Source organism: Rhodococcus sp. SGAir0479 (genome assembly GCF_005484805.1).
Taxonomy (GTDB): domain Bacteria; phylum Actinomycetota; class Actinomycetes; order Mycobacteriales; family Mycobacteriaceae; genus Prescottella.
In genome coordinates this window covers 3,146,863-3,202,838 of sequence record NZ_CP039432.1, presented here as the reverse complement: position 1 = coordinate 3,202,838, position 55,976 = coordinate 3,146,863, and the positions used below count along the sequence as shown (strand labels likewise).

The window sequence follows — 55,976 nt, the reverse complement described above, 5'->3', positions numbered from 1 at the left end:
CAGGCCGTCGGCGTACACCACCCGCGGTGCGTGCCGCAGTTCGCAGCCCAGACCGATCGCGAACGTCTTGCCGGGCTGGCCGTACCGCTGCGCGCGGCGCTCGACGGTGCGCGCCACCCACAGGTAGTTGCGGCCGTCGGGCATCTGCGCGATCTGCGTCATGATCTTGCCCGGGTAGGCGAAGGTCTCGTACACGTTCCACAGCGGGCAGGTGCCGCCACTCGACGAGAAGTGGAAGCCCGTGGCGGACTGACGCTTCGACATGTTTCCGGCACGGTCGACCCGGACGAACGACCACGGCACGCCCCGCTGCTTGGGGCGCTGCAGCGTCGAGAGCCGGTGACAGATGGTCTCGTAGCTGATCGCGTAGAACGCGGACAGCCGTTCGATGTCGTACCGGAAGTCCTCCGCGATCTCGTGGAACTGGCCGTAGGGCAGCACGGTCGCCGCCGCGAAGTAGTTGGCCAGGCCGAGCATCGCCAGCGACCGCGCCTCGTCGGACGTGAAGTTGCCCTCGTCCACCAACTTGCGCAGCAGGTCCCCGCATTCGAGGTACGCGAGTTCGGTCGCGAACTTGAACACCTGCTGCCCACCGGACAGGGCCGGCGAGATCTCGAGCAGCCGGGTCTCCGGGTCGTAGCGGTGCAGCACGTTCTCGCCCAGATCGATGCGGCGCACGATCTGCACGTCGTGCAGGTTCTCGAGCCGGCGTGCGATGCCCTCGGCGATGTCGCCGCGGTGGAAGCGCAGACGGGCGGTGAGCTCCTCGGCGGCGGTGTCGAGGTCGTGGATGTAGTTCTGCCGTTGATAGAAGTAGTCGCGCACTTCCTCGTGCGGCATCGTGATGGACCCGCTGCCGCTGCCGTCGCTGAACCGGTCCTCGGTGGCCGCGGCCAGCTGCGCGGACGTGTTGCGGTAGCGGCGGTGCATGTTCACCAGCGCCTTCGCCAGACCCGGGTGCGACGAGACCATCTCGGCGATCTCCTGCGCGTCGGCGTCGATGCCCATGTCCTTGTCGAGCGCGACCTCGCGCAGTTCCGCGATCAGCCGGGTGTCGTCCTGGGACGAGAAGAACGTGGTGTCGACCCCGAACACCTCGCTGATGCGCAGCAACACCGGCACCGTGAGCGGCCGGACGTCGTGCTCGATCTGATTGAGGTAGCTCGCGGAGATCTCCAGCGTCTTCGCGAGCGCCGCCTGGCTCAGGCCGCGCTCGGTCCGGAGCTGACGCAGACGGGCGCCGACGAAGGTCTTGGACATGAACCCAGGGTACGAGCGTGCTGCTAACCGTGCAAAGGGTTCGTTAGCAGTTCCCGTGAACCGACCGTCGGTCACGTTTGGCGAACAAGTCTTGACATCTCGGGGACTGTGGAAAATGCTGAGCGGCAGTCAGTGTGCGTTTTGTGTAAGACATTGATTGCCAGGCAGTTCGGGGCGCGCGGCGGGGGCTCACGCGTCCTGAGCGAACACACGCGGGCACCCGCCGCCGGACGGCGGGACCCCCGGTCTGCGCTGCCCTCCGACCCGAGCGCGGTCCGTCCCCAGACATCCGTGGCAGCAGAAGCAGGACCGAGCACGACCTGTCACACGACGAGGGTTCGCCAGAGGTCACCATGATCTTCACGTCGAGGCGTCGCGCGCGCGGCGGACTCCGTTCCCCGACGCTCTCCTCGCCCGCCGAGTCGGTCGAGACGGTCCAGACGGTCGACGACGCGCTCGTCGGCGGGGACGCGGACGCGGCGCCGGCGCGCCCGGAGGGCTCCGACGGCGACGTCGGCTGGGGCGGCCGCGAGGACGACCCCGACGCTATCTCGGTGACCGCGCGGTGGCTGGTGCTCACCACCGACCTCACCCACGGTTTCGCCCGCGCGTTGCTTCCCGAGTCGTGCGCAGTGCCCGACGTCCCGCAGCTTGCCGTGTGGATCGTCGAACCGCTGTCGGCCGACTCCGACTCCGTCGGCGTGCCGAGCGGCCGTTTGTTCGCCGGGATGTCGTGCAGTTGCCTGCTGCCGGGCGAGCAGGACGAGAGCGCGTTCACCTCCGACCTGTTGGTCGGCGCCCCCCTCGACGAGGGAGACCGCGACCCGTTCGGGCTGCCCGACCTGCCGCAGACGTCGCTGAGCCTGGTGAACGGCGTCGGCGGCATGGGCTTCTCGATCTCGCCGACCGACGGGTCCGGCCGTGGAGTGGTCGGCCGGGTGGATCTGGAGGAATGCGGTTCCGGACCGGTGCAGTTGACACCGGACTGGCTCGCCTGCCAGTCGTGGCGCTCCGACTTCGGCAGCGACGGAGGGGCACAGCCCGACGGCGAGGGCGCCGGGCTCGTGCACACCCAATGGGAGGTGACGCGGCTGTCGCCGATCGTCAGCGGCTCGGCGGTGGTCGAATGCGCCGAGTTCGGGTCGCACTCCTACGACCTCTCGGCGCAGGGTGCCGCGCTCGACGCCCGCTACGGCTACGCCCGCGTGGCGATCGTCGGCCGCCGATAGGTGCCCGGCCGCCCTCTCGGGGCCGCCTCGAGGTGTCTGTGACCCGCCGTGCCGTTCGTTCCGGTGTGCGGAACCACCGCACGGTCTTGTGATTGCCCTCACAAGTGCTCCGTGTCCGCCGGCGGGCGAGTGTTGCGACGCCCTGTCCGGCGTGTCCGATTTCACCTTTCGTGCCGATGTCCGATTTTCGGGCGAACGCCGAGGTAGAAGCCTACTTGCCGGTAACTTCGTTTCCTACCGATCGGTAACCCAAGCGCATGCTTGGCCGCTTGATAATTAGCAAGCTTCGCAGATTGAAATGAAAACCTAGCGAAGATTGGCATTAGCAACAGGTAGACGACCGTTTTCGTCTGTGCCATTGTCGGTTGGTACATCCGAACGGCCTGGCAATGGTGCGAAGCAGTACGCCCGTACCGGCCGTAGCAGCAGAGAAGAAGTGGAGCTTTCGATGTCGACCACCGGCACCCCGAGGACCGCAGAAGAGATCCAGAAGGATTGGGACACCAACCCTCGCTGGAAGGGCGTCACGCGCAACTACACGGCCGAGCAGGTCGTCAAGCTGCAGGGCACCGTGGTCGAAGAGGCCACCCTCGCTCGTCGCGGTTCGGAGATCCTCTGGGATCTCGTCAACAACGAGGACTACATCAACTCGCTCGGTGCTCTCACCGGCAACCAGGCCGTCCAGCAGGTCCGCGCGGGCCTCAAGGCCATCTACCTCTCCGGCTGGCAGGTCGCCGGTGACGCGAACCTGTCCGGTCACACCTACCCCGACCAGTCGCTGTACCCCGCGAACTCGGTTCCGCAGGTCGTCCGCCGCATCAACAACGCGCTGCTGCGCGCCGACGAGATCGCCAAGGTCGAGGGTGACACCTCGGTCGACAACTGGCTCGCTCCGATCGTCGCCGACGGTGAGGCCGGCTTCGGCGGCGCCCTCAACGTCTACGAGCTGCAGAAGGCCATGATCGCGGCCGGTGTCGCCGGCTCGCACTGGGAGGACCAGCTCGCGTCGGAGAAGAAGTGCGGCCACCTCGGTGGCAAGGTGCTCATCCCCACCCAGCAGCACATCCGCACGCTGACCTCCGCTCGTCTGGCCGCCGACGTCGCCGACGTCCCGACGGTCGTCATCGCCCGCACCGACGCCGAGGCCGCCACGCTGATCACCTCGGACGTCGACGAGCGCGACCGCGAGTTCATCACCGGTGAGCGCACCGCCGAGGGCTTCTACCACGTCAAGAACGGCATCGAGCCCTGCATCGCCCGCGCCAAGGCCTACGCCCCGTACTCCGACCTCATCTGGATGGAGACCGGTGTCCCGGACCTCGAGGTCGCCAAGAAGTTCGCCGAGGCCGTCCGCAGCGAGTTCCCGGACCAGCTGCTGGCGTACAACTGCTCGCCGTCCTTCAACTGGAAGGCGCACCTGGACGACTCGACCATCGCGAAGTTCCAGAAGGAGCTCGGCGCGATGGGCTTCAAGTTCCAGTTCATCACCCTGGCCGGCTTCCACTCGCTCAACTACGGCATGTTCGACCTGGCGCACGGCTACGCCCGCGAGGGCATGACCGCCTTCGTCGACCTGCAGGAGCGCGAGTTCAAGGCTGCCGAGGAGCGCGGCTTCACCGCGATCAAGCACCAGCGTGAGGTCGGTGCCGGCTACTTCGACTCGATCGCCACCACCGTCGACCCCAACACCTCGACGGCTGCCCTCAAGGGCTCCACCGAAGAGGGCCAGTTCCACTAGGCCTCTCGACCTCTCGGGAGGGGTCGGTGGGGTGTCCTCCTACGCCGACCCCTCCGGGGAACCCGACCTCCACTTCGAAAAGGAGCTGACGTGACCAGCGAAAAGATTCAGCGCGTCGGCGTGATCGGCGCCGGCATCATGGGTTCCGGAATCGCCGAGGTGTGCGCTCGTGCACACATCGACGTGCTGGTGTTCGAGCAGACCCGCGAGCTCGCTGCGGCGGGACGCTCGCGCATCCTGCGCTCGCTCGATCGCGGAGTGAGCAGTGGCAAGATCACCGAACGCGAGCGGGAGCAGGCCGCCTGGCGGCTGCGCTTCACCTCCGACCTCGGTGACTTCGCAGACCGGCAGCTCGTAGTGGAGGCCGTCGTCGAGGACGAGAAGATCAAGAGCGAGATCTTCACCGAACTCGACGAGATCGTGACGGATCCGGACGCGGTGCTCGCATCGAACACGTCCTCGATCCCGATCATGAAGCTGGGTATCGCGACCAAGGCGCCGGAGCGCGTGATCGGGATGCACTTCTTCAATCCGGTTCCCGTCCTCCCGCTCGTCGAGCTGGTCACGACGCTCAAGACCAGCCCCGCGGTGTCCGCGCGGGCGGAGACGTTCGCGAGCGAGTTGCTCGGCAAGCAGGTGGTGCGGTCGGCGGACCGGTCCGGTTTCGTCGTCAACGCGCTGCTGGTGCCGTACCTGCTCTCCGCGATCCGCATGGTGGAGTCCGGTTTCGCCACCAAGGAAGACGTCGACAAGGCGATGGTGCTCGGATGTGCGCACCCGATGGGTCCGCTCGCGCTGACCGATCTGGTGGGACTTGACACCGTCAAGTCGATCGCCGACTCGATGTACGAGGAGTTCAAGGAGCCGCTGTACTCGGCCCCGCCACTGCTGCTGCGGATGGTCGAGGCAGGGCTCGTCGGCAAGAAGTCGGGTGCCGGCTTCTACGAATACGCCGACAACGGCCGTGCCACCAAGAAGGCAAGCTAGACAGCACTTTACGGCAACACCAGCCAGCTCCTCGGCGCCCGTGTGCCTTGTCCGCACTCTCGGCAGCGGACAGGGTGCACGGGCGCGAGGCGCTTGAAGGGAAAGGTCGATCCGCATGTCCGCCGCAAACACCGCCGGGTACGGATCCAGTGTCCTCGGATACCCGCGCATCGGGCCCCGCCGTGAACTCAAGCGGGCCCTCGAGGCCTACTGGCACGGCACCGGCTCCCAGTCCCAACTCGTCTCCGTGGCACGGGAACTGCAGGAGCAGACGTGGAGTGAGCTGGCCGCGACCGGGTTGACCCAGGTTCCCGGAAACACGTTCTCCTACTACGACCACGTGCTCGACAACGCGCTGCTCTTCGGTGCGGTGCCCGAGCGGTTCGCACCGCTCGAGAGCGAACTCGATCCCCTCGACTTCTACTTCACGTTGGCCCGCGGCCGGCCCGACTTCCCTCCGCTCGAACTGGTGCGGTTCTTCGGGACCAACTACCACTACCGCCAGCCCGAACTGTCGGAGAACTCGACGTTCGAATTGCGTTCGGCGACAGTGCTCGACGAGTTCGAGCGGGCCAAGGCGCGGGGTATCGAACTGCGTCCGGTCGTTCTCGGACCGGTGTCGCTGCTGCTGCTGTCGAAGGTCGCGCCCGGCTCCACTGCCGAAGGATTCGCGACACTCGACCTGCTCGACCGGCTGCTGCCGGAGTACGAGAAGTTGTTCGCGCAGCTCGCGAAGGCCGGCGCGACGTGCGTCCAGCTGGACGAGCCGTGCTTCACCGAGGATCGCACCCCGGAGGAGCTGGCGGCGCTCGGCCGCGCCTACGAGAAGCTCGCGCACGCTCCGCTGCGCCCGCGCATCCTCGTCACCGGGCCGTACGGCTCGCTGGGGGAGGCGCTGCCGATTTTGGCCGCGACCCCCGTCGAGGCCCTGGGGTTGGACCTGGTCAACGGCCGCATCACCGCCGAGGATCTGGCGAAGATCCCCGGGATCCGGCGCAAGCGGATCTACGCCGGCATCGTCGACGGCCGCAACGTGTGGCGCGTCGACCGGTTCAACACGCTCACCTACCTGAACCAGATCAAGGACGTCACCCCGGACCTGGTGGTCTCCACCTCGTGCTCGCTGCTGCACGTGCCGTACGACGTGCTCATGGAGTACGACATGCCCGGGGACGTCGCGGACCGGCTCGCGTTCGCGAAACAGAAGGTGGGCGAGGTGGTCTCGCTCGCGCGCGCCCTCACCGAGGGACCGTCCGAGCGGTGGCGCAAGAAGCCGACGTCCGTGCATTTCAAGCAGAAGCACGACGTCCGCGCCCGGGTCAACGCCATCCGTCCCGAGCATCGTGTGCGCGCGCCGTACGAGGAGCGCCGGATCGCGCAGCAGGCGCGGCTGAACCTCCCGCCGGTGCCCGCGACCACGCTCGGGTCGTTCCCGCAGACGGACGAGATCCGCCAGGCCCGTTACGAACTGGGCGAGGGTCGCCTGGACTGGGACGAGTACTACAAGCGGATCCAGGACGAGATCGCCAAGACGATCGCGCTGCAGGAGGACATCGGCCTGGACGTCTTCGTTCACGGCGAGCACGAGCGCAACGACATGGTGCAGTACTTCGCGGAACTGCTCGAGGGCTACGCGTTCACCCACAACGGCTGGGTGCAGGCGTACGGCTCACGGTGCACCCGTCCGCCGGTGCTGTACGGCGACGTCCGTCGCCCGAAGCCGATGACCGTCGAGTGGATCACGTACGCGCAGTCCCTGACCGACAAGCCGGTCAAGGGCATGCTCACCGGTCCGGTCACGATGCTGGCGCGCTCGTTCGTGCGTCAGGACCAGCCGCTGCACGAGACCGCCGACCAGTTGGCGCTCGCGATCCGGGACGAGATCGCCGACCTCGAGGCCGCCGGTATCGCGATCATCCAGGTCGACGAGCCGGCCATCCGGGAACTGCTGCCGCTGCGGAAGACCGGGCGCAAGGAGTACCTGGACTGGGCCGTCGACGCGTTCCGTCTGGCCACCGGCGGGGCCAAGCCGGCGACGCAGATCCACACGCACCTGACCTATTCCGGTCAGCGGTCCGTCGTGGACGCCATCGAACGACTCGACGCCGACGTCACCGCGATCGTCGCGACGCGGTCGATCAGCTGGGTGCTCGAGGCGATCAAGGAGAAGGCTCTCACGCACGGCGTCGGGCCCGGCGTGTACGAGAGCCGGTCGGCGCGTATCCCCGACATCGACGAACTCGACGCCCTGCTGACGGAGGCCGCCGAATCGGTGGAACTCGACCGGTTGTGGGCGAACCCCGACGGCGGCCTCAAGACCCGCCACTACTGGCAGCTCGAGCCGTCGCTGCGCAATCTGGTCGCGGCGGCTCGGCGTTTGCGGCGGCGTGCCGCGCAGGGGTAGGCACGCCGGCCTGTGCAGCACGCCGGGACCGAATCGTCTGCGGATCCGGTCTCGGCGTGCTGCGTCCCCTCGCACGTGAGCGGTCGTTCGTTGCGTTCACTTCGGGAAGGGGAGTAGGCATACAGACATGATCGACGTCTCCGCCTATGCAGCGAACTCCGCAGACGGGCCCCTCGAAAAAACCACCATCGAACGCCGCGACGTGGGACCGCGCGACGTGCTCATCGACATCAAGTACGCCGGCATCTGCCACTCCGACATCCACACCGCCCGCAACGAGTGGGGCGGCACCAGCTACCCGGTGGTGCCGGGACACGAGATCACCGGCATCGTCGCGCAGGTCGGGTCCGACGTCACCAAGCACGCCGTCGGTGACCGGGTCGGGGTCGGCTGTTTCGTCGACTCGTGCCGCACGTGCGCCAGCTGCGAAGCCGGCGAGGAGCAGTACTGCCAGAACGGTGTCGTCGACACCTACAACACCGTCGGCCGCGACGGGAAGCGCACCGCGGGCGGGTATTCCACACACATCGTCGTCGACGAGGACTTCGTGCTGTCGGTCCCGGACGGGCTCGAGCTCGACGTCGCGGCGCCGCTGCTGTGCGCCGGCATCACGTTGTACTCGCCGCTCGCGCACTGGGGCGCCGGCCCGGGCAAGAAGGTCGCGATCGTCGGGATGGGCGGCCTGGGACACGTCGGCGTCAAGATCGCGCACGCGATGGGCGCCGAGGTCACCGTGCTGAGCCAGTCGCTGAGCAAGAAAGACGACGGCCTGCGCTTCGGGGCGGACCACTACTACGCGACCGCCGAGAAGGAGACCTTCAAGGCGCTGCGCGGCCGGTTCGACCTGATCCTCAACACCGTCTCGGTCAACCTGGACATGGACCGCTACCTGTCGATGCTCGCGCTCGACGGCACGCTCGTCGAACTGGGGCTGCCGGAGAACCCGATCTCCGTGCGGGGCTTCTCGCTGCTCAAGAATCGGCGCAGCCTGGCCGGATCGCTCGTCGGCGGCATCCCGCAGACCCAGGAGATGCTGGACTTCTGTGCCGAGCACGGCATCGGCGCGGAGATCGAACTGATCTCCGCCGATCGGATCAACGAGGCCTACGACCGCGTCGTCGGCAGCGACGTGCGCTACCGATTCGTGATCGACGCCGCCACGTTCTGATATCCGTCCGGTATCTCCGGTCTCTGCCCTCCCTCCTCGACGCGGCGTAGTTTCGGGTCACGGACCTCTACGCCGCCTTCGAGGAGGGAGCCGGGAGATGACGATCAACGACTTCGCCGGATGGGCCGGCTACGGGCTGGCACTCGTCGGTATCGCGCTGACAGGCCTGTTCCTGGTGGCCGCCGGAGGCGGTTTCGCCGGGTGGGCGCTGGTTGCCGGGCTGGCGGCGTTCACGGCGTTCGCGCTGTCCGCCGCGATCTTCGGCGGCGTGACCCGGCACGACCACAAGCTGCACCACAGCACCCCGCACATGCTGTGATCGGCGGGGGCGGTCGCGCCCGGTTCAGGAGCGGGCCAGGCGCTGCTTCTCGACCTCGATGTCGAACTCGGCGGGCGGCCAGTCCAGATCGAGCCGGGTGAGCGCGTCGATCAACAGTTCGGTCACCGCGATCCGGCTGTACCACTTGCGATCACACGGCACGACGTACCACGGCGCGTGGTCGGTCGACGTGCGGTCCAGCATGGCTTGGTACGCCTCCTGGTACTGCGGCCACAGCGCCCGTTCGGTGACGTCGCCGGGGTTGTACTTCCAGTACTTGTCGCGGCGGTCGAGGCGCTCGGCCAGTCGGCGCTTCTGCTCGTCCAGGGAGACGAACATCGCGACCTTCACCAGCGTCGTCCCGTTGTCCACCAGTTCGCGCTCGAACTGGTTGATCTCGGCGTAGCGGCCGCTCCACACGGTCGGCGGCACCAGGTCGTGCACCCGCACCACCAGCACGTCCTCGTAGTGCGAGCGGTCGAACACCCCGAGCTGCCCGCCGCGGGGCAGCGCCTTGTTGATGCGCCACAGGTAGTGATGGCGCTTCTCCTCCTCGGTCGGCACCCCGAACGCGGCGTGATCGACGCCCTGCGGATCCACGTGTCCGATGACGTGCCGAACCATTCCGCCCTTACCGGCGGTGTCCATGCCCTGCAGGATCAGCAGGACCGCGCGCTGATCTCCGGACCGGCCGTTGGCGTACAACTTCTCCTGCAGCGCGGACAGCACCGCGCCTCGTTCCTCGAGCAGGCGCTCGCCGTCGGACTTGTTGCCCACGAACCCGGGCGTGGCCCGCGGATCGATGTCCGCCACCTTGGTGTGCGGACCCGCCCGCAGGGCCTCGACGGCGGGGGTGGTCCACAGGTCGTTCGCGTCCGCAGCCATGGACAGAACTGTGCCACAACGCAGTACGTTCGTCCGGGCATCGCCCGGCCGGACGCCTCAGCTGCGACCGGACCGCCACTTCTCCTCGGCGGCGCCGAGCTCCGTCGCGGGCGCCGCGTCGTACACCCATTCGCGGCCGATCCGGTGCCAGTTGGCGCTCGCGTCCAGCTGTCCCAGGACGCCGAAAGTGAGGAAGTCCGCGCGGCGCGAGAAGAGATGCTCGGGCGGCAGGTTCTGGCTCTTCATTCCGGAGAACTCCGAGGCGCGCGGATCGATCGCCAGCAGGAAACCGGTGCTCGCCATCTCGGGCGTGATCGCGATCTCCTCGTCCACCAGGTTCCACTCGGCCGCGGCGCACACGTACTCGAAGCACTCGTCGGGCGTGACGTCGGCGCCGGGCGCGATGACCCCGCGCTCGACCATGAGCGCGTACAGGTCGTCCCGGCGTCCCTCGGTGGCCGCGCGCAGACACCGCTTCTCGAACTCGACGTGCACGGGATCCATGCGATTGAACAAGCCGAAGTCGACGAACCCGACCCGGCCGTCGGCGCCCAGCAAGACGTTCCCGGGATGCGGATCGCCGCAGAACTCGTGGTGGCGGTACAGCGACCCGATGTAGAAGCGGAAGATGATCTCGCCGACGCGGTTCCGCTCGGCCTGGGGGAGCGCGCGAATCCCGGCGAAACCGGTGCCGCCGAAGAACTCGCTCACCAACACCCGCCGCGTGCTCAGCTCCGGCATGCTGTCGGGGATCGCGATGAACGGGTGGCCGGCGTACAGGCGCGCGATCTCGTGCTGCGTGCGGGCCTCGCGCTCGTAGTCGAGTTCGCCCTCGAAATTCAGGCGCAGCTCGTTGAGGAGCGCCGGGGTCGACAGGGTCGGCACCGTCGACTTCCAGATCTTGAGGAACATCGTGAGGTTCTTCAGGTCGGCGCGGATCGCCGCGTCGATGCCGGGATACTGCACCTTGACGGCGACTTCCCGGCCGTCGTGCAGCCTTGCCCGGTACACCTGACCGATCGACGCGGCCGCGACCGGTTCGGGATCGAAATCCGCGAACACCTCCGCGATCGGACGCCCGTAGTCCGACTCGATCACTGCCCGCATCGACTCGAACGACGTCGTCGGAGCCTGGTCCCGGAGCGCGGCCAGTTTGCGTTGGAAGTCCGCGCGGTGTTCCTCGGGAACCAGGTCGAGATCGAGGATCGACAGCATCTGGCCGAGCTTCATCGCCACGCCCTTCATGCTGCCGAGGACGGTGACCAACTGCTCGGCCGCGGCGATCGAGGACTTCTCCGCCAGCCGGGCGCGCACCTCCTCCGACCGACCGATCATCGACACCCTGGTGCCGGCGGTGCGGATTGCCCGGCCGGCCGCGACCTGGCCGAGTTTCGAGCCCCGCACGAGACGGGACGTGGGGACCTTGTCGGCCAACGAAGACCTCCGGGTGCGGGAGTGACGACGGACTGGGAGCACGGACACGCTGCGTCACGTGCCGCAGATCACATCACACTAGAGCAGTCCCTCGGTGTCCTCCATGACCGGGAAGGGCGGGCGGGTGACGCCGTCGACCATGTGACTTCCCCACAGGTCCAGTCCGCTGACCCGCGCGACACCGGACCCCTCGGGGGTCGCGATCGTCAGCTCCGTTCCCGCGGTCACCTCGGTCTCGGCGCCCAGGGCGCGGGTGAGTTCGCGGACGCGGCCCCGCCACACGAATCGCCCGCTGATGGGCTCGAAGTTGCCGGACAGCTCGACGTCGACGATCACGGGCGCGTGCCCCTCGACGGTGATGTGTGCGGGCCCGCGGTAGCCGTCGGGCTCGTCGGTGAATTCGGTCACACCGCCAGAATACTTGTTACTCGCGGTCACACAAGCTGTGCCAGGTGATCAGTCGTCGGCGCCCTGCTCGCGCAGCGGGTGCGGCACCGCCTTGAAGCGCGTCGGGGAACCGTTGGAGGCCGCGATGCCGGAGATGCCGCCCCACGTCATCATCACCAGGTAGTCGATGAGGTCCTCGGTCGACATCGACTGGTTGGAGATCCACCAGTGCGTCGCCAGCTGCACCGCGCCCACCACGCCGTACGCCCACGGCACCGAGCCGCCGGAGTCCATCTCCATGCTGCGCAGGCGTTCCCCGAGGACCGTCGCGAGCAGCTCCGCGATCATGCGCTCGGAGTCCGCGACGACGTCGCGGTTGGGGCCGGCACTGTTCGCCATCACGTACAGGTAGACCTCGGGGTCCGCGGCGACCGTCTCCACGTACGCCGAGATCGCGACCCGAGTGAGCTCGTACTCGTCGAGGTCCTCGCCGATCGCCTCGTACATACGCGGCGCCAGGATGGTCTCCACGTAGCGCATCATGGTCGCGCTCGTCAGGTCGTTCTTGTCGGTGAAGTACCGGTACAGCACGGTCTTGGAGACGCCGATCTCGGATGCGATGTCGTCCATGCCGACGTCGCGGCCCCGCGCCCGGATCGCCGCGATGGTGCCGTCGACGAGTTCCTCACGGCGCGCGATCTTGTGTTCGCGCCAACGTCGCTTGCGGCCGTCGGGTTTCGCCGCGGGAGCGATCGTCTCTTCGGTTGTCTGCTGCAGATCTGCGCTTTGCTTCGGCACTGGGTTTCGCCACATCCGTTCGGGGTTGATCCAGAAGATCAGCTTAGTGGGCGAGTCCGGCGTAAGTGACGTCTATCTCGCGGTACCACCGCGTCGACCGCGGATTTCGGCACAATGTCGGGTGTGCAGCCCGTGCAGTCAGAACAGCCGTCCGCGCAGCCCACGAGCCGGTCCCGGTCGCAGTCGCCCCGGGCCGACGCTCCGACGTCCTTCGCGGGCGTCTTCGACGACGACGCCAAACGTCGCGAACTGCGGAAGATGAAGGCGGTCGCGACGGGGTTCCTCGTGGTCGCGACCGTCGTCTACCTCTTCTGCCGATGGCAGGAGACCCGCGGCGCCGGCGGCTGGGTCGGGTACGTGCGCGCCGCGTCCGAAGCCGGCATGGTGGGCGCACTGGCCGACTGGTTCGCGGTGACCGCCCTGTTCCGGCACCCGCTCGGGATCAAGATCCCGCACACCGCGATCATCAAGCGCAAGAAGGACCAGCTCGGCGAAAGCCTGAGCAGCTTCGTCGGCGACAACTTCCTGGCGCCCGAGGTGGTGTCGGCGAAGGTGAGCAGCGCGCAGATCCCGTTGCGGGTGGGCACGTGGATGGCCGAGCCCGTGCACGCGCAACGGGTCGCAGCCGAGACGTCGACGCTGCTGCGCGGGGTGGTCGAGGTCCTGCAGGACGACGACATCACCGCGATCATCGACAACACCATCGTCCGGCGGATCGCCGAGCCGGACTGGGGGCCGCCCATCGGCAAGGTGCTGGCCGAACTGCTGCGCGAGAATCGGCAGTTGCCGCTGCTGGATCTGCTGGCCGAGCGCGCGCACCAGTGGGCGCTGAACAGCCAGGACACGATCGACCGGATCATCAGCCGGGACTCGCCGAGCTGGTCGCCGAAGTTCGTCGACGCGATGCTGGGCGAGAAGATCTATCGCGAACTCGTGGAGTTCACGTGGAAGGTCCGCTCCAACCCCGAGCACGAGGTGCGACTGGCGGCCAACCGGTTCCTCGTCGATTTCGCGGACGATCTCCAGAACGATCCCGCGACCATCGCGAAGGCCGAGGCGATCAAGACCGAGATCATGGGCCGCGAGGAGATCACCGGCCTCGCCGCGGCCACGTGGCGGGTGGCCAAGCGGCTGATCATGGAGTCGGTCGACGACCCGAACAGCACGCTGCGCCGCAAGATCGCCGAGAACGTCGCGACGTTGGGGGTGCGGCTGCGCGACGACACGGAGTTGCGCTCGAAGGTGGACGGCTGGCTGCTGGCGGGCACGCGCTACGTCGCCTCGAACTACACCGACGAGATCACCGCGGTCATCACCGAGACCGTGCAGCGGTGGGACGCGGAGGAGGCGAGCCGCAAGATCGAATTGCAGGTGGGCCGCGATCTCCAGTTCATCCGGATCAACGGCACCGTCGTCGGCGCGCTCGCGGGCCTGGCGATCTACACGTTCTCGCAGCTGCTGTTCGCGTGAGCCACCCACGCCTGCTAGCAGAGTGCTTGCAATAGTTAGCACCCTGTCCTACGGTGGATCCTGCGTACAGAAGCAGGGAGTGCTGATGGTCGACGAGCCCGACGACATGGGTGGTGCGGCGCGCGTCGTCGCGGGTGCCGCCCACGACATCGGCGGTTTCATCCGCTCGCAGCGCGAAGCGGCGCAGGTGTCTCTGCGCCAGCTCGCGCAACTCGCCGGCGTCAGCAATCCCTACCTGAGTCAGATCGAACGCGGGCTGCGCAAGCCGTCCGCCGACGTCCTCGCGCAGATCGCGAAGGGGTTGCGGGTCTCGTCCGAGGTTCTGTACATGCAGGCCGGGATTCTCGAGAAGCGCCCGCACAGCCCGGTTCGGGACGCGCTGCTCGCCGACGGTGCCATCACCGAGCGACAGAAGCAGGTGCTGCTCGAGATCTACGAGTCGTTCTGTCGGGAGAACGACGCCGACAAGTCCGCCCAGTCCGACACGGCCGATCAGTCCCCGGGGGGTACGGCTACCGCGGACGAAGAAGAGCACGAGATCGCAGATCCACTCGACAGGAGTTCCGACAATGACTGATCCGAAGTTCATCGAGAACGTGAAGACGCCGTTCTTTGCCGCCGTCGGCACCGGCGACCTGGTCGTCCAGGCCGTCGCCGACGTCGTGTCCCAGGTCCGGGCCCGCGCCGAGAACGCCAACACCGACGTGTCCGGCCGCATCGACGAGGCCCGCGAGCGCTGGGCCAACCTGCCCACCGAGGTGTCGGAGGGCGTCGAGCAGCTGCGGGAGCGGCTGACCGCGCTGCCGGCCGAGCTGCCGGAGGAACTCGCCGAGCTGCGCGAGCGGTTCAACTCCGACGAGCTGCGCAAGGTCGCCGAGGCGTACCTCAAGGTCGCGTCCGATCTGTACGTCGCGCTCGCCGAGCGCGGCGAGGAAGCGGTGGAGCGGCTCCGCAAGCAGCCGGCCGTCGAGGAGCAGCTGGGACGGGCCGAGGCCGTGTTCGGCGACGCCGTCGAGCTCACCGAGGAGGCGCTCGGCACCGTGGCGCGCCAGACCCGTGCCGTCGGTGAGCAGGCCGCGAAGTTCGCCGGCCGGGCGGCCGGCCGCATCAGTGACGTCGCCGACGGGGCAGCCGTCGTGCTGTCGGAGACGACCGACACCGTGGTCGAGCGCCTGGCCGAGACCGGAGACTCGGTGGCCGAGCGCGTCGAGGCCGTGGGCGAGCGCGCGGAGGCCACGACCGAGGCGGCCGCCGAGCGCGTCGAGGCGGCGGCTCCCAAGGCGAGCGCGGAGCCGGCGGCTCCCAAGGTGACTGCCGAGCCCACGGCTCCCAAGAAGGATGCACCGGTCGCGAAGAAGGCTGCTCCGCCCAAGCCCGCGTCGACCAAGGCCACCCCGGCCACCCCGCCGAATCCGGCTGCCGCGGCGGCCAAGAAGGCGGCTCCCGTCAAGAAGGCTGCGCCGAAGAAGGCCACCGACTGACCGGCGCCTGACCACGCGCACCACCATCGGGGATCGGCCCCCGCGCAATCCGTTGCGTGGGGGCCTGCGCGTTTCGTCCACGGCTTCGTAGGATGGAAACGTGTTCAATCCTCACGGCATCACCGGTCTGATCCTGCTCGCGCTGCAGTTGCTCGCTCTCGCCGCCGCGGTGTTCGCGATCTTCCATGCGGTACGTCAGCGCAAGGATGCCTTCACTGCCGTGGACAAGCTGACCAAGCCGATCTGGCTCGGCATCCTGATCGCCTCACTGCTCGTGATCTTCCTGTTCGGGGCGGTCCACATGCTCGGACTCATCGCGGTGGTCGCGGTGTGCGTGTACCTCGTCGACGTCCGTCCGCGGGTCGACGACGTCCAACGCGGTCCGCGCTGGTAGTTCCGCGCACATCGGTCGTCCCGGGCATCTGTTGACAAACAGTTACAGATAATCCTTGACAACGCTCATTGTGACGGTGTTATCGTCGAAATACGCCTGAAACAGGCATGACCTGCGTGAACGTCACGTGAATGTCCGTGGGCAGGAGTTGACGATGTCGATCATCCACCGGGAGCCCGTCGCGGCCCAGCCGTCTCGCCACCTGCGGGCGGGAGATCGGCAGGACACCGCCTCACGTCTGCTCGCGTCCGCCGCCCGCAAGTCGTACGACCCCCTCGTCGAGGTCGACTGGGAGGCGCCCATCCCCGAGGGCCTCTACGGCATGACGCCGGAATGGTGCAGCCTGTACGGCACCGAGTTGTGGGAGCGGATGACCGAGGAGCAGCGCATCACGCTCACCAAGCACGAGGCCGCGAGCGTCGCCGGCACCGGCATCTGGTTCGAGATGATCCTGATGCAGATGCTGTTGCGCGACATCTACTCGCACGACCCGGCCACTCCGCACGTCCAGTTCGCGCTCAACGAGATTGCCGACGAGTGCCGTCATTCGACGATGTTCGCGCGGTCCGCGCAGCGGTTCGGGATCCCGTCGTACCGGCCCAAGCGGTGGATCCTCAACACGGCGCGGCTGTTCAAGTCCACGGCCTCCGGCTCCCTCGCGTACGGCGGCACGCTGTTCGCCGAGGAGATTCTCGACATGATGCAGCGCGACTTCATGAAGGACGCGCGCGTGCAGCCCATCACCCGCACCGTGAGCAAGATCCACGTGCTCGAGGAGGCTCGGCACATCAAGTTCGCCCGCGAGGAGACGGTGCGCCGGGTCAGGTCCCTCTCCCGGTCCAAGCTCGCGTACCAGCGCGTGGTGCTGGGTGTTACCGCCTACTTCGTCGTCACGTGCCTCGTGAACGAGCAGGTCTACGCCGCCGCCGGCCTCGACGTCGAGGAGGCCAAGGAGGCCGCACGCAACAACGTGCACTACCAGGAGATGATTCGTGAGGGGTGCCGCAAGACCGTCGAATTCCTCGACGAGTGCGGCCTCATCGGTGGCCCGTCGAAGGCGCTGCTGCGCCGGGCGCACATCATCTAGTGCCCACGCTCACCGCGATAGACTTTCCCGCACCGTCGACCGCGCCGGAATCGCCGACGCCGTCGCGGTACCAGTGGGGAAGGCGGAACATGAAGGAGTACCGCATCGACGACCTCGCGCGCGAGGCCGGCGTGAGCGTGCGCAACGTGCGGGTCTACCAGGATCGGGGTCTGCTGCCGCCGCCACGCAAGGAGGGCCGCGCCGGTTGGTACAACGAGTCGCACCTCGCGCGACTCAATCTCATCGGCCGGATGCTCGATCGCGGGTACACCTTCGCGACCATCAGTGAACTGCTCACGGCGGCGCAGTACGGACTCCACGTGCGCGACGTCCTGGAGACCGACGATCCGGGCGGACGGTGGAAGAAGTATCGCCGGGCGGCCAAGCTCACGCTCTCGGAGTTGCGGCGCATGTTCGGTGACCAGACCACCGAGGCGGACATCGCGCTGGGCACCCGTCTGGGCGTGCTCGCGAAGGCCGGAACGGAATACTCGGTGACGAATCCGCGGCTGATCGAGGCCGCGCAGGTCCTTGTCGACGCCGGCATCCCGCTGGCCGACATCCTCGAGAAGACCGAGTCGGCGCGCCGCGACCTCGGCGCCGTCGCGGCGAGTTTCGTCGAATTGGTCTCCGATCGCTACCTGGCCCGCGAGGGCGAGACGCTCGAACTCGACGAGGCGACGATCTCCGAGGTGGCGGCGGTGGTGAACCAGGTTCGCCCGCTCGCGTACGACGCGGTGCACGCGCTGTTCGCCGAGGCGGTGGAAGAACAGATCTCGAAAGCCCTCGCGAAGGCCGCGAGTCAGCTCGAACAGGCTGCGCCCGAGGCGGACTCGCCGCGCGCAGGGTAGGAACAGGGGAGTGAGAGTGAGTGCACGGAAGTCCCGCAAGGGGCTGTGGACGGCGGTCGGTGTCGTCGGCGCGGCGGGTGTCGCCGTGGCGGTGGCCCGACGGCGATCGGCGGCGGCGGACTCGGCGGGGGGCTCGACGCCCGACCGCGACCGGACCGACCTGTTCGAGACGCCGCGACGGGAGCCGGAGATCGTTCCCGTCGTCTCGGCCGACGGTGCGGAACTGCACGTGCGCGCCTACGGCGACCCCGACGCGCCGCCGATCGTGTTCAGCCACGGGTGGACGTGTTCGGCCGACTTCTGGTATCCGCAGGTCAACGCGCTCGCCGACAAGTACCGCGTCATCACCTACGACCAGCGCGGCCACGGCCGCAGCGGCATCGGCGCCACCCCGCTGAGCCCCGACGTCCTGGCCGACGACCTCTCGGCTGTCCTCGCCGCCACCGTGCGCGACGGACGGAAGGCGGAGATCGTCGGGCACAGCATGGGCGGCATGAGCATCGTCGCGTGGGCCGGCAAGTACCCGGAGCAGGTGGACCGGTACGCGAGCTCGGTGCTGCTGGCCAGCACCGGCACCGACAGCCTGGTCGCCGAGACCACCGTCATCCCACTGCCGCAACGTTTTCCGCGGGTGCCGGTGCCGGTGGGCCGGGCCGTGCTGGGGTCGGCGCTGCCGATGCCGGCCAGCCCGATGACCGCCCGCGCCATCAAGTACGTCGCGATGGCACCCGGCTCCTCACCCGCCGAGGTCGCCTTCTGCGAGCGGATCGTCAGCCAGTGCCACCCGCGCACCCGCGGCGGCTGGGGTGCGGCGCTGAGCACCCTCGACATCAGGGACGGACTGAAGAACCTCACGGTGCCGACCACCGTGCTGGTCGGCACCGCCGACCGCCTCACGCCGCCGTCACACGCCCGCCGCGTCGCGCAGCTGCTCGACGACGCCGACAACCTCGAGCGGCTGATCGTGCTCCGCGGCATCGGGCACATGTCGTCGGTCGAGGCCGTCGACGACTTCAACGCCGAGGTCGAGCGGCTCCGCGCGCTGAACTGACGTCCGTCAGCTGAAGACGACGGTCTTGCGGCCGTGCACCTGGACGCGATCCTCCAGGTGCCACCGCAGGCCGCGGGCCAGCACCAGCTTCTCGATGTCCCGGCCCTGCCGGACCATGTCGGCGACCTGATCGGTGTGGTCGACGCGGATGACGTCCTGCTCGATGATCGGCCCGGCGTCCAACTCGGCGGTCACGTAGTGGCACGTCGCGCCGATCAGCTTCACACCCCGCGCGAACGCCTGGTGGTACGGGCGGGCACCGATGAACGACGGCAGGAAGCTGTGGTGGATGTTGATCGCGCGGCCGGCCCAGTGCTCGCACAGTTCGGCCGGCAGCACCTGCATGAAGCGGGCCAGCACCACGGCGTGCGGGTCGTGCGCGTCGACGAGCTTGCGGACCTGCTCGAACGCGGGCCCGCGCTCGGCCGGGTCCTTGGGGAACGACACGTAGTGGAAGTCGACGCCGTGCCGCTTGGTCACCCGCTCGAGGTCCGGGTGGTTGCCGATGACGGCGGCCACCTCGCACTGCAGCTCACCCGCCGAGACGCGGCCGAGGATGTCGTGCAGGCAGTGGCCCTCCTTGCTGACCAGCAGCACGACGCGCTTGCGCTCGCCGGTGTCGGTGAGCGTCCACTCCGTCTCCGGGCCCAGCTCCTCGGCGACGGCCGCGAACTTCTCCCGCATCTCCTCGAGGCTCAGGCTGATCGACGACGCCCGGACCGCCTGCCGCGTGAAGAACCAGTTGGTGTCGGCGTCGGCGTGGTACGCGGCCTCGACGATCCAACCGCCGATCTCGGCCAGGAACGCCGAGATGCGTGCCACGATGCCGGTGCGGTCGGGGCAACCCAGAGAGAGGACGTAACGACGGTCGTCGGTCGAGGCAGCTGAACTCATGGATCCAGTCTCTCAGGTCCCCGGAAGCCGACAACCTTCGCGTGCCCGCCGCCGTCCCGGCGGCGGTGAGTCCCGGCGCAGCTGTCCCCCTCTAATGGTCCGTGAGTTCGAAGTACCATTCGAGGAAAGAGTTGAAGTCGGGCCACTGCGGCGTCAACGTTCCTTCGTGGAATTCTTGCCATTCGGTACCCAGCCCCAGGCGCAACACCGCTTCGCTGTTCTTGTCGTAGAAATATCCGTACTCACCCTGGAAGTTGTCCAGCGGCATGTATTCGTCGGGCAGGTTCAACCCACCGTGCGTCCTGTCCAGGCTCGCCGAGTAGTCCTTGCTGTTCACCAGGAACCAGCAGATTTGGTAGATCTCCCGGTTTCTACTCACGAAAGTTGGCCCGTCCTCGGCGTGTAGATAGAACTGCGCAAAATCGGAGGACTCGTCCACGTCGAGATCCGACAACGCGTTTCGGTAATCCTCCGTGACGTCGTCGAACCACCAGCCTCTGCTCTTCAGGTGGTCGACCAACTTGCTCGAGAGCATTTCGTTCTCCATGTTTCGCTGCGGCACTGCGTTCCTGCGGTGCGCACACTACGTGGACGGTCGATCGTTCCGTGGTGCACGGGTAGCCCTGGAAAGCGTCGTCGACTCGATCGCGTCGACGACGGCGAGCTGTGCCAAGCTTCGGGGCATGTCCGACAACGCTGTGTGCCGTACCCGGGTCGCCGCCATGGTCGACCACACGCTGCTCGATCCGACCGCGTCGGACGCCGACGTCCGGGCGCTCGTGGACGACGCCCGGGAGTTGGGTGCGTTCGCGGTGTGTGTCTCGCCGTCGATGCTGCCGCTCGCTGACGTCGAGGCACAGCGGCCGCGGTCGCAATCTGCGACGGGGCCGGTGGTCGCGACCGTCGTGGGGTTTCCGTCGGGCAAGCACCATTCGCTCGTGAAGGCCACGGAGGCGCGGCTCGCGGTCGACCAGGGCGCCGCCGAGGTCGACATGGTGATCGACCTCGGGGCCGCGGTGGCCGGGGAGTTCAATGCCGTACACGCCGACATCCTCGCGGTCCGCGAGGCGATCGGCGCCGACGCGGTCCTCAAGGTGATCATCGAGTCGGCGGCGCTGTCGGACGACGCGATCGTGGCGGCGTGCCGCGCCGCCGAACGCGCGGGCGCGAACTTCGTGAAGACCTCCACCGGCTTCCATCCCGCGGGCGGGGCGAGCCCGCACGCGGTGCGGCTCATGGCGCAGACGGTCGGCGACCGGCTCGGCGTCAAGGCCAGCGGCGGCATCCGCACCGCGGACGACGCGCTGGCGATGATCGACGCCGGCGCCACCCGGCTGGGGCTCTCGCGCACCCGGCAGGTCCTGGACGGGCTCCCGGACCAGTCCTGAGGCTGCGGTGCGTCAGAGGATGCTGCAGCCGGACTTCGGCGCGTTCGGATCCTGCGGCGGCATCACGTACTGACCGCCCTCGAGGTGCACGTCCACCGCGTCGTCGGTGAGCGTCAACGACGTCGGCGCCATGTCCAGCGGATACTGCTGCAGGCCCTCGGTCAGGGTCTGGACCACACCGTCGACGAGCGCGGTGGGCAGACCCAGCCCGAGGATCTCGGCGCTGACCGTCTCCACCTTCACCTGCCCGTCCTGCACCGTCGGGCGGACCGTGAGGTCCGCGAAGCCGCCGACCGAGATCTTCAGCGTGCCCGCGGCGGGGTCCGTCGTCACCGCGCTCACCATGCCGCCGAGCGGCTGCGACTGCAGGGTGGCGAGGATGCCGTCGGTCTTCCACGTGACGTCGGCGGTGGAGCTGCCGATGGTGCCGCTGCTGTCGGGAGAGTCGGTCACCTCGATGTCGTTGGCGCGGGCGTTGACCTGCATGCCCTGCGCGGGGCCGAACGTGGAGCCGGAGCTGTCGATCGTCACGTACGGGATGCTCTTGTCGGCCAGCTGCAGCAGCACCGGCTTCCAGCTGAGCCCGACATCCACGGGGGTGCCGAGCTGGCTCTGGAACTGCGACTCCATGCAGCTGGTGGCGCGCTGCCGGACGAACAGCTCGCCGCCGACCAGTGCGACGACGAGCGCCGCGACCACGACCAGCGTGATCACGAGCGCCTTGCGTCGCTTGGGCTTCGGGGCTGCGGGCATCTGGGGTGCGTTCACTGGTGCCGACATGGCAGGGATTCTTCCCGAAGACTCTGAGCGGTTTCTGTGAATGAGGACTCGGTATGGACACCGCGACCGGAAAACTGTGACCTGCGCCACTGCTCGACGTAGGGTGTCTGCATGGCGGGCTGGACCGATCCGCGACGCGAACCGACCCCGGAAGCGGGGGCGGATCTGCGTCGACTCGCGCTCCGACAGGCGGGGTATTTCACGACCCGGCAGGCGCAGCGTCTCGGCCTCACGGCCGAGGACATCGGCAGTCGCCTGTCCGAGGGAGCCTGGCTCCGCATCGAACGGGATCTGTTCCGGCTGGCGGCGTTCCCGCGCAGCGACCTCGAGGAGTACGCCAAGTGGTGCGCCTGGTTCGAGGGGGCGGCCGTCGTCTCCCACCAGAGCGCCGCGGAGCTGCACGGTCTGGGTCACCTGCATCCGAGTTTCGTGCACCTGTCCACGCAGGCACCCGCGCCCGCGCCCACTCGCCGGCTGGCCCTGCACCGCCGCGAACTGCGTGCCGAGGACTACGAACTGGTCGGCACCTTCGGCGTCACCACGCCGCTGTGCACCGCGCTCGACCTCGCGTCCGGCGGGATCGCCCAGGACCTGTTCGACGAGGTCGTCAGCGACGGCATCGCGATCGGACGGATCGACCGCGAGAAGCTGCGCGCCGAGTGCATCGGCCGCCCCCAGCAGGTCGCCGAGCGCATCGAGCACGCGCTGGACGGGGCGACGTAGACCGAGGCGGCGACGTCAGCGCGCATAGGCGACGCGTCCACCGATGACGGTGGCGCGAACCGCACCCGCGGTCGGCGCGGCGCACTGGTCGGCGACGGATCGGTCCAGCAGGACCAGATCTGCGCGCGCCCCCCGGCCGACGACCCGGGGCGCGGCGCCCGGATCGTCCAACGGGGCGAGGTAGAGGTCGAGGGCCGCCCGCGTGGTGATGCGTTCGGCCGGGCCGACGCGGCGACCGTCGGGGGCGCGCCGGTCGGCGGCCGCCGCGATCACCCGCCAGGGATCGAGCGGCCCGTACGGGGCGTCGCTGGAGAGTGCGAGCCCGATGCCGGCGTCGCACAGACTCCGGCAGCGGTACAGGTCGCCGAGATCGGCGGCGTCGACCCGCTGCAGGTAGTCGTCACCGCGGTGGGCCACGAAGCCCGGCTGCGTCACCACCCGGAGACCGAGACCGCGGAGAGTGCCCAGGGTTTCGACGGGAATGAGGGCGCCGTGTTCGATGCGGTCGCCGGGAACGTTTCCGGTCTCGGCGAACACGGCCAGCAGGATCAGCAACGCTTCCCGGCTCACGCAGTGCACCGCGACGGGGCGGTCGGCCGCGTGGGCGCGGGCAACCGTGGCGATCAGGGCGTCGATGTCGGGCAGCCCCGAATCGGCCAGCACGATCTTGTAGGCGCCGACCGTCACCCCGGACACGGGCTCCACGGCGGCGTCCAGCGCGACACCGAGCAGGTTGAGACGCTGCGGGATCGCCCGCGACGCCGCCGCGGCGAGGAGGGCGGCCAGGGACGTTTCACTCAGATCCGGTGTGGCGTCGGTGATTCCGGTGATCCCGTAGCGGGCGAGCTCGTCGCCGATCGCCGTGAGGTCCGGCGGTCCGGTCTCCGGCAGGCGCGAACGCAGCCACGTATCGGCCCGCCACACCCGACCGGTCGCCCGGCCGTGATGGTCGCGCTCCACCCCGGGATGCACGGCCGAGTCGAGTCCCACGAGGGCGGCGGCCGCCGAGTTGAGGATCCACACGGCTCCACTGCGGTGCTGCACCCGGACCGGACGGTCCCGGCACAGCGCGTCGAGGCCCGCCGAGTCCAGTTCCCCGGCAACGGTTTCGACGTACCCGACGCCGCGGATCCACCCGTCACCGGGTGCTGTGGCCAACGCCGCCGCGAGTGCGGCACCGTCGCGGACGTGCGGGGGACCGCACCGCACCGAGTCGGCATCCGCGGCGAGCGCGTGCAGATGCAGGTGGTGGTCGTGCAGACCCGGCAGCAGGGCGCCGCCGTCCGCGTCGACGACGGTGTGGCCGACCGTGGGGAGTTCGGCGCCGACCGCGACGATCCGTTCGCCCTCGACGAGCACGTCGACACCGGGGCGGCCGGCGACCTCCGCACCGCGGATGAGCAGGCCGGTCATCGGATGCGCACACCCAGTTCGGCAAGCACCGCCGCGGTGTCACGGCCACTGTCCGGGGCGGTGCCGGCCGGGTCCCGCCGGCTCGGTGGGACGACGGTCGACTCGTCGGCGACGGTCGTGCGGGAGTAGGGGTCGAGGGTGCCGGCCACCACCGACGCCATCGCCACGTCCCACAGCTGTCCGCCGCCGTCGGGGGGAGCGGACAACGCCAGGGCTGCCGCCGTCACGCCGGTGAGCGGATCGGCGATGGCGTCACCCACGAACACCGGCGCGCCCTCCGCGTCATGGGCGACCAGCCCGGCGGTGGCCGCGACGTCGTCGCCGAATCCGATCCGGTTCGAAGCGCGACCGTGCGCTGTGATCGAGATCCACGTGCCCCCGGTGTCGGCGAACCGCTGCGCGTCGAGCCCGAAGGCGGCCAGTGCCCGGGGCCGCGACGCCTCGATGACGATGTCCGCCGACGCGACCAGCGCACCGAGAGCGCGGCGCTGGTCCGGCACGTCCGGGTCGAGCACCACGGATTCGTGGCCGCCGTGCAACAGGCGGTAGAAGTCGGGATTTCCGCGGCGCGCACCGTCCGGGCGATGCGGCGTCTCGACCTTGATCACCCGGGCGCCGGCCAGCCCCAGGATGTGCGCGCACAGCGGACCGGCCCACAGCGCACTGAAGTCGACCACGCGCAGTCCCTCGACCGGACGGGGTTGCAGCGGAGTCGGCGCCGGGGTCGGCACCGATGCGATCGGGCCCGCCGCCAGGCCCAGTAGTTCCGCGCGGTCGGCCAACTCGGCGCCGGAGTGCGTCCGCACCCAGTCGGTCACGGCCGGCCAGGGGTCGTCGCCCACGTCGCGGCCCACGAGCGCCCCGAGCAGCGGGGGGTCGTCGGGGCGGGCGCAGCTGACCGCGGCCCACCCGTCCGCGGTCGGCAGCAGCCGAGCGTGCCGGCCGGCCGATGTCGGGCCCCCGCGGCGGAAGCCGGTGAACGCGGCACGCTCGGACAGCAGTCGGGCGCCGTCGAGCCGCACCCGGCCACCCGTGGCGGCCGCGATCCGGTCGGTGTGGGCGCGGGCCAGCGACGCCGCGGCACCGGGCGGAACGAGGCTCGGGCCGTCGGAATGCCCGGTGAGCAGGGGGATTCCGCTTTCGGCCCAGTCGCGTACGCGGTGGGCCGCTGCGGACGTGCGTCTCACGTCGGCGAGGGACTCGGACGGACGTGACTCCACGGAACGGTGAGCACGCAGTCGCGGATCCGGCGGCGCTGAGGGGCGACCGGCAGCCCCTGCGCGGCGAGCTGGCGCACGGTTTCCCGCCACCGGATGCGGGGACCGAACGGGGCCAGAGCCGCGCAGGTGGCCCACGCCCGGTCGGCGGTCACCAGCAATTCGTGGATCCGCTCGCCCTCGACATTGCGGTGGATGAGCGCCTTGGGCAGCCGCTCGGCGATGTCGCTCGGCCGATCCGTGGCGAAGGGGTCCCACGCCAGTGTGAGCGAGCGCGGGCCGTCGCTGTCGAGCAGCACCCACGCGCAGCGCCGGCCCAACTCGTCACACGTGCCGTCCACGATCAGGCCGCCGGGCGCCAACCCGCTGCGCAGCCGCCCCCACGCCTGGTCGACGGCGTCCTCGGGGTACTGCCGCAGCACGTTGAACGCGCGGATGAGGGTCGGCCGCAGGCCGGCCAGCTCGAACCCGCCACGCGCGAAGCGGACGCCGTCGCGGCCCTCGACCACGCGGTCGGGATCGATCTCGAGTCCCACCACCCGGATGTCGGGCCGCACGGTGCGCATCCGGGCCGCCAGCTCGTACGTCGTGACCGGCATCGCGCCGTAGCCCAGGTCGACGATCAGCGGGTCGGGCGCGTCCCGGAGGGTGCGGCGGACGTCCGGGCTGTGCACCAGCCAGCGGTCGCTGCGGCGCAGCCGGTTGATGCCGGTGGTTCCGCGGGTGATGACGCCGACGGGTTTGTTCTCACGCACTCCGGTTACTGCTGGGCGAGCCAGGCGGCGGTGATCGCGGCCTCGTTCCGGAACAGGTCGACCAGATTCGCCAGCATCAACTGCTCGAGCTTGCCGCCGACGAACGGCAGGAACACCTTCGCCTCGGACGTCGTGCGCAGCGTGCAGCCGGTATCGGTGCTGAACAGTTCCATGGTGCCGGTCAGGCTGCCCGGACCGGCCGGAATGGACGCCTCGTAGGTGCCGGTGACCGGCTCCCCGAACGGCGTGTACCGCTCCTTGCGGGTGATGACCAGGTCCTTTTTCAGCACGGCCTGCGCGATGTCCGGCAGGTCCCGGCGGGGCAGCACGTGGTGGAGCACCAGATCGATCCCGTCGTCGGTCACCTTCAGGCTCTCGAGGTGGTTCTCGCTGTACTTGCGCATCTCCTCCATCCGCGCCTCCCAGTGGTCCGGGTCGCTCAGCGCGGCGTACACCTTCTCGGCGGGATGGTCGAACCTGGCGGAGTAGTCGATGCGACGGGCCATGACCGGCAGGTTACCGGCCCGCGCCCGTCGCGTCGGTGAAAGAGGTCACCGGGCCTGCGCCGTCCACTGCCCGGTGAAGTCCTCCTCGGCGTCGAGCAGTTCCAGGACCTGGCCCGCGATCACGGACTCGACCTTGCTGCCGAAGATCGGCAGCTTGACCTCCACATCACCATCCATGACCAGCAGCGATCCTCCGCTGTCGGCGGTGAGGACCATGGTGCCGCGCAGTTGTCCGGGCGCGCCCTCGACCTCGGCGGAGAAGGTGCCCTCGGCCCGGTCACCCTGTAGCGGACCCCACGATTCGGTCCGCTTGATGATCAGGTCACCCGGACGGATCTTGGTGACCACAGACGGCAGGTGCTCGGCGGGCACCGCCTGCGTCATCACGACGTCGATCGTGCCGTCGCCCACCTGCACGCTGTCGAGCTTCGCGCCGGGGCCGCCGACCTGCTGGAGCCGGCTCTGCCAGTAGTGCTCGTCGGTGAGTGCGGCGTGCAGAGTCGCGACCGAGTGCGGGTAATGCGCGGAATGCTCGATGTGTCGGGCCATGGACGGCACGCTACCGTTTCCCCGTGTTGGATCCACTCATCCGGGGCCGCCTCGAACAAGCCGGCGCGCAGTTGTCCGAGCGTGTGCGGCTCGCGAGCCTGACCACGTTGCGGCTCGGGGGGCCCGCGGCCGTGCTGGCCGAGTGCCCGTCCACCTCCACCCTCGTCGACGTGGTCCGGGCGCTCGACGACGCCCGCGTCCCGACGCTGATCCTCGGCGGCGGTTCCAACCTGGTGATCTCCGACGACGGCTTCGACGGCGTGGTCGTCCGGGTTGCCGATGCCGCGGTCGAACTCGGTGCCGACACGGTGCTGGCCCAGGCCGGTGCGGTGTGGGACGACGTCGTCGCCGAGACGGTCGCCGCCGGCCTGGGCGGCCTCGAGTGCCTGTCCGGGATCCCCGGTTCGACGGGCGCGACGCCCGTGCAGAACGTCGGCGCGTACGGCGTCGAGGTGGGATCGCTGCTGCGCCGGGTGCAACTGCTCGACCGCACCAGCGGCGAGGTGTGCTGGGTGGAGCCGTCCGCGCTCGGGCTCGGCTACCGGACCAGTGTCCTCAAGCACCGCGACGACGCGCTGGTCCTCGCGGTGGAGATGGAGGTGCGGCCCGACGGTACGAGCGCGCCGCTCGGATACCGCGAGCTCGCGTCCGCGCTCGGAGCGCAGGAAGGTGAGCGCCGCCCCACCGGCGAGGTCCGCGACACCGTCCTGCGGTTGCGTCGCGGCAAGGGCATGGTGCTCGACACGGGCGACCACGACACGTGGAGCGCCGGCTCGTTCTTCACCAATCCGGTGATTCCCGACGTGAGCCTGCCCACCGTGCTCGACGCGATTCGGGCGAAGGTCGGTGCGGACGTGCGGATCCCGCAGTTCCCCGGCGACACCGGGACCAAGCTGTCGGCGGGATGGCTCATCGAACGCGCCGGATTCGGCAAGGGCTTCCCGGGTGCCGAGTCCCGGGTTCGCCTGTCCACCAAGCACACCCTGGCGCTGACGAATCGGGGCGAGGCGCGGACGAGCGACCTGGTGGAACTCGCGCGCACGGTGCGTGACGGCGTCGAGCACGCCTTCGGGGTGCGGCTCGTGCCGGAGCCGGTGACGGTGGGTTGCACGATCTGAGCGGCCCGAGATCGTTCCCCGATCGTGCCCCTATCGTCTCTGTGTGACGAAAGCCACTGCCGCACTGCGAGTACCGTGGTTTTCGTGCGTGAACTGGGGATTCGGGTGAATCGGACGCGGCTACTGATGGTGGTGGCCGCGTTGTTGGGAACGGCCCTGCTGGCGGGGTGCACCATCCCGACCGGGGGAGCGGAGAACGAGGATCCGGCGGCCGCCGGGCCCGTCGCCCAGGTGGTTCAGAGCCCCGCGCCGGAAGCCCGCGACGTCAACCCCGTCGAACCGGTGTCGGTACGGGTGACCCAGGGCACCCTCGAGAACGTCACCCTCACCAATGCCGCGGGCCGGGCGGTCCAGGGTGCCCTCACGCCGGACCGGACCGCCTTCACGGTCACCGAACCGCTGGGCTACGACGCGAAGTACACGTGGGCGGGCAGCGCGCTCGGCACCGACGGCAAGACCGTTCCGGTGGCCGGCAGTTTCACCACGCTCGACCCCGACACGCAGACATCGGTCCGCACCAACGTCGGTGACGGCCAGGTGGTGGGCGTCGCCGCACCGATCATCCTGCAGTTCGACGGTCCGGTCGCCGACAAGGCGGCCGTCGAGAAGGCCCTGCACATCACCACCGATCCGCCGACGGTCGGCTCGTGGGCGTGGCTCCCCGACGACAACGGCGCCCGCGTGCACTGGCGGCCGCAGAACTACTGGGTGCCCGGCACCGCCGTCCACGTGAACGCCGACCTGTACGGCGTCGACTTCGGTGACGGTGCGTACGGCGCCGGCGACGTTTCGCTGAACTTCACGATCGGGCGGAGCCAGATCGTCAAGGCCGATGCCCCGAGTCACCGGATGCAGGTGGTGCGCGACGGCGTCACGGTCATGGACATCCCGGTCAGCTACGGCGAAGGCAACGAGAACCGCAACGTCACCCGCAGCGGCATCCACGTCGTGTCCGAAAAGCACGAGGACTTCCTGATGTCGAATCCGCCGTACTACGAGAACGTGCGCGAACGGTGGGCCGTCCGCATCTCCAACAACGGCGAGTTCATCCACGCGAACCCCGCGACCGTGGGCGTGCAGGGCGCGTCGAACGTGACGAACGGCTGCATCAACCTGTCGCTGTCGGATGCCGAAGAGTACTTCGGCATCGCGATGTACGGAGACCCGGTGGAGGTCACCGGCACTCGGATCGATCTGTCGGCGGCGGACGGCGACCTCTACGACTGGGCCGTCGACTGGCCCTCGTGGACGTCGATGTCGGCGCTGGTGTGAGTCTCGACTGAGGCACAGCTGAGTCTCGGCCGCCCCGAACGGAACTGACGGGTGCGACCTGCGTGGGAATATCCGGGTACTTCCCACACGAGGAGATCCGCCATGAAAATGCGCAGGATTCGGACCTTGACGGCGATGTGCGTACTGGCCCTCGCGCGGTGCTGACGGTGGGGGTGTCCGTGTCCCCGGCCGCCGCAAACCCGGTGCCCACGATCGTGCTCGTGCACGGCGCGTTCGCCGACACCACCAGCTGGGACTCTGTCGCCGCCGAACTTCGCGGCCGCGGTCACGACGTGGTCGTGCCGTCGAACCCGGTGCGCGGACCCGGCTACGACTCGGCTGCGATCGAGAAGGCGCTCGCCGACATCCCGGGGCCGGTGCTGCTGGTCGGGCACTCGTACGGCGGTGTCGTCATCACGAACACCCATGCCCCCAATGTGGTCGGCATGGTGTACGTCGCCGCCTTCGTCCCCGATCAGGGCGAGCCCGCGCAGGCGGCGCTCAACCCGATCACGTTCCCCGGCAGCCAGCTGCTGCCGCCGGTGCTGCAAGTAGGGGTGGTCGACGACCCGACCACCCCGATCGGTAAGAACCTCGACGGCTACATCGCCGCGGACAGCTTCCACGAGGCGTTCTGTCAGGACGTCTCCGACGTCACGGCCGCCGACATGCTCGCCCATCAGCGGTCCATAGCGTTGGCAGCGAACCTCGAACCGACACAGGACCCGTCCTGGCGAAACCTGCCGACCTGGGCCGTCATCCCCGACCAGGACCGTGTCATCCCGCCCGCGTCCGAACGTTTCATGGCGGAACGGGCAGGCGCACAGATCACCGAGATCCCGGGGGCCTCGCACGCAGTGCTGGTGTCGCAACCGGGGCGGGTGGCGGACGCCATCACCGCCGCGGCCACGCAGGTCTGAGCAGTCGAGCCTTCGCGACGGACGCCGGCACGATTGCCGGTCGACGGAACCGAACGCGGCCCGGCTGCGTCTATCCCTGCGTGGCTGAGTATTCGACGCGTGGTTCGGTAGCCGGGGATCGATGGCGGTTCACCGGCCTCGAGTTCCAGGTCCTGTGGCGGCACCTCGGGCTCGATCGTCTGCCCTACCCGCTGCGCTACCGGCCGGCCGCCGAGACGCAGGACGAACTGGACCGTCGCCGGCGTGAGGCCGCGACGTCGGCGCTCGCACGCGTCACCGACACGCTGTACCTGCAGCTCGCGGTACTCGCCGAACCGACGGTACGTGTCGAGGTCTTCGGTTTCACGGGAGCACAGCGCACGCCGGTCCGCATGCACGCCGGGATCGGCGGCGGCCGCGGGGTGCTCGCCGTGCAGGTCCCGGGCCCGGACACCGACACCGGCGGCGACGTCGTGCTGCACGCTGCCGGCGCGTCCCGGATCCCGGACGCGATCGCGGCGGCCCTGCCCGCCGTGCCGCCGGGAGCGATGGCGCCGCTGCGCTTTCGCCGGTCCGATCTCCAGGCCGGGCGGGGCACCGTGCTGGCGCCCGCCGGGGCGACCGGAATCCGGCACGATGCGCTCGCGCTGCTGAAACGGCCGCGGACCGGGCTGGGGGAGATCACCGCGTTCGCGGGCGCCGCGTACGACAGCCGGCCGACGGACGACGGGGTCGCGCTGCACTGGATGGACTACGCCGACGACGGCCGCTACACCTTCCGCGAGGCCACCGACATCGCCGTGACACCGGCCTCGGAGACGCAGTTGGCAGCGGACATCCGGCAGCTGGTGGCGCTCGTCGCGGCCCGGGACCCGGCACGCTGACCGCGGCCCGACCGGTCCGGGACCGGACCCGCTCCGGATCGAACGGAACCGAACCGGGCCCACCGGCGTCTACTCCGGTGAAGGGGAAACACGGGAGGGGAGCGATGACCGACACCGGGACTCGAGAGGACGCGCGTCGGCAACTGCGGCGCGGCAACGCCACGCTGCAGGCGCAGGTGGACACACTGCTCGACGGGCTGCGGACCCAGACCGAGGCACTCGCGGCGGCGCAGGGGGCCGTCGCCGGTACCACGGCGCAGGCCGAATCCGCGGACGGTCTGGTCCGGGTCACCGTCGATGCCGCGGGGGCGGTGACGTCGGTCGAGGTGGACGCGTCCGCATTCGGGCGGACCACGCCGGCACGGCTGGCGGAGGCGTTCACCGCGGCCGCGCGGACCGCCACGGCGGAGGTCCGGGCCCGGGTCGCGGAGATCCTGGCACCGGTCACCGCACTGTCCGCCGACCTGCCGGACCTTCCCGACTTCGTCCCCGGCGCACCGTCGCTGCGGAACCTGGTCCCGACGGAGGCGACCGAGTTCACGCCGCCGGACCGCCAGGATCCGGACACCGACGACCTGCACGACTGGCGCGCCCCGATTCTGCGGGAGGCGCACCGTGGGTGACGAGATGCGGATCGACCCGGATCGGGTGGCGGGCGCGGCGCCGGCGTTCGACGAACTGTCCGGCCGGGTCGCCGCCGCGCTGTCGGCCCTCGAGGGCGCCCTGGCCGCGGAGGGGGACTGCTGGGGAAGTGACTCTCCCGGAACGGCATTCGCCGCGCAGTACGTGCCCGGACGGGACGCCGCCACTCCCGCGGTCCGTGGGCTCGCCGACACGCTCGCGGCCATCGCCGCCGGGCTCCGTGACACCGCGGCCGCGTTCGAACGTGCCGACACCGGGTTCGCCGGAACGCTCGGGGGAGGCAGCTGATGGGGATCCAGTTGCCGGGGTGGCTGCGCTCGGTGTCGTCGGTCGCCCTCGGGCAGGACTGGCCGGAGTGTGACGAGACGTCCCTGCGGCGCGTCGCCGACGCGTGGGAACTGGCCGCCGTCCAGGTCGACCGCGCCGGCGCCGATGCCGAGCGGGCGATCGCTCCCGCGCTCGACGCGATCGCCGGTGTCGTGAACGAGGCCATCGCCGGCCGGTGGGAGAACGTCTCGGCGTCCACCGATGAACTAGTTGCCGTCTGCCGTGGACTTGCCGACGAGTGCGACACGGCGGCAACAGATGTCGAGCACGCGAAGCTGTCCATCATCACGGCCCTGGCGCTGCTCGCCGGCGAGATCGCGACCCTGATGGCGGCTGCCGTGGCCACCGGAGGCGTCGCGGGAGCGGGTATCCCCGCCGCGGAGGCGGCGACGCAGGTCGCGGTCCGGATCATCCTGCGTGACCTGGTCCTGAAGCTCGGAGCGAACGTCGGGCGGAGTGTCCTCGAGGACGGCGCGATCTCGAGCGCTCTGCAGGTCTTCCAGATGGCCGAGGGTAACCGGGCCGGATTCGACTGGGCCACACTGGGAAAGGACGTGTACGGGTCCGCGGTGGCGTCGTCCACGTCGTTCGGGCTCTCGACACTGCCGGTGGCCCGGGCCGTGGCGGGAGATCTCGGCGCCGCGGTGGGCCAGGAGTTCGGAGACGAGGCGGTCGGCCTGGTGACCGGGGCGGTCGGCGGACGGCTGGGCGAGGACGCCAAGGGTGCGCTCTCGCCGGCACCGGCCGGCGACCGGAAGCCCGACGGAACGAGCTCACTGAACATGAACTGACCGAGCGGGAGAGCGCCGCCCTCACCAGCGGTTGCGGACCTCCTCGGCGAACCCGAGAAGGTCGACGACCTCCAGCCGGCGACCGTCGTCGAGGACCACGTGCCCGGTGAACCGCCCGAACACCTGGTGCTGGATCGATCGCAGAACCTTCAGATCCACCGCGGCCGCCCGGTCGAGGATCGGCTCGAACGTCATCTCGAATCGGCCGTCGTTGCTGGTGAATTTCCACGGGGCGCCGTCGTAGGTGCCCTCGGGGAGGTGGAACGTCACGCGGTCGAGCTTGTGCGCGATGCCGTCGACGAACACCATGTTCTCGCTCGCCGCGGACGTGTCCCCGAATCCGTAGCCGATGTTGAAGCCGAAGGGGCGGCCGCCGACGACGCCCGACGCAGACCCCCAGTACCAGAGGTTGTCGTAGGTCCACACGCCCCGGCCCCAGTCGAACACTCCGAAGGCGCTGTCCGGTGAGAACTCGAAAGTCTCTGTACCGACGGTGATCTCGCCGGCCGCGGCCAGACAGTTGATCTTCTGGTTGTAGTAGAAGGCTATGGGCGCGTCGGGAAAGGGGGTGGCGATCACCATGCGGGCGGGAGCGGAGCCTGCGGAGTGACCCGAGGTGGCGGGCTGGGTGAGTCGCAGGTCGCCGCGCAGGCCGCGGCCGCCGTCGAAGCCCGGGTGGTCGATCGACAGCAGGCGTTCGCCGCCGCGATGCCGGAATGCGATCCGCATCTTCCGGTGCTCGACGACGACGTCGCCGGTGTCGGCGCTGGGCGGCAGCGCCATGCGCCCCATCGGGAAGGGCAGCATCACGTTCTCGGTGCATTCCCGGCGGGCGCCGAGATCGAGCCACGAGACGCCGAGCAGGCCCATGTAGCCGTTGTCGGCGACCGTCAGCGCGAGCCCGTGGTCGGGGGTGAGGACGCAGTAGTAGTCCCACTCCTTGATCCGCCACGACGGGGCCGCGACGGCCGCACGGTCGTAGCGGCGGACCTCCGCGTCGGACCATCCGGCCTCGGCGAGGCGGCCGTGGGCGTCGAGCAGTTCTCCCGGTTGCAAGCGGTGCTGCATGACGCGAGGTTAACCGGTGGTCCGGTGGAAACGTCCGGTATCGGCCTGGTCGCGGGGCTTGACGATGATCTGGTCCAGATTGACGTGCGGCGGGCGCGATGCGACGAATCCGACGATCTCGGCGATGTCCTGCGCCACGAGCGGGGTGATGCCCTCGTACACCTTCGCGGCCCGCTCCTCGTCGCCCTCGAAACGTACGAGCGAGAACTCGGTCTCCACCGCTCCGGGTGCGATCTCGGTGAGCCGCACGGGTTGACCCAGCAGCTCTCCGCGCAGCGTGCGGTGCAGCACGGCCTGCGCGTGCTTGGCCGACGTGTAGCCGGCCCCGTTGTCGTACGCGGTGAACGCGGCCACCGACGTGACGGTCACGATCAGGCCGTCACCGGAGGCGATGAGCTTGGGCAGCAACGCCTTCGTCATGCGCAGCGTGCCCAGGACGTTGGTCTCCCACATCCAGCGCCAGTCGTCGAGGTCGGCCTCGGCCACCGGTGCGAGACCCTTGGCGCCGCCGGCGTTGTTGACGAGCACGTCGACGCGGGGCAGGACGGCGCAGAACGCGTCCACCGAGTCCTCGTCGGTCACGTCCAGTTCCAGGGCGGTCCCGCCGATCTCGGCGGCGATGGCCTCGAGACGGTCGACGCGCCGGGCGCCGAGGACGACGTGGAAACCCTGCTGGGCCAGGGTGCGGGCGGTGGCCTCGCCGATGCCGGAGCTGGCTCCGGTGACGACGGCGACGCGGGTGTCCGGTGACAGGCTCATGCCCCGATCGTAGTGCCGCCGTCCGGACGTCACCGGTACCCGCCCGGCCGCGTCCGGGGGAACGGGTGGGACGACCGGGCCGGCGGATGCTACCTTGATCGGCATGTCGTCCGGCGCCACCTCCGCCCCGCGGGTCACCTACGTGACCGCCGCGCTGGGCTCACGGCTGCCGCACCCGCGGGAACTCTGTTGTCCCTGCCGTATCTCTCGCCGCTGATCCAGCGCTGCACGCACTCTCCGTCACGCTGATCGTCCGACGTCCCGTCGGTTCCGGTCGGTAGTGATCGCCCGTCGGCAGCGCGTCCCCCGACCGCGTCGACAGCCGTCCCAGCCGGGACGAGGCAAGGACACCGCCATGCTCACGACCCTCCCGCACGCCGCCCGCACCAGACCCGGGACCGCCCGCCCCGCCACTGCCCGACCGGCGCGGTCCGCGTCCCGCCCCCGGATCGTTCCTCCCGTTCTCGCGATCTCCGACAGCCCGGCGGCCGCGGTGTTCCGCGCCGCGGCCGCCGGCGGCCCGATCTACCGCGACGACGCGACCCGCGCGTCGGGTGCCAGTGTCGCCACCGTCAACCGGCACGTGACCGCGATGCTGTCGGCGGGTCTGCTGCGTGAGCGCCCCGATCTGGCGGCGTCCGGCGCGATCGGGCGTCCTCGCATCCCGTTCGAGGTGAACCATGAGCCGTACCTGACCATCGGTATCCACATCGGTGCCGTCGTCACCAGCGTGGTCGCGTCCGACCTGCGCGGACGGATCCTCGGGGCGGCGGAGATCTCCACGCCGCAGGGCGCTTCCGACGCCGCGCTGGCGACGATCGCGGCCAGTGCCCGCAGCTTCGTGGCGCGGTGGCACCGGCGGCGGCCGCTGTGGGTGGGTGTCGCACTGGGCGGCCGTGTCGATCCTGAGACGGGTGTGGTCGATCACGCCCGGCTGGGGTGGACGGAGGCCCGGGTCGGTGAGGTCGTCGGTGCCGGCTTCGGTCTGCCGGTTTCGGTGGCCGCGCACGTCGAGGCGATGGCCGCGTCGGAGTTGCTGCTCACCCCGCAGCGCGCGGACAATGCCGAGGCCCGGGGGAGCGGCCTGTACTTCTACGCGCGTGAAACCGTCGGTCTGGCAGTCTCTCTGGACGGCAAGGTGCACACTCCCACGGCCGGGCCCGGTTCCGTCGCGCATCTGCCCACCGACTCCGGGGTGCGGTGCGACTGCGGTGCGGTCGGCTGCCTCGAGACCGCGGTGAGCGATCGGGGCGTACTGCTGGAGGCGCAGCGGGTCGGGGTGCTGCCGGCCGACGGCGCCGTCCCTCCGATCGCCGCGCTGTACCGGGAGGCGCGCGCGGGATCGAGTGCGGCGCAGCAGATCCTCGCCGACCGTGCGCAGCGTCTGGGCCGCGCCGTCGCGATGCTGCGCGACCTGTTCAACCCGGACCGGGTGACGCTCGGCGGGCAGGCGTTCACCGACTATCCCGAGGCCGTTCCGCAGGTGTCGCAGGCCCTGTCCCGGGCGTCCCGGGTCGGCAGCGCCGACGTGCGCATCACGGGATTCGGCGGACGCGTCCAGGAGCACGCGGGCGCGGTGGTCTCGCTCAGCTCGCTGTACGCGAATCCGCTGGCGGCCATGCGAAAGGCGACCGTGCGGGTGTGAGCCCGCACGGTCGCCCCGGGGTTCGGTCCCGTTCAGGCGTATCGGGGCTGCAGGGTGCGGGCCATCGACGTGAGCATCTGCGGCAGCCGGGACAACGCCCGCTGGTCGTCGATCTGCTGCGGCATCGGTTTCGACAACGTGGCCCGCCACAATTCCGGTCGGGTCTCCTTCAGCGCCAGGTACTTCGGCACCATCTGTTCGGTGATGTACTGCCAGCGGGCGTCGCGATCGGACCAGTTGAACGCGGGCAGCGGGGTCTGCAGCCGCCACTGCGGGCCGGCGGCGTCCGTGCCGGTGAGATGCCCGGCGGTGAGCACCAGCGGATTCGCCTCGCGCGGTGGGACGACGCCGGGGATCGCCGGATCGGCGGCCACCGTGCTCAGATACGTGAGTGCGCGGCCCACCGCCCCGCGGTAGTTCCGCGCGGAGTCCCACTGGTCGCCGATGGACCGGTACTGCTCGCGGTGGAGCAGATCCAGGTTGCCGGCGACCACCTTGTCGCGCTCGCCGGTCGCGAGGTTCTGCCACGCTCGGTACGCGGCCTCGTCGACGAGTCCCGCGTCGCGGTATTCGTCGATCGCGGTCATCCCGCCCGCCAGGAACGCCTCGTGCTGCGGGATCAGGTCCATGAAGATGTGCTTGCTCATCGCGATCACCTGCGTCTGGAAGTGCGCGACGTCCTCGGCGGTGATGACCGCGCCGACCGCGAGCACCGCTCGCAGGTCGTCGGGCAGGTGGGAGGTCGCCGGAGCGGCCGCCGCGTCCAGCGTGCCGACGATCGCGGCGATCGCGTCCCGGGCCGCGCGCACGTCGAGCACCACCCGCCCCAGATCGACGTCCATGATCCCGGCCGCGAACGACGGGCCCGCCATTCCGCCCTGCCCGGTCCACAGGAAGTTCGGGTTCTCGAGCTGCAGACGCTCGTAGTAGGCGAACGTGTTCGCCAAGTTGTGCTGGTTGGCCGCCAGGCCCAGATTCGGGTCCCACGCGTTCAGGTCCAGTCCCGCCTTGCGGGTGGCCGTGGTGAGCCAGAACTGTTGCAGCAGAGCCCGGTACCGCGTCGGTTCGACGCCTCGCGAGCGCGCCCGATCGAGCAGATCACGCAGTTCGTCCGGGTTCGTCGACAACGACGGCTCGACGCCGCCGTTCGCCTCGCCGTTCTCGTTCACCAGCGGCGCGTCGAGGTAGCGGTCGAGCGTCGCGTCCAGCGCGGGGTCCGCGGCGGCGATCGTGGTGGGCACCAGTAGGAGTGCGGCGGCGAGTGCGCCGGTGAGCAGTCTTCTCATCGCGCGCTCTCCTCGAACTTGCCGACGAACCAGTCGACGTTCTGCATGCCGAGCAACTCCGTGCCCACCCGGTACGGGTCGGTCAGGACGTCGCTCACGCCGCAGTGGCTCGGCTCGACGGTGACGTCGGTGCCGCCCGCGCGGTACGCCGCGATCAGGGTCTCGACGTCGGTGTAGGGCACCAGGAAGTCGTCGCGGCAGGAGGTGATCAACACCGGGGCCTGCGGGGCCTGCCGGCCCATCCGGTTCTCGGCGTACGCCCGCGCGAAGGCGGGATTGTCCGCGGGACGGCCGTTCACGTACAGCGCCGACAGCGGCACGAACGGCATGTACAGGTAGGTCTGCTGGCACGTGCGGTTGAAGACGTCCGCGATCTGCTTGCCGAGCGGCGTCAGTTCCGCGTCCAGATCGATCTCGGGGTACCGCGCGGCGTATCCGAGCGAGTTCGCGAACACGAAACCCGCACCGATCCCGCCGTCGGCCTTGCGTTCGAAGGTGGCGCTGTCGACCACCATCGCCTGCAGCACGGTACCGACCACGTTGAGGTCCGGCGCATACGTGGCCTGCTTCTCGGCGGCGAATCCGGCGGCCACACCGCCACCGGCGATGCCGTAGATGCCGATCGGGGTGTCGGGGGCGAAACCGCCGTCGGGCAGCGCGAGCGCGGCGCGCAGACCGTCCAGCGTTGCGGCACCGGAGAACTGGCCGATCGAGAAGCCGTTCGGGGCCGAATCCCCGTCGTTCGCGGTGTCGCTCATCATCACCGCCCAGCCGTTGCCGAACATCTGTGCCACCGGCCCCAGCGCGGAGAACAGCGACGGGTCGTCCTGGTCGGTGCCGGTCCATTGGGCGCTCGGCATACAGCCGGGACCGAGACTGTCGTTGGCCTCGGAGTAGCCGATCAGCTTGCGGTCTCCGGGCGCGGTGCCGTCCTCGGGGATCATCAGGATGCCCGTGCTCACCACCCGGGAACCGTCGAAGTCCGTTGTGACGTACATCAGTTGGTGCGCGCGCACGTGTGCCGGCTGGACGCCGTACACCTGGATGGTCACCGGTCGTGCCTTCAGCAGCGTGCCCGGAGCGAGGTCGGCGACCGGGGGCGCCTGGAACCACGGGTCGGCAGCGGGGTGCCGGGGCGCCCACTGCTCGGGCGGCGCGATTCGGCCGTCCCGGAACGTGCTGAGCACGAACGGTCCGAACACGTCGTTGATGTCGACGGTGGCCGGTGCCGCCGCCGCGGTCGCTGTACCGACCAGCAGCACCGCCGCGGCCGCCGCGGCGACCGCAAATGTCGATCGAAGCCTATGCAAGGATCCCCCCTCGAATGTTCAGTTCTGATCGTCTCCGAGGAGCGTTGCGCGCCGCCGGAGTTCGGTGTGCGCCCGAGAGATCCCACCCCACTCGAGCCCCGCCAGATGGGATTCACCCGACAGCACACACCGGCCATTGTGACGCACCGTCACAGACAACCGGCCACCGAGGTGTTCCAACGCGCCGGGAACGTTGCGCCGCTCGGCGGGCAGCGGCACCGGCAGGACGTGCGCGTCGCCGGGTTCGGCCGCCCCCTCCAGTTCCACCGTCCAGCGCCGACTGCCACCGGTCAGCCGCCAGGACCGGTCGGTCACCCGGGCCCGCACCGGGGACACCACCGGGTTCCCCACCCGGATGACGGTGCCGTCCGGCAGCGCCACGACCACCGCGGTCACCTCGGTCCGCAGCGGGCCGGCCGTCACCACCCCGCCGGCGAACGCGACGCACACCCGGGGGTCGTCGAACCCCTGCGCCTGACCCCACCACCACGCGTCGGGGAATCCGCCTCGGCCCCAGTTCTTCTCGCCGTACACCTGCGCGCCGTCGAGGTCCCATCGTTCGCCGTCCACCTCGGCCCAGCCGACCGCGCGCCCGCCGAGGAGCCACGGGTGCCAGTACTGGTTGAGCGCGGGCACGGTATGGAAGATGCTCGATCCGCCCAGCCGTCGCCGCGGCCACGGCACCGGGTCGACGATGCGCACGTCCAGCCGCGCGTCCGGTCCCAGGTCGACCTGCAGACGATCCGCGGTGCCCCGGAAGGCGTCGCCCGCGAACGCACCCAGACGCACTGGGTCGGCGCGTGCCACCGGATACGCTGCGGTGCGCAGGGATCCGCCGGGATGGGCACCGAGACCGAGCGTGGCCCAGGTGCCGTCCGCGGCGCGGTTGATCCCGGCGAGCGCGATCAGCACCCGGCCGGTGTCGCGCCGGGTGAACCGCCAGAAGTAACCCTCCATCGCGACGTCGTGCGCCGCGAGCAGGTTGCCGTACGGGACGTCGGCGCCCATCCGGCGGTAACGCGCGAGAAGCCCGGCCATGCGCCGATGCTAGGCACCCGGACGGGGAATCCGCAGGCAGTTGACGGTTTCCGTTACAGCGGGAGTGCGGTCTCCGCGAATCCGGCCGGGGCGCCGCGGCGGCGGAACCACTCCTGGCCGAACGCGGCCCGCAACTGCTCGTCGGGCATCTGCAGGAACGGGCCGAAGTCGCCGATCTGCGTCTCGTGCGCGAGCATCGCGGCGCGTTTGGCGCCGAGGGCGGCCGTGACGTCGACGACCGTGGTGATCTCGGACTCCGGCAGCCCGAAGGTCTCGAGGTCGGGCGGCTGGGCATCCGCGGTCCAGTCGGGGTCGGCCTGCATCAGTCGCCGGATGTGATCGCGGCTGACTGCGGCCTCGTACACGTGCGGCACGTTCGCGAGCTCGGCCGCACGGACACCGACGTGGTGGACCTGCACGTGGTCGGGGTGACCGTAGCCGCCGTTGGGGTCGTAGATCGTCAGCACGTCCGCGGACTCCTCGGCGAGGATCTCGGCGAGGCGGGCGGCCGCGGCATCGACGTCCACGTTGCAGAACGCGGCGGGGTTCGCGTTGGCCGCCGTGCCCGCCATGCCGGAGTCGGCGTAGTGCAGCATCACCACGCGGTGCGCACCGAGCGCACTCGTCGACGCCTCGAGTTCACGGCGCCGCCGCTGCGCCAGCGTCTCCCCGTCGTCGAGCAGTCCGTCCGGGACCTCGCCCAGCGCCCCGTCGGTGGCGGTGACCACGACCACCCGGTGCCCGGCGTCGGCCGCCTGCCGCATCACCCCGCCGGTCACGAACACCTCGTCGTCGGGGTGGGCGTGGAAGCAGACCAGAACGCTCATGCGGTGAATGCTCGCACGGCCGCGGGCGGGTCGGGGCGCGGGTGCGAAACTTGTATCGACAACAGGTCACGGACGGCGGCATCGGCGGCTCGTCGACGATGCGGCAGGAGAGACACACCGGCGATGATCGGCACCTACCGGGAGATCTTCTCCGCTCCGGGCGCTGCGGCGTTCTCCGCGGCCGGCTTCGTGGCCCGGCTGCCGATCGCGATGGTCGGCATCGGGATCGTGACGATGCTGTCGCAGCTGCGCGGTGACTACGGTGTGGCGGGTGCGCTGTCGGCGGTGTTCGCGCTCGCCTACGCCGCGATCACGCCACTGGTCTCGCGGGCCGTCGACCGCTTCGGGCAGCGGACGGTGCTGCCGGCCGCGTCGGTGGTCAGTGCGTGCGCGCTCGCCGCGATGCTGCTGTGCGTCCGGCTCGAGGTGCCCGACGTCGTGCTGTTCCTGCTGGCGGTGCCGGCCGGGTGCATGCCCACGATCGGTGCGATGGTGCGTGCCCGCTGGACCGAGGTGTACCGCGGGCAGCCGCAGCTGCGGACCGCGTTCGCGTTCGAGTCGGTCCTCGACGAGGTCTGCTTCGTCGCCGGACCGGTGATCTCGGTGGGTCTGTCGGTGTCGGTCTTCCCCGAGGCCGGACCGCTGCTGGCATTGATCCTGCTGGTCGTGGGCACGTTCGCGTTGGTCGCGCAGCGCGGCACCGAGCCGGCGGTACGCGAGCGCGGCACGCACGGCGGCGGCGCGGTGGTCCGCAACCCGGCGGTGTGGGTGCTGGTGGCGGTGATGCTGGCGATGGGCACCATCTTCGGCACGATCGACGTCACGAGCATCGCCTTCGCCACCGAGCGGGGCGTGCCGGCCGCCGCGACGATCGGTCTTGCGCTGTTCGCGGGGGCGTCCGCGATCGCCGGTGCGGTGTTCGGTGCGCTGCGCCCGGCCGCGGCGCTGCGTCGCCAGCTCGTGCTGGCCACCGCGGCGGTCGCGGTGCTGGTGTGGCCGCTGCTGCTGGTGGGATCGATCCCGGTCCTCACGGCGGCGCTCGCGGTCGCGGGAATCTCGGTGGCGCCCACGCTGATCGTCGCGACGACGCTCGTGGAGTCGGTGGTCCCGCACGAGAAGCTGACCGAGGGCATCACGTGGACGGTGACCGGCCTGGGAGTCGGCGTGGCCGTCGGGTCGGCGCTCGCGGGACGGATGATCGACGAGTTCGGCACCCGCGCGGGGTTCGCGGTGGCGGTGACCGCGGGCGTGCTGGCGCTCGTCGTCGCCGGTGGCGCGTACGCCGCGCACCGGCTGCGCGGCAGCGGTCCACCGCGCCCCCTAGGGTGACCCCATGGCCATTCGAGAAACCGTCAGCGCCGACGGCACCCGCCTCGTCTACCGAACGTTCGGTGCCGAGCAGGCGCGGCCGCTCGTACTGATCCACGGGTGGGCGCAGTCGTCGCGGTGCTGGGGCGACGACGTGCTCGCCGCGCTGGCCGAAGACCACCGCGTCATCGCCGTGGACCTGCGCGGTCACGGCTACTCGGACGTGCCGGCCGCCGGGTACGACGATCCGGCGAACTGGGCGGCCGACGTGCACGCGGTGCTCACGGCCGAGGCGGTGACCGCCGGCGCGGTGCTGCTGGGCTGGTCCTACGGCGGCCTGGTGATCTGCGACTACCTCGCGGCGCACGGCACGTCCGCGATCGACGGGGTGGTCCTCGTCGGCGCGATCACGAGCATCGGCCGCGGCCAGGCCGGCGGCCGGGTCGGCGCGGCGATGAAGGCGGCGATCCCGGCCGCGATGGCCGACGATCCCGCCACCGCCCTCGCGGCCCTGGCGTCCTTCGGATCCGCGCTCACCGGACCGCTCGACGGCACGGCCGGCGCCGGCACCCGGTCGCAGGCGCTGCTCGGGGCCGGTCTCTCGACCCCGCCGCACGTGCGAGCGGGCCTGTTCGCCCGGACGGCCGGTCACGACGACCTGCTGCGCGCACTCGACGTTCCGGTGTGCGTGATCCACGGCACCGCGGACGCCGTCGTCGACGTCTCGGCCGGGGAGCACGCGGCCGCGCTGGTCCCGAGGTCCACCGCGTCGTACTGGGAAGGGTGCGGGCACGGCCCGTTCGTGGAGGATCCGGCGCGGTTCGTCGCCGAGGTCCGCGCCTTCGCGGCCGACCCCGGCGGGGGTGTCCCGCTCGCCGACGACTCCGCGGCCGCAATTACCCGCTGACATGACGACAGGGCAGTATGGACGCGTGACGCCCAAGCACACGACGCCCGGACGGGTCGCCGTTCTCTCCGTACACACGTCGCCGCTGGCCCAGCCGGGTACCGGCGACGCGGGCGGCATGAACGTGTACGTGCTCCAGACCGCGATCCAGCTCGCGCGCCGCGGCGTCGAGGTCGACATCTTCACCCGCGCGACGTCGTCGGCGGACCCGGTGGTGCAGGAGGCCGCGCCGGGTGTGCGGGTCCGCAACGTCGCGGCCGGCCCCTACGAGGGCCTGGACAAGCACGAGTTGCCGACGCAGCTGTGTGCCTTCGCCGCCGGCGTCCTGCGCGAGGAGGTCCGGCACGAGGCCGGTTACTACGACCTCGTGCACTCGCACTACTGGCTCTCCGGGCAGGTCGGTTGGCTGGCCCGCGACCGGTGGGGGGTGCCGCTGGTGCACACCGCGCACACCCTCGCCGCCGTGAAGAACGCCTCGCTCGCGGACGGGGACACCCCGGAGCCGGCGGCCCGCCAGATCGGGGAGCAGCAGGTGGTCGCGGAGGCCGACCGGCTCACTGCGAACACCGCCGACGAGGCCGCGCAGTTGACGTCGATCTACGGGGCGTCGCCGGACAAGGTGGACGTGGTCGCTCCGGGTGCCGATCTCTCCCGCTACCGGCCGGGGGACCGGCACGCGGCGCGCCGGACGCTGGGGCTCGACCCCGGCGAGACCGTCGTGACGTTCGTCGGGCGGATCCAGCCGCTCAAGGCCCCCGACGTCCTGCTCCGGGCGGCGGCCGAGGTGATCGCCCGCGAACCCGGGCTGCCGCTGCGGGTCCTGGTGGTCGGCGGTCCCTCCGGCACCGGCCTCGAACGCCCCGATTCGCTCATCGAACTCGCGGGCACGCTGGGAATCGACGCGCGGGTGACGTTCCTGCCGCCGCAACCGCCCGACCGGCTCGCCGACGTCTACCGGGCATCCGATCTCGTTGCGGTGCCGAGTTATTCGGAATCGTTCGGGTTGGTGGCGATCGAGGCGCAGGCGTGCGGGACACCGGTCATCGCCGCCGACGTCGGCGGTCTCGGCGTCGCGGTGCAGGACGGGCGGACCGGTCTGCTGGTCCAGGGACACCGCATCGACGACTGGGCGGCCGCGCTGCACTCGCTCGTGTCGGCGCCGGACCGGTTGGACGAACTGGCCGCACGGGCGCCGCGGCACGCCGAGAACTTCTCGTGGGAACACACCGCGGATGGACTGCTCGCGAGCTATCGGGCGGCCACGGTGAAGTACCAGCGGGTGACGGGTGAAGGCGGCGAATTCGCGCCGCGCAGGTCGCGAGGGCTGTGGAAGCTCCGTAGGACGAGTGGGGTGAGGGCATGAGTGAACGGATCGCCGACGTCATCGATGCGGCACTGAAGGAACGCGAACTCGAGTACACCCGGCCGCGGGAGAACCAGTTCGTCGTCGAACTGCCCGGCGAGCACAAGCTCAAGACCACGACACTGCTCACCATCGGGAACCACGGGGTGCGCGTCGAGGCGTTCGTGTGCCGCAAGCCCGACGAGAACTTCGAGGGCGTCTACAAGTACCTGCTGCGCCGCAACCGTCGGCTGTACGGCGTGCACTACACGATCGACAAGATCGGCGACATCTACCTGGTCGGACGGATCTCCTCGCACGCCGTGACCGGTGAGGAACTCGACCGCGTGCTCGGACAGGTGCTCGAGGCCGCCGACGGCGACTTCAACGTGCTGCTCGAACTCGGCTTCGCGTCGTCGATCCGGCGGGAGTGGGCGTGGCGGGTCTCACGCGGCGAGTCGCTCGCGAACCTGCAGCCGTTCAAGCACCTCGTCGACGACGGCGACGCCGATTCCGACGGCCCCGCGGCGGGCGGTCACCCGTCGTCGCACTGACGTCACGCGGCCGTTTCCGGCCGTTGCACAAGCGAGATTTCGTGACCCGGCGCACCCTTCACGCGTGATCCGAACCACATAACAGCTATGCAACGACGTGCTGTCGCGCGTCCGATTCCTGCGGGCTGAACTGGCACTTTTACCTGCTCATGGCCATTTTCGTGTACGGCCGTCTCGAAATATCGACCCGTGACCTTTCCGTGATTCGCTCCTACGGTTGTAACCAGCCCGAGACACAAGAGCTCGGGAGCACGCCAGGTAAGACCCCGACCCGCCGCTGATCTGCCCCGCGGGTTCGGACCGGAGACCTACGAGGGGCAGGGCGAGAGCCAGAGCAGCCCGGATCGACATTCCCCGTCGTCCGCGGCCGGCCTCGCCGGCAACACGGAGAGGACCCATCCCACCATGGCCAAGTTCAACATCAAGCGCACCATCGGTACCGTCGCCGCCACCGCCGCCCTCGTCGCCGCGCCCGTCGCGATGAGCACCGGCACCGCCAACGCCGCGTCCGGCAACTGGGACGCCGTCGCGCAGTGCGAGAGCAGCGGCAACTGGGCCGCCAACACCGGCAACGGCTTCTACGGCGGTCTGCAGTTCACCGCCAGCACGTGGCAGTCCTTCGGCGGCTCGGGCCTGGCCCACCAGAACTCCCGCGAGGAGCAGATCCGCGTGGCCGAGAACGTGCTGGCCGGACAGGGCCGCGGTGCATGGCCGGTCTGCGGTCAGTACCTCTGAGACTGACCGGTCCGAGATGACGGCAGGGCTGGGCTGAGCCCCCGTCTGACAGCTGAAGGGACCCTTCGGGCGCTGCGAGCGCACGGAGGGTCCCTTCAGCTGTACCGGGGGGGTGTCGGGCAGCACCCCGCCCACCGCGGCGGGGCGGAGGAATCGGTGGCGCCCGAGCCCGCGGGGCGGTGGAACCAGCGGCTCACGGAGGCCGTCCCGGGCCGTCATGCCAGGATTGGGGTATGAGTACCGGAACACTTGTGCTGCTCCGCCACGGCGAGAGCGAATGGAACGCGCTGAACCTGTTCACCGGCTGGGTGGATGTGCACCTCACCGACAAGGGCATGGCCGAGGGCAAGCGTGCCGGTGAACTGCTCGCCGAGCACAACCTGCTCCCGGACGTGCTCTACACGTCGCTGCTGCGCCGTGCGATCAGCACCGCGAACCTCGCGCTGGACGCGTGCGACCGGCACTGGATCCCCGTCGTGCGCGACTGGCGCCTCAACGAGCGCCACTACGGCGCGCTGCAGGGCAAGAACAAGGCCCAGACCAAGGCCGAGTTCGGTGAGGACCAGTTCATGCTGTGGCGTCGCAGCTACGACACCCCGCCGCCGCCCATCGAGGCCGGCAGCGAGTACAGCCAGGACCAGGACGCGCGCTACGCCGATCTGCCCGAGGTGCCGCTGACCGAGTGCCTGCTCGACGTCGTCGAGCGTCTCGTCCCGTACTGGGAGGAGACCATCTCGGCCGACCTGAAGGCGGGCAAGACCGTGCTGGTCACCGCGCACGGCAACTCGCTCCGCGCACTGGTCAAGCACCTCGACGGCATCTCCGACGAGGACATCGCGGGCCTGAACATCCCCACCGGCATCCCGCTGCGGTACGACCTGGACGAGAACCTGAAGCCGCTCAACCCGGGTGGCACGTACCTCGACCCCGAGGCCGCCGCGGCCGGCGCCGCCGCCGTCGCGAACCAGGGCGCCAAGTAGGTCCTGCGCATCGGTCCCCGGCCCGGGCCCCGAGCCCGGCCTCCCACCCCGCGTTTTGCGCGCTTGTCGCGACAACGGCCCCCACGGGCCCGCGTCGAGTGCGCCAAACGCGGGGTTTTCTGCGTCCGGAGCGCGACACGTGCGCGAAACGCGCCCGGGGTGGCGAACAAACGGTGAACAAGCGGAAAACGCCAGCTCTCGGGCTTGTGACGTGCGAGAAAACCGTCACACCCGCCTTCGGGGTCGGGTTCGTCGAACGTACGATTCTCGTGTGACTGTTGTTCAGGCCGTGATGCTGGCCGTCGTGACCGCGATCATCGGTTGCGTCGTCGGCGGCGTCGCGGTCCCCCGATTGACGGCCCGGCACGCCCGGCGCCAGCGGGCGCAGGCGGGACTGACGCTGTCGCAGGTCCTCGACGTCATCGTCCGCACCTCCGACAGCGGCATCGCCGTCGTCGACAAGTTCAACGACGTGGTGCTGGCTAACCCGCGCGCCGAGGAACTGGGGCTGGTCCGCAACCGCATGATCGACGACCGCGCGTGGGTCGCGGCCACCGAGGTGTTCGAGTCGGGCGGCCCCGTCGAGGTCGACCTCACGCGGCGGGCCGCGCAGCGCGGCCGCGACCGGATCGCCGTCCGCGGGGTCGCGCGGCTGCTGACCGAGGAGGACCGGCGCTTCGTCGTCGTGTTCGCCGACGACGACTCCGAGCAGGTCCGCATGGAGGCCACCCGCCGCGACTTCGTCGCCAACGTCAGTCACGAACTCAAGACCCCGGTGGGTGCGATGGGGCTGCTGGCGGAGGCGCTGCTCGAGTCCGCCGACGATCCCGACTCCGTCCGCTACTTCGGCCAGCGCGTGCTGAGCGAATCGGCCCGCCTGGGCAACATGGTCACCGAACTCATCGCACTGTCGCGGCTGCAGGGCGCCGAGAAGCTGCCCGACCTCGAGGTGGTCGACGTGGACGACGTCGTGGCCGAGGCGTTGCGCCGGTCCACGGTCGCCGCCGAGGCCGCCGAGATCACCGTCCACACCGACGCCCCGAGCGGGCTCGAGGTGATGGGCGACCGCACGCTGCTGGTGACCGCGCTGTCGAATCTCGTCGAGAACGCGATCGCCTACTCGCCCAAGGGGTCCCCGGTGTCGGTGAGCCGCTCGGTGCGCGGCGACAACGTCGCGATCGCGGTCACCGACCGCGGGATCGGCATCGCGAAGGAAGACCAGGAGCGGGTGTTCGAGCGCTTCTTCCGCGTCGACAAGGCCCGCTCCCGCGCCACCGGCGGCACCGGTCTGGGGCTGGCGATCGTCAAGCACGTCGCCGCCAACCACAACGGTTCCATCGACCTGTGGAGCCGGCCGGGCACCGGGTCCACCTTCACGCTGCAGATTCCCGGCCACTTCGAGCCCGGATACTCGGACGCGGCCGCGGCCCCCGAGGCCCACGAACCCACAATGATCGAGAAGAGGGCCGCGTCGTGAGACGACGCGGCACGAGCCTGGAGGGCAACCGTTGACGAGTGTGCTGATCGTGGAGGACGAGGAATCGCTGGCCGACCCGCTCGCGTTCCTGCTCCGCAAGGAGGGGTTCGAGACCACCGTGGTCGGTGACGGCCCGTCCGCGCTGGCCGAGTTCGAGCGCTCCGGCGCCGACATCGTGCTGCTCGACGTCATGCTGCCCGGCATGAGCGGCACCGACGTGTGCAAGCAGCTGCGGGCGAAGTCGTCGGTGCCGGTCATCATGGTCACCGCACGCGACAGCGAGATCGACAAGGTCGTGGGGCTCGAACTGGGTGCCGACGACTACGTCACCAAGCCGTACTCGGCCCGCGAGTTGATCGCCCGGATCCGGGCCGTGCTGCGCCGCGGCGCCGAGGCCGAGGCGGACGGCGGGACCGAGGACGGCGTCCTCGCGGCCGGACCGGTGCGGATGGACGTCGAACGGCACCTGGTGCACGTGGGCGGGGAGCCGGTGTCGTTGCCGCTCAAGGAATTCGATCTGCTCGAGTACCTGCTGCGCAACTCCGGACGCGTCCTCACCCGCGGTCAGCTCATCGACCGGGTGTGGGGCGCCGACTACGTGGGCGACACCAAGACCCTCGACGTCCACGTCAAGCGGCTGCGCGCCAAGATCGAGGCCGACCCCGGCAAGCCGCAGCACCTGGTCACCGTGCGCGGCCTCGGGTACAAGCTCGAGGAGTGAGCGACCGGATGTCACCCGCGCCCGACCGGACGCAGGCGGCATCCGGCCACCCGCGAGGCGATCAGTCCAGGTGGTTCTTCGCCTGGGCGGCGGTGGTCGCCGGGTGCACCGCGATGAGGCCGAGCCCCTGACGGCGCCGGCACAGGGACGCGAGTTCCTCGTACGCGGCCTTCCCGAGCAGCTCGGTGAGCTCGGGGGCGTAGGACTGCCACACCGGCCGGGTGCCGACGTGCGCGTCCGGTGAGCCGGAGCAGTACCAGGCCAGGTCCTCGCCGCCCTCGCCCCAGCCGCGACGGTCGTACTCGGTGATCGTCGTCTCGAGGATCTGTTCGCCGTCGGGGCGGTCCACCCACTCCTGGGTGCGGCGGATGGGCAGCTGCCAGCACACGTCGGGCTTGACCTCGAGCGGCTCGATGCCCTTGCGCAGCGCCATCTTGTGCAGCGCGCAGCCGATACCGCCCGCGAACCCGGGACGGTTGAGGAAGATGCACGCCCCCTTGTATCTGCGCGTCCGCAGTGCCGGCTCGTCCTCGAGATCGTCCTCCTCGACGTATCCCTTCTTGCCCAGACCCTTCTCCATGAACTGCCAGTCTTCGGGTGTGAGCATCTTCACGGACGCGTCGAGCTTCTCGCGGTCCTCGTCGTCGGAGAGGAACGCGCCGTGCGAACAGCAGCCGTCGTCGGGGCGTCCGGCGACCGTGCCCTGGCAGGCGGGCGAACCGAACACGCAGGTCCAGCGCGAAAGCAGCCACGTCATGTCGGCTTTGATCGTGTGTTCGGGGTTCTCCGGGTCCACGAACTGGACCCACTCGCGCGGGAAATCGAGATCCACTTCCGGGGCGGGCACGATCTTGTGTGAGCCTCCGGTGCTGCCTGCTGTCACAGTGCCCGACGGTAGACCCAGTACCGTAACCCTGTGCGCCTAGGGGTACTCGACGTCGGAAGCAACACCGTCCACCTGCTCGTGGTGGACGCACATCGTGGTGGGCACCCCACCCCAATGAGTTCGTCGAAAGCCGCACTGCGGCTTGCCGAGAACACCGACGAACGCGGAGACATCACTGTTTACGGTGCAGACCGGTTGGTCGCGACCGTGCGGGACTTCGCCGGTATCGCGCAGTCGTCGCGCTGCGGCGAACTCATGGCCTTCGCGACCTCCGCGGTGCGCGACGCCAACAACTCCGAGGCCGTCCTGGCCCGCGTCCGCGCCGAGACCGGCGTCAACCTCGAGGTGCTGTCCGGGGTGGACGAGGCCCGGCTGACGTTTCTGGCGGTGCGCCGCTGGTACGGCTGGAGCGCCGGACGCATCCTCAACCTCGACATCGGCGGCGGCTCGCTCGAGCTCACGTGCGGCGGGGACGAGGACCCGGACGTCGCGTTCTCGCTGCAGCTCGGTGCCGGCCGCCTGACGCGCGACTGGCTGCAGGAGGACCCGCCCGGCAAGCGCCGCATCGCCGTCCTGCGGGACTGGCTCGACGCCGAGCTCGCCGTCCCGGCCAAGGAACTGCGCGCCGCCGGCGACGCGGACCTGCGTGTCGGCACGTCCAAGACCTTCCGCTCGCTCGCCCGCCTGACCGGCGCGGCCCCTTCCGGTGCAGGTCCGCGCGTCAAGCGCACCCTCACCGCCAGCGGGCTGCGGCAGCTGATCGCCTTCATTTCACGGATGACGACGTCGGACCGTGCAGAATTGGAGGGCGTGAGCTCCGACCGCTCCCAGCAGATTGTGGCCGGGGCTCTCGTCGCGGAGGCCAGCATGCGCGCGCTGGGGATCGACACGCTCGAGATTTGCCCGTGGGCACTGCGTGAAGGTCTGATTCTTCGCAAGCTCGATACGGACATGGGTGGAGAACTGGTGGTGAGCGCTCGATGACTGAGCCCGAAGGTGACAGCCAAGCAATCTCGGTTGCGGAGCTGTTGGCCCGCAACGGCCAGCGAGTAGGTGCCGGTGGTGGTGGCCGGCGTCGTCGTGGCATCAAGGGCGGCATCTCCGTCGCCGAACTGACCGGCGAGTTCCCGGCGGTCCGGAGCGGGCGCGCCGCGGCGGCCGACGACGCCGACGAGCAGGACGCTCCCGCGGAGAAGGCGCCGGCCGAGCAGGACACTGTTGTCGAGCAGACGGCCGCGGACGAGAAGAAGGCCGCGGACGAGAAGAAGACCGCGGACGACAAGGCTGCGGCTGAGCAGAAGGCCGCCGACGACAAGGCTGCGGCGGACAAGGCTGCGGCGGACAAGGCCGCCGAGGCGCGGAAGTCGGCCGAGGCGAAGAAGGCTGCGGACGAGAAGGCGGCGGCAGCGCGCAAGGCCGCCGAACAGAAGGCCGCCGAACAGAAGGCCGATCAACAAAAGGCCGACCAGCAGAAGGCCGACCAGCAGAAGGCCGAAGAGCGGAAGGCGCAGGCCGACACGCCCACCGTCGCCGCGACGGCCGTGACCGCGGTGATCTCGGCGCCGACCGGTCCCACTGCGGAAACCACCGTCATCCCGCAGGTGCCGGCGCTGGCGCACAGCGGAGAACCCGAGCCGAAACTGCTGGCCGGACAGACCGTCGCGGGCGACCTCCTGCGTCAGGGCGGTGACACCTCCGGTCCGCAAGCGCTCCGACAGGACGCCGTCGACGCGGACGACGACCTCGTCGACCCGGAACCCGAGTCCGGCAACGGCAAGCAGTGGGCCGTTCTTCTCGGTCAGGGCGCGGTGGCGCTGGTCGCCGGCGCGCTGATGTTCAAGGGTTTCGAGAAGCTGTGGGACATGCTGCCGATGGTCGGCCTCGTGCTGGCGGTCCTCGTGATCGTCGGGCTCGTCGCGATGGTGCGGATCCTGCGCCGCACCGACGACATCGCCAGCCTGGTCATCGCCGTCGTCGCGGGCGTGTTCGTCACGCTCGGTCCGCTGGCCTTCCTGCTCAGCACGAGCTGACCGGGCGCGGGGAAGAGGAAGGGCGCGGATGCCGGATCGGAAGATTCTCGTCGGGCTGTCCACCGCGTCCGTCTACCCCGAGAACACCGAGGCGGCGTTCCGCTACGCCGCCGAGGTCGGGTACGACGGCATCGAGCTGATGGTGTGGGCCGAGTCCGTCAGCCAGGACGTGTCCGCGGTCAAGCGTTTGATCCGCAAGTACGCGGTCCCGGTGCAGGCCCTCCACGTCCCGTGTCTGCTGATCTCCCAACGCGTGTGGGGTGCCGATCCCGTCGCGAAGCTGGACCGGTCGGTGGACGCGGCCGAGTCGCTCGGGGCGTCGAACGTGGTGGTGCATCCGCCGTTCCGCTGGCAACGGCGCTATGCCGACGGCTTCGCCGACCAGGTGGCCGGGCTCGAGGAGAAGACCGGCGCCGTCGTGGCGGTGGAGAACATGTTCCCGATGCGCGCCGACAGCTTCTTCGGTGGCCGCGAGCGCACGGCGCAGCGGTTGCGTCGGCGGGGCGGTCCCGGCGCGGCGCTCTCGGCGTTCAGTCCGTCGTACGACCCGACCGACTCCGGGCATCGGCACTACACGCTCGACCTCTCGCACACCGCGACCGCCGGCATGGACGCCCTCGATCTCGCGCGCCGGATGGGGTCCGGACTGTCGCACCTGCACCTGGCGGACGGCCGCGGCGCCTCGGTGGACGAACACCTCGTCCCCGGCCACGGCAATCAGCCGTGCGTGGAGGTGTGCCGACACCTCGTCGACAGCGACTTCAGTGGCCAGGTGGTCGTGGAGATCAACACGCAGAACGCGCGGACGCGGCCGGAGCGGGCGTCGATGCTGGGTCAGGCGCTGACCTTCGCGCGCGAGAACCTGCGCTGACGCCGCCCGCGCCTACAGCGCGGACACTCCCGCGCCGATCACGGTGATCCCGGAGATCACCAGACCCACGACCAGGCAGACCGCCCCGACCCAGATCGAGGCGACCATCGGCCCCGGCCGGGCCGGCTCGCGGCCCAGCACCGACAGGAAGAAGCCGGCCGGGATGAAGATCGCCGCCACGAGCACGGCGATCGCCCCGGCCGCCGCCCATCCGGGGCTCGCGTCGACCACCGCCGTCAGGGTCGCGAGCAGTACCCCGAGCGTGACGAGGACACCCGCGTGCGCGTGCCCGGCCCGGAAGAACGTCTTCTGCAGGTCGTTGGCGCCGACGTGACCGGTGAGGATGCGGAGCAGGAGCGCGCCACCGGACGCGATGCCCACGACGGTGAGCAGGGTGACGCCGACGACGATCGTGAGCACGGGATCCATGGGGAGCTCCTCGGCTGGGGTACGCTCGGACCGATTGGATAGTTCGACTATCCAGTGATGCAGTTCATGGTCGACCGGCCGCGGCCGGGTGTCAAGCAGCACGGGAGGTGCGGCGTGCGGGTCTCGGAACTGGTCGCCGCGACCGGGGTGCCGCTCGCGACGGTCAAGTACTACCTGCGCGAGGGACTGCTGATGCCGGGGGAGGCGAGCAGTGCCACGCACGCCGAGTACGGCGAGGAGCACGTGCGGCGCCTCGCGCTCGTCAAGGCCCTCGCCGGGATGGGACTGCCGCTCGGGAAGATCCGCACCATCGTCGGTCTGGTCGACCGCCCGGCCGACACGGTCTTCGAGACGATCGGCCGGGCGCTGGCGGCGCTGCCGCCGTATTCCGACGCCGGTCCGACGGGTGAGCATCCCCGGGCCCGGGCTGTCCTGGAACGGCTGGGGCAGGTGTACGAGCCGTCGTATCCCGTTGTCGCGCAACTTGAACGAGCTCTGGCCGCCGCGGAGGACGTCGGTATCCCGATGACCGACGAGCGGCTCGACGTGTACGCCCGGCACGTCCGCGGCATCGCGGAGATCGACCTCGAGCTGATGCCCACGGACACACCCGAATCCGCGGTCGAGTACGCCGTCCTGGGCACCGTCATCTACGAACCCGTACTCGCCGCGCTGCGCCGACTGGCGCACCAGGACATCGGCGCTGCCAGGTTCGCGGGCCGCACCTTCGACGACTTCACCGACCCCGACAGACAGGACGAATCGTGACCGCCCCCACCGACACCCGGCCGCCCGGCCGCCACCCGTTCCGCGACCTCACCACCATGGACGCGCAGGGGTCGGGCCGGTACGCGGCCCACATCGACCCGATCTGGACGATCGGCCCCAAGGTGCACGGCGGCTGCATGACGGCGCTGTGCGCGGCGGCCGCCCGCCGCGAGCTGCTGGGCACCGCCACTGCGGACCTGCCCGTCGACCCGTCGGTGCTGCCGCTGGCCGTGAGCGCCAGCTACCTCGCGGCGCCCGACCCCGGCGACGTGGACGTTCTCGCCACCGTCCGCAAGCGCGGTCGGCAGGTGTCGCTGGTGGACGTCGAGCTGTCCCAGAACGGTCGCCCGGCCGTACACGCGGCCGTCACGCTGGGCGTCCCGGACGCCGGCGAGCCGCACTACACGCGGGCGCAGGCGCTCGCGGAACTGCCGGCCGAGCCGTCCGCCGAGGCGCACGCGCTGGTGGCCGACCATCCGATGGCGCAGGTGGTGCACGTGTCGCAGGGATGCGATCTGAGCGTCGACGGCTCGTCCGCGCACTTCCTGCGCGGGCAGCAGGGCGAGCCGGAGGTCCGGATGTGGGCGCGGCCGTGGGCCGCCGACGAGGAGGACCCGGCCACCGCGGCGCTGTTCGCGATCATGACGGGTGACATCTGCGCGCCCGTGACCATGAACCGCGGAATGTTCGGCTGGGCACCGACCGTCCAGCTCACCACGTACCTGCGCCGGCTCCCGGCGCCGGGATGGCTGCGCGTCATGGCCAGCTCGACGGTCCTGGGCGACACCTGGTTCGAGGAGGACCACACCGTCCTCGATTCGACCGGCGCGGTCGTGGTGCAGAGCCGGCAGCTCGCGATGATCCCGCGCTAGGCACCTGCGGCGCCCGTGCGCCATTCCGGTAGCCGGTACTACCGAAAAGGCGCACCGGCACGCAGTGCCTAAGCTGTCCGCATGACGAGAATTGCGGTGATCGGTGGCGGCAAGATCGGTGAGGCCCTGATCTCGGGACTGTTGCAGGGTGGTCACGCGACCCGGGACCTGGTCGTCGCCGAGCAGTACGAGCCGCGCCAGCAGGAGCTGGCGGCCACGTACTCGATTCGGGTGACCACGATCGAGGACGCCGCCGAGGGTGCCGACGTCATCGTCATCGCGGTCAAGCCCGTCGACGTGGACGCGGTCCTGACGGCGCTCGGCAAGGTCGACCTCGACGGTGAGCAGGAGCAGATCCTGGTCTCGCTGGCGGCCGGCATCCCGACCGCGCGCTACGAGGTGAAGCTGCCCGCCGGCTTCCCGGTGGTCCGGGTCATGCCGAACACCCCGATGCTGGTGGGGCAGGGTGCGAGCGTCATCGCCCCGGGCCGACACGTCAAGCCCGCCCACCTGGATCTGGTGCGCTCGATCCTGGCGACCGTCGGCACCGTCACCACGGTCCCGGAGTCGCAGATCGACGCCGTCACCGCGGTGTCCGGCTCCGGTCCCGCGTACTTCTTCCTCACCGTCGAGGCGATGATCGACGCCGGTGTCGCGCTCGGCCTGACCCGGGCCGTCGCGCGCGAGCTGGTGGTGCAGACGATGGTCGGCTCAGCCGCGATGCTGGCGGAATCGGGCGAGAGCGCGACCGACCTGCGGGCCGCGGTGACCTCACCCGCGGGTACCACGGCGGCGGCGGTGCGCCGACTGGAACAGGGCGGGCTGCGGACCGCGTACTACGACGCGCTCGCGGCCGCTCGGGACCGCTCGGCGGAACTGGGTGTGGCTCCCGAGTAGAGCACGATCGGTGATCTTGTTTGCAACACCCGTCGCACCAATCCCTCTGGTCCCGCTAAGCTCGTGTCAGCACGTGCGTGTCTGTTCCGCCGGAGGGGAAGCCGGCGGCGCGACACGTGCCGGAGGTATGTGGACAGATGGGATCTCAGGAGAACCCGGTAAACC

At 70.1% G+C, this 55,976-nt stretch carries 58 protein-coding genes and 1 pseudogene (2 of these 59 only partly in view); 38 read left to right on the top strand and 21 right to left on the bottom strand.

What is annotated here, in order from left to right; all coding sequences use genetic code 11:
- Positions 1-1,260 carry the 5' portion of an acetate metabolism transcriptional regulator RamB gene (gene ramB / locus E7742_RS14960; RefSeq protein ID WP_137799650.1) on the bottom strand. It extends 150 nt beyond the left edge of the window, so 1,260 of the gene's 1,410 nt are visible here — the first part of the coding sequence; its start codon is at positions 1,258-1,260; its stop codon lies off the left edge, out of view.
- A gap of 353 nt (positions 1,261-1,613) precedes the next feature.
- Here ramB and E7742_RS14955 point away from each other — a divergent pair, with 353 nt between their 5' ends.
- The 6 genes from E7742_RS14955 to E7742_RS14930 all read left to right on the top strand — a co-directional run bounded on the left by E7742_RS14955 (position 1,614) and on the right by E7742_RS14930 (position 9,105).
- On the top strand, positions 1,614-2,489 hold the full coding sequence (locus tag E7742_RS14955) for a hypothetical protein (protein WP_137799649.1): 876 nt from the start codon (positions 1,614-1,616) through the stop codon (positions 2,487-2,489).
- Positions 2,490-2,937: 448 nt separating this feature from the next.
- Positions 2,938-4,227: an isocitrate lyase gene (gene aceA, locus E7742_RS14950; protein ID WP_137799648.1), complete on the top strand. Its 1,290-nt coding sequence runs from the start codon at positions 2,938-2,940 to the stop codon at positions 4,225-4,227.
- A gap of 90 nt (positions 4,228-4,317) precedes the next feature.
- On the top strand, positions 4,318-5,214 hold the full coding sequence (locus tag E7742_RS14945; RefSeq protein WP_137799647.1) for a 3-hydroxybutyryl-CoA dehydrogenase: 897 nt from the start codon (positions 4,318-4,320) through the stop codon (positions 5,212-5,214).
- Between the two features lie 115 nt (positions 5,215-5,329).
- The gene (metE, locus tag E7742_RS14940) at positions 5,330-7,618 is read left to right on the top strand and encodes a 5-methyltetrahydropteroyltriglutamate--homocysteine S-methyltransferase (protein ID WP_137799646.1); all 2,289 of its coding nucleotides are present in this window, start codon (positions 5,330-5,332) and stop codon (positions 7,616-7,618) included.
- 127 nt (positions 7,619-7,745) lie between these two features.
- On the top strand, positions 7,746-8,786 hold the full coding sequence (locus E7742_RS14935) for an NAD(P)-dependent alcohol dehydrogenase (protein ID WP_137799645.1): 1,041 nt from the start codon (positions 7,746-7,748) through the stop codon (positions 8,784-8,786).
- A 97-nt stretch (positions 8,787-8,883) separates the two neighbouring features.
- Positions 8,884-9,105 (top strand): hypothetical protein, encoded by a 222-nt coding sequence (locus E7742_RS14930; protein ID WP_137799644.1) that lies wholly within the window; start codon positions 8,884-8,886, stop codon positions 9,103-9,105.
- Positions 9,106-9,129: 24 nt separating this feature from the next.
- Here the strand turns inward: E7742_RS14930 and E7742_RS14925 are convergent, their stop codons facing one another.
- The 4 genes from E7742_RS14925 to E7742_RS14910 all read right to left on the bottom strand — a co-directional run bounded on the left by E7742_RS14925 (position 9,130) and on the right by E7742_RS14910 (position 12,624).
- Complete coding sequence (locus E7742_RS14925; protein WP_137799643.1) at positions 9,130-9,990, bottom strand: polyphosphate kinase 2 family protein; 861 nt, start codon at positions 9,988-9,990, stop codon at positions 9,130-9,132.
- A 57-nt stretch (positions 9,991-10,047) separates the two neighbouring features.
- On the bottom strand, positions 10,048-11,424 hold the full coding sequence (locus E7742_RS14920; protein ID WP_137799642.1) for an ABC1 kinase family protein: 1,377 nt from the start codon (positions 11,422-11,424) through the stop codon (positions 10,048-10,050).
- 78 nt (positions 11,425-11,502) lie between these two features.
- The gene (locus E7742_RS14915) at positions 11,503-11,832 is read right to left on the bottom strand and encodes a DUF4873 domain-containing protein (RefSeq protein ID WP_137799641.1); all 330 of its coding nucleotides are present in this window, start codon (positions 11,830-11,832) and stop codon (positions 11,503-11,505) included.
- A 48-nt stretch (positions 11,833-11,880) separates the two neighbouring features.
- Positions 11,881-12,624, bottom strand: coding sequence for a TetR/AcrR family transcriptional regulator (locus tag E7742_RS14910; protein ID WP_137799640.1), 744 nt, complete (start codon positions 12,622-12,624; stop codon positions 11,881-11,883).
- Between the two features lie 243 nt (positions 12,625-12,867).
- Between E7742_RS14910 and E7742_RS14905 the strand changes: the two genes are divergently transcribed.
- The 7 genes from E7742_RS14905 to E7742_RS14875 all read left to right on the top strand — a co-directional run bounded on the left by E7742_RS14905 (position 12,868) and on the right by E7742_RS14875 (position 18,943).
- Complete coding sequence (locus E7742_RS14905) at positions 12,868-14,079, top strand: DUF445 domain-containing protein (RefSeq protein ID WP_254699332.1); 1,212 nt, start codon at positions 12,868-12,870, stop codon at positions 14,077-14,079.
- Positions 14,080-14,164: 85 nt separating this feature from the next.
- Positions 14,165-14,656, top strand: a complete 492-nt coding sequence (locus E7742_RS14900) for a helix-turn-helix domain-containing protein (protein WP_137799638.1) — start codon at positions 14,165-14,167, stop codon at positions 14,654-14,656.
- A complete protein-coding gene (locus E7742_RS14895) occupies positions 14,649-15,560 on the top strand; it encodes a heparin-binding hemagglutinin (protein ID WP_137799637.1) in 912 nt (303 codons plus the stop codon). The genes E7742_RS14900 and E7742_RS14895 overlap by 8 nt, the downstream gene beginning before the upstream one ends.
- Before the next feature lie 100 nt (positions 15,561-15,660).
- Entirely contained in the window at positions 15,661-15,954 is a 294-nt protein-coding gene (locus E7742_RS14890; protein WP_137799636.1) for a DUF2516 family protein, read from the top strand.
- Between the two features lie 154 nt (positions 15,955-16,108).
- Positions 16,109-17,041, top strand: coding sequence for an AurF N-oxygenase family protein (locus tag E7742_RS14885; RefSeq protein WP_137799635.1), 933 nt, complete (start codon positions 16,109-16,111; stop codon positions 17,039-17,041).
- An 89-nt stretch (positions 17,042-17,130) separates the two neighbouring features.
- Positions 17,131-17,892: a MerR family transcriptional regulator gene (locus E7742_RS14880; protein WP_137799634.1), complete on the top strand. Its 762-nt coding sequence runs from the start codon at positions 17,131-17,133 to the stop codon at positions 17,890-17,892.
- Positions 17,893-17,902: 10 nt separating this feature from the next.
- The gene (locus E7742_RS14875; protein WP_137799633.1) at positions 17,903-18,943 is read left to right on the top strand and encodes an alpha/beta fold hydrolase; all 1,041 of its coding nucleotides are present in this window, start codon (positions 17,903-17,905) and stop codon (positions 18,941-18,943) included.
- Between the two features lie 6 nt (positions 18,944-18,949).
- Here the strand turns inward: E7742_RS14875 and purU are convergent, their stop codons facing one another.
- Positions 18,950-19,837: a formyltetrahydrofolate deformylase gene (gene purU / locus E7742_RS14870; RefSeq protein ID WP_137799632.1), complete on the bottom strand. Its 888-nt coding sequence runs from the start codon at positions 19,835-19,837 to the stop codon at positions 18,950-18,952.
- 91 nt (positions 19,838-19,928) lie between these two features.
- Positions 19,929-20,372 carry a hypothetical protein gene (locus tag E7742_RS14865; protein WP_137799631.1) on the bottom strand — a complete coding sequence of 148 codons (444 nt, stop codon included), beginning with the start codon at positions 20,370-20,372 and terminating at the stop codon, positions 19,929-19,931.
- Positions 20,373-20,520: 148 nt separating this feature from the next.
- On the opposite strand from E7742_RS14865, the gene deoC reads away from it, so the two are divergent.
- Entirely contained in the window at positions 20,521-21,225 is a 705-nt protein-coding gene (gene deoC, locus E7742_RS14860) for a deoxyribose-phosphate aldolase (RefSeq protein WP_137799630.1), read from the top strand.
- 12 nt (positions 21,226-21,237) lie between these two features.
- Here deoC and E7742_RS14855 read toward each other — a convergent pair whose 3' ends face one another.
- Positions 21,238-21,978 carry an LmeA family phospholipid-binding protein gene (locus E7742_RS14855; protein ID WP_137801234.1) on the bottom strand — a complete coding sequence of 247 codons (741 nt, stop codon included), beginning with the start codon at positions 21,976-21,978 and terminating at the stop codon, positions 21,238-21,240.
- A gap of 138 nt (positions 21,979-22,116) precedes the next feature.
- Here E7742_RS14855 and E7742_RS14850 point away from each other — a divergent pair, with 138 nt between their 5' ends.
- Positions 22,117-22,728 (top strand): type IV toxin-antitoxin system AbiEi family antitoxin domain-containing protein, encoded by a 612-nt coding sequence (locus tag E7742_RS14850; protein ID WP_137799629.1) that lies wholly within the window; start codon positions 22,117-22,119, stop codon positions 22,726-22,728.
- A 15-nt stretch (positions 22,729-22,743) separates the two neighbouring features.
- Here E7742_RS14850 and E7742_RS14845 read toward each other — a convergent pair whose 3' ends face one another.
- The 5 genes from E7742_RS14845 to E7742_RS14825 are packed head-to-tail and all read right to left on the bottom strand — an operon-like array spanning position 22,744 to position 27,168.
- Positions 22,744-24,141: an amidohydrolase family protein gene (locus tag E7742_RS14845; RefSeq protein ID WP_137799628.1), complete on the bottom strand. Its 1,398-nt coding sequence runs from the start codon at positions 24,139-24,141 to the stop codon at positions 22,744-22,746.
- Complete coding sequence (locus E7742_RS14840) at positions 24,138-25,328, bottom strand: CoA transferase (RefSeq protein WP_254699017.1); 1,191 nt, start codon at positions 25,326-25,328, stop codon at positions 24,138-24,140. The genes E7742_RS14845 and E7742_RS14840 overlap by 4 nt, the downstream gene beginning before the upstream one ends.
- Positions 25,325-26,113 carry a class I SAM-dependent methyltransferase gene (locus E7742_RS14835; protein ID WP_137799627.1) on the bottom strand — a complete coding sequence of 263 codons (789 nt, stop codon included), beginning with the start codon at positions 26,111-26,113 and terminating at the stop codon, positions 25,325-25,327. Before E7742_RS14835 ends, E7742_RS14840 begins: the two co-directional genes overlap by 4 nt.
- A 5-nt stretch (positions 26,114-26,118) precedes the next feature.
- On the bottom strand, positions 26,119-26,619 hold the full coding sequence (locus E7742_RS14830; RefSeq protein ID WP_137799626.1) for a DUF2505 domain-containing protein: 501 nt from the start codon (positions 26,617-26,619) through the stop codon (positions 26,119-26,121).
- 45 nt (positions 26,620-26,664) lie between these two features.
- On the bottom strand, positions 26,665-27,168 hold the full coding sequence (locus E7742_RS14825) for a DUF2505 domain-containing protein (RefSeq protein ID WP_137799625.1): 504 nt from the start codon (positions 27,166-27,168) through the stop codon (positions 26,665-26,667).
- A 23-nt stretch (positions 27,169-27,191) separates the two neighbouring features.
- Between E7742_RS14825 and E7742_RS14820 the strand changes: the two genes are divergently transcribed.
- The 7 genes and pseudogenes from E7742_RS14820 (at position 27,192) to E7742_RS23240 (ending at position 33,101) form a co-directional block, all read left to right on the top strand.
- Positions 27,192-28,286, top strand: coding sequence for a UDP-N-acetylmuramate dehydrogenase (locus E7742_RS14820; protein ID WP_137799624.1), 1,095 nt, complete (start codon positions 27,192-27,194; stop codon positions 28,284-28,286).
- Between the two features lie 126 nt (positions 28,287-28,412).
- Complete coding sequence (locus E7742_RS14815; RefSeq protein ID WP_175420626.1) at positions 28,413-29,558, top strand: L,D-transpeptidase; 1,146 nt, start codon at positions 28,413-28,415, stop codon at positions 29,556-29,558.
- Positions 29,559-29,660: 102 nt separating this feature from the next.
- Positions 29,661-30,478, top strand: a pseudogene (locus tag E7742_RS14810) (alpha/beta fold hydrolase).
- A gap of 80 nt (positions 30,479-30,558) precedes the next feature.
- On the top strand, positions 30,559-31,341 hold the full coding sequence (locus E7742_RS14805; protein ID WP_137799622.1) for an ESX secretion-associated protein EspG: 783 nt from the start codon (positions 30,559-30,561) through the stop codon (positions 31,339-31,341).
- Between the two features lie 104 nt (positions 31,342-31,445).
- Entirely contained in the window at positions 31,446-31,964 is a 519-nt protein-coding gene (locus tag E7742_RS14800; protein ID WP_137799621.1) for a YbaB/EbfC family nucleoid-associated protein, read from the top strand.
- Positions 31,957-32,271, top strand: coding sequence for a WXG100 family type VII secretion target (locus E7742_RS14795; RefSeq protein ID WP_254699016.1), 315 nt, complete (start codon positions 31,957-31,959; stop codon positions 32,269-32,271). The genes E7742_RS14800 and E7742_RS14795 overlap by 8 nt, the downstream gene beginning before the upstream one ends.
- Entirely contained in the window at positions 32,271-33,101 is an 831-nt protein-coding gene (locus E7742_RS23240) for a WXG100-like domain-containing protein (protein WP_175420495.1), read from the top strand. The genes E7742_RS14795 and E7742_RS23240 overlap by 1 nt, the downstream gene beginning before the upstream one ends.
- A gap of 21 nt (positions 33,102-33,122) precedes the next feature.
- Here E7742_RS23240 and E7742_RS14785 read toward each other — a convergent pair whose 3' ends face one another.
- On the bottom strand, positions 33,123-34,169 hold the full coding sequence (locus E7742_RS14785) for a DUF2804 domain-containing protein (protein WP_137799620.1): 1,047 nt from the start codon (positions 34,167-34,169) through the stop codon (positions 33,123-33,125).
- A 9-nt stretch (positions 34,170-34,178) separates the two neighbouring features.
- Positions 34,179-34,928 carry an SDR family NAD(P)-dependent oxidoreductase gene (locus E7742_RS14780; protein ID WP_137799619.1) on the bottom strand — a complete coding sequence of 250 codons (750 nt, stop codon included), beginning with the start codon at positions 34,926-34,928 and terminating at the stop codon, positions 34,179-34,181.
- A gap of 355 nt (positions 34,929-35,283) precedes the next feature.
- On the opposite strand from E7742_RS14780, the gene E7742_RS14775 reads away from it, so the two are divergent.
- On the top strand, positions 35,284-36,573 hold the full coding sequence (locus E7742_RS14775; protein WP_137799618.1) for an ROK family protein: 1,290 nt from the start codon (positions 35,284-35,286) through the stop codon (positions 36,571-36,573).
- A gap of 32 nt (positions 36,574-36,605) precedes the next feature.
- Here E7742_RS14775 and E7742_RS14770 read toward each other — a convergent pair whose 3' ends face one another.
- The 4 genes from E7742_RS14770 to E7742_RS14755 are packed head-to-tail and all read right to left on the bottom strand — an operon-like array spanning position 36,606 to position 41,034.
- Positions 36,606-37,859, bottom strand: coding sequence for a Tat pathway signal protein (locus E7742_RS14770; RefSeq protein WP_137799617.1), 1,254 nt, complete (start codon positions 37,857-37,859; stop codon positions 36,606-36,608).
- Entirely contained in the window at positions 37,856-39,169 is a 1,314-nt protein-coding gene (locus E7742_RS14765) for a lipase family protein (RefSeq protein ID WP_137799616.1), read from the bottom strand. Before E7742_RS14765 ends, E7742_RS14770 begins: the two co-directional genes overlap by 4 nt.
- A gap of 18 nt (positions 39,170-39,187) precedes the next feature.
- Positions 39,188-40,207 (bottom strand): tocopherol cyclase family protein, encoded by a 1,020-nt coding sequence (locus E7742_RS14760; protein ID WP_137799615.1) that lies wholly within the window; start codon positions 40,205-40,207, stop codon positions 39,188-39,190.
- A 53-nt stretch (positions 40,208-40,260) separates the two neighbouring features.
- Positions 40,261-41,034 (bottom strand): PIG-L family deacetylase, encoded by a 774-nt coding sequence (locus E7742_RS14755; protein ID WP_137799614.1) that lies wholly within the window; start codon positions 41,032-41,034, stop codon positions 40,261-40,263.
- Between the two features lie 123 nt (positions 41,035-41,157).
- Here E7742_RS14755 and E7742_RS14750 point away from each other — a divergent pair, with 123 nt between their 5' ends.
- The 8 genes from E7742_RS14750 (at position 41,158) to E7742_RS14715 (ending at position 49,058) form a co-directional block, all read left to right on the top strand.
- The gene (locus tag E7742_RS14750) at positions 41,158-42,363 is read left to right on the top strand and encodes an MFS transporter (RefSeq protein WP_137799613.1); all 1,206 of its coding nucleotides are present in this window, start codon (positions 41,158-41,160) and stop codon (positions 42,361-42,363) included.
- Positions 42,364-42,367: 4 nt separating this feature from the next.
- Positions 42,368-43,249: an alpha/beta fold hydrolase gene (locus E7742_RS14745; RefSeq protein WP_137799612.1), complete on the top strand. Its 882-nt coding sequence runs from the start codon at positions 42,368-42,370 to the stop codon at positions 43,247-43,249.
- Position 43,250: 1 nt separating this feature from the next.
- A complete protein-coding gene (gene mshA / locus E7742_RS14740; protein ID WP_175420494.1) occupies positions 43,251-44,612 on the top strand; it encodes a D-inositol-3-phosphate glycosyltransferase in 1,362 nt (453 codons plus the stop codon).
- Positions 44,609-45,145, top strand: a complete 537-nt coding sequence (locus E7742_RS14735) for a YbjN domain-containing protein (protein WP_137799610.1) — start codon at positions 44,609-44,611, stop codon at positions 45,143-45,145. The genes mshA and E7742_RS14735 overlap by 4 nt, the downstream gene beginning before the upstream one ends.
- Positions 45,146-45,550: 405 nt before the next feature.
- Entirely contained in the window at positions 45,551-45,880 is a 330-nt protein-coding gene (locus E7742_RS14730) for a transglycosylase family protein (protein ID WP_137799609.1), read from the top strand.
- Positions 45,881-46,113: 233 nt separating this feature from the next.
- A complete protein-coding gene (locus E7742_RS14725; protein ID WP_137799608.1) occupies positions 46,114-46,860 on the top strand; it encodes a phosphoglyceromutase in 747 nt (248 codons plus the stop codon).
- Positions 46,861-47,131: 271 nt separating this feature from the next.
- Positions 47,132-48,337, top strand: a complete 1,206-nt coding sequence (locus E7742_RS14720; RefSeq protein WP_137799607.1) for a sensor histidine kinase — start codon at positions 47,132-47,134, stop codon at positions 48,335-48,337.
- Positions 48,338-48,368: 31 nt separating this feature from the next.
- Complete coding sequence (locus tag E7742_RS14715) at positions 48,369-49,058, top strand: response regulator transcription factor (protein WP_137799606.1); 690 nt, start codon at positions 48,369-48,371, stop codon at positions 49,056-49,058.
- 61 nt (positions 49,059-49,119) lie between these two features.
- On the opposite strand, the gene E7742_RS14710 is transcribed toward E7742_RS14715, so the two are convergent.
- Positions 49,120-49,941, bottom strand: coding sequence for a hypothetical protein (locus tag E7742_RS14710; protein ID WP_137799605.1), 822 nt, complete (start codon positions 49,939-49,941; stop codon positions 49,120-49,122).
- A gap of 33 nt (positions 49,942-49,974) precedes the next feature.
- Between E7742_RS14710 and E7742_RS14705 the strand changes: the two genes are divergently transcribed.
- The 3 genes from E7742_RS14705 to E7742_RS14695 are packed head-to-tail and all read left to right on the top strand — an operon-like array spanning position 49,975 to position 52,845.
- The gene (locus tag E7742_RS14705) at positions 49,975-50,928 is read left to right on the top strand and encodes a Ppx/GppA phosphatase family protein (RefSeq protein WP_137799604.1); all 954 of its coding nucleotides are present in this window, start codon (positions 49,975-49,977) and stop codon (positions 50,926-50,928) included.
- Entirely contained in the window at positions 50,925-51,974 is a 1,050-nt protein-coding gene (locus tag E7742_RS14700; protein WP_137799603.1) for a hypothetical protein, read from the top strand. Before E7742_RS14705 ends, E7742_RS14700 begins: the two co-directional genes overlap by 4 nt.
- A gap of 28 nt (positions 51,975-52,002) precedes the next feature.
- Positions 52,003-52,845 (top strand): sugar phosphate isomerase/epimerase family protein, encoded by an 843-nt coding sequence (locus tag E7742_RS14695; RefSeq protein ID WP_137799602.1) that lies wholly within the window; start codon positions 52,003-52,005, stop codon positions 52,843-52,845.
- Positions 52,846-52,857: 12 nt separating this feature from the next.
- On the opposite strand, the gene E7742_RS14690 is transcribed toward E7742_RS14695, so the two are convergent.
- Positions 52,858-53,274: a hypothetical protein gene (locus E7742_RS14690; protein ID WP_137799601.1), complete on the bottom strand. Its 417-nt coding sequence runs from the start codon at positions 53,272-53,274 to the stop codon at positions 52,858-52,860.
- Between the two features lie 114 nt (positions 53,275-53,388).
- On the opposite strand from E7742_RS14690, the gene E7742_RS14685 reads away from it, so the two are divergent.
- The 4 genes from E7742_RS14685 to E7742_RS14670 form a co-directional block, all read left to right on the top strand.
- Positions 53,389-54,042 (top strand): MerR family transcriptional regulator, encoded by a 654-nt coding sequence (locus tag E7742_RS14685; RefSeq protein ID WP_137801231.1) that lies wholly within the window; start codon positions 53,389-53,391, stop codon positions 54,040-54,042.
- Positions 54,043-54,098: 56 nt separating this feature from the next.
- Positions 54,099-54,914: a thioesterase family protein gene (locus E7742_RS14680; protein WP_137801230.1), complete on the top strand. Its 816-nt coding sequence runs from the start codon at positions 54,099-54,101 to the stop codon at positions 54,912-54,914.
- 81 nt (positions 54,915-54,995) lie between these two features.
- The gene (proC, locus tag E7742_RS14675; protein WP_137799600.1) at positions 54,996-55,811 is read left to right on the top strand and encodes a pyrroline-5-carboxylate reductase; all 816 of its coding nucleotides are present in this window, start codon (positions 54,996-54,998) and stop codon (positions 55,809-55,811) included.
- Between the two features lie 137 nt (positions 55,812-55,948).
- On the top strand, positions 55,949-55,976 hold the start of the coding sequence (locus E7742_RS14670; RefSeq protein ID WP_254699015.1) for a helix-turn-helix domain-containing protein. The gene runs 242 nt beyond the window's last position; the window shows 28 of its 270 coding nt (coding positions 1-28); it begins with the start codon at positions 55,949-55,951; its stop codon lies beyond the right edge, outside the window.

Coding starts and splice junctions, on each gene's coding strand:
- E7742_RS14905 (WP_254699332.1), top strand. CDS start 12,868: ATGAAGGCGGTCGCGACGGGGTTCCTCGTGGTCGCGACCGTCGTCTAC.
- E7742_RS14760 (WP_137799615.1), bottom strand. CDS start 40,207: ATGGCCGGGCTTCTCGCGCGTTACCGCCGGATGGGCGCCGACGTCCCG.
- E7742_RS14690 (WP_137799601.1), bottom strand. CDS start 53,274: ATGGATCCCGTGCTCACGATCGTCGTCGGCGTCACCCTGCTCACCGTC.
- metE (WP_137799646.1), top strand. CDS start 5,330: ATGTCCGCCGCAAACACCGCCGGGTACGGATCCAGTGTCCTCGGATAC.
- E7742_RS14755 (WP_137799614.1), bottom strand. CDS start 41,034: ATGAGCGTTCTGGTCTGCTTCCACGCCCACCCCGACGACGAGGTGTTC.
- E7742_RS14885 (WP_137799635.1), top strand. CDS start 16,109: ATGTCGATCATCCACCGGGAGCCCGTCGCGGCCCAGCCGTCTCGCCAC.
- E7742_RS14775 (WP_137799618.1), top strand. CDS start 35,284: ATGCTCACGACCCTCCCGCACGCCGCCCGCACCAGACCCGGGACCGCC.
- E7742_RS14680 (WP_137801230.1), top strand. CDS start 54,099: ATGGACGCGCAGGGGTCGGGCCGGTACGCGGCCCACATCGACCCGATC.
- E7742_RS14955 (WP_137799649.1), top strand. CDS start 1,614: ATGATCTTCACGTCGAGGCGTCGCGCGCGCGGCGGACTCCGTTCCCCG.
- E7742_RS14895 (WP_137799637.1), top strand. CDS start 14,649: ATGACTGATCCGAAGTTCATCGAGAACGTGAAGACGCCGTTCTTTGCC.
- E7742_RS14900 (WP_137799638.1), top strand. CDS start 14,165: ATGGTCGACGAGCCCGACGACATGGGTGGTGCGGCGCGCGTCGTCGCG.
- mshA (WP_175420494.1), top strand. CDS start 43,251: ATGACGACAGGGCAGTATGGACGCGTGACGCCCAAGCACACGACGCCC.
- E7742_RS14925 (WP_137799643.1), bottom strand. CDS start 9,990: ATGGCTGCGGACGCGAACGACCTGTGGACCACCCCCGCCGTCGAGGCC.
- aceA (WP_137799648.1), top strand. CDS start 2,938: ATGTCGACCACCGGCACCCCGAGGACCGCAGAAGAGATCCAGAAGGAT.
- E7742_RS14930 (WP_137799644.1), top strand. CDS start 8,884: ATGACGATCAACGACTTCGCCGGATGGGCCGGCTACGGGCTGGCACTC.
- E7742_RS14845 (WP_137799628.1), bottom strand. CDS start 24,141: ATGACCGGCCTGCTCATCCGCGGTGCGGAGGTCGCCGGCCGCCCCGGT.
- purU (WP_137799632.1), bottom strand. CDS start 19,837: ATGAGTTCAGCTGCCTCGACCGACGACCGTCGTTACGTCCTCTCTCTG.
- E7742_RS14730 (WP_137799609.1), top strand. CDS start 45,551: ATGGCCAAGTTCAACATCAAGCGCACCATCGGTACCGTCGCCGCCACC.
- E7742_RS14695 (WP_137799602.1), top strand. CDS start 52,003: ATGCCGGATCGGAAGATTCTCGTCGGGCTGTCCACCGCGTCCGTCTAC.
- E7742_RS14865 (WP_137799631.1), bottom strand. CDS start 20,372: ATGCTCTCGAGCAAGTTGGTCGACCACCTGAAGAGCAGAGGCTGGTGG.
- E7742_RS14850 (WP_137799629.1), top strand. CDS start 22,117: ATGGCGGGCTGGACCGATCCGCGACGCGAACCGACCCCGGAAGCGGGG.
- E7742_RS14700 (WP_137799603.1), top strand. CDS start 50,925: ATGACTGAGCCCGAAGGTGACAGCCAAGCAATCTCGGTTGCGGAGCTG.
- deoC (WP_137799630.1), top strand. CDS start 20,521: ATGTCCGACAACGCTGTGTGCCGTACCCGGGTCGCCGCCATGGTCGAC.
- E7742_RS14750 (WP_137799613.1), top strand. CDS start 41,158: ATGATCGGCACCTACCGGGAGATCTTCTCCGCTCCGGGCGCTGCGGCG.
- E7742_RS14780 (WP_137799619.1), bottom strand. CDS start 34,928: ATGAGCCTGTCACCGGACACCCGCGTCGCCGTCGTCACCGGAGCCAGC.
- E7742_RS14830 (WP_137799626.1), bottom strand. CDS start 26,619: ATGGCCCGTCGCATCGACTACTCCGCCAGGTTCGACCATCCCGCCGAG.
- E7742_RS14725 (WP_137799608.1), top strand. CDS start 46,114: ATGAGTACCGGAACACTTGTGCTGCTCCGCCACGGCGAGAGCGAATGG.
- E7742_RS14735 (WP_137799610.1), top strand. CDS start 44,609: ATGAGTGAACGGATCGCCGACGTCATCGATGCGGCACTGAAGGAACGC.
- E7742_RS14800 (WP_137799621.1), top strand. CDS start 31,446: ATGACCGACACCGGGACTCGAGAGGACGCGCGTCGGCAACTGCGGCGC.
- E7742_RS14745 (WP_137799612.1), top strand. CDS start 42,368: ATGGCCATTCGAGAAACCGTCAGCGCCGACGGCACCCGCCTCGTCTAC.
- E7742_RS23240 (WP_175420495.1), top strand. CDS start 32,271: ATGGGGATCCAGTTGCCGGGGTGGCTGCGCTCGGTGTCGTCGGTCGCC.
- E7742_RS14935 (WP_137799645.1), top strand. CDS start 7,746: ATGATCGACGTCTCCGCCTATGCAGCGAACTCCGCAGACGGGCCCCTC.
- E7742_RS14815 (WP_175420626.1), top strand. CDS start 28,413: ATGGTGGTGGCCGCGTTGTTGGGAACGGCCCTGCTGGCGGGGTGCACC.
- E7742_RS14825 (WP_137799625.1), bottom strand. CDS start 27,168: ATGGCCCGACACATCGAGCATTCCGCGCATTACCCGCACTCGGTCGCG.
- E7742_RS14880 (WP_137799634.1), top strand. CDS start 17,131: ATGAAGGAGTACCGCATCGACGACCTCGCGCGCGAGGCCGGCGTGAGC.
- E7742_RS14855 (WP_137801234.1), bottom strand. CDS start 21,978: ATGCCCGCAGCCCCGAAGCCCAAGCGACGCAAGGCGCTCGTGATCACG.
- E7742_RS14910 (WP_137799640.1), bottom strand. CDS start 12,624: ATGTGGCGAAACCCAGTGCCGAAGCAAAGCGCAGATCTGCAGCAGACA.
- proC (WP_137799600.1), top strand. CDS start 54,996: ATGACGAGAATTGCGGTGATCGGTGGCGGCAAGATCGGTGAGGCCCTG.
- E7742_RS14770 (WP_137799617.1), bottom strand. CDS start 37,859: ATGAGAAGACTGCTCACCGGCGCACTCGCCGCCGCACTCCTACTGGTG.
- E7742_RS14785 (WP_137799620.1), bottom strand. CDS start 34,169: ATGCAGCACCGCTTGCAACCGGGAGAACTGCTCGACGCCCACGGCCGC.